The sequence below is a fragment of the uncultured Thiothrix sp. genome (assembly GCF_937876535.1).
In the GTDB taxonomy this organism is placed as follows: Bacteria; Pseudomonadota; Gammaproteobacteria; order Thiotrichales; family Thiotrichaceae; genus Thiolinea.
The window spans coordinates 173,015-230,685 of record NZ_CALFHZ010000020.1 but is presented as its reverse complement, the minus strand read 5'-3'; the positions used below and the strand labels follow the sequence as shown (position 1 = coordinate 230,685).

Genomic DNA, 57,671 nt, shown 5'->3' with positions numbered 1-57,671 from the left:
TGATGATGGGCATGGGTGAACCTTTGCTCAATTTTGAACCTGTGGTTTCTGCCTTACGTTTAATGCTTGACGACAATGCCTATGGCTTAAGCCGTCGCCGCGTAACGGTGAGTACTTCGGGTGTCTTACCAGCGATGGGGCGTTTAGCGGATACACTAGATGTATCCTTAGCCGTATCCTTACATGCGCCGAATGATGAGTTGCGTAATCGCTTAGTGCCACTGAATCGCAAATATCCAATTAAGGACTTATTGGCAGCCTGCCAAAGCTTCCTTGATAAGAAAGATACCCAACGTAAGCATATTACTTGGGAATATGTGATGCTCGATGGAGTGAATGATACTGAGCAACATGCGCGTGAATTAGCAGCGTTGCTGCAGGGAATTCCCTCTAAAATCAACCTTATTCCTTTTAATCCTTTCCCTGATACGCGCTATAAGCGTTCCAGTAATAATCGCATTTATCGCTTCCGCGACATCCTGCAAGAGTCCGGTTATACTGTGATGACTAGAAAAACACGTGGCGATGATATCGATGCTGCTTGTGGTCAATTAGCAGGGGAAGTGAATGACCGTAGTCGCAGAGAGATCCATTTCGCCCGCATTGAACAAGGGCATTAAGGGCAAATAACAACGATGAGAATAACAACTAAATCGCTAGCCATCATGGTGCTGGCGGCTAGCCTATCTGCTTGTGCTAGCTCCGGCGGCACGAGTAAGAAAGAAACCGCAGAATACTATGCACAACTGGGCGCAGGCTACTTACAAAAAAATCGCTTAGAGCTCGCCCAAGAAAATCTTGATAAAGCTTTAAAAGTTAATCGTAACTCTAAGGATGCACTACACTATTCTGCCCTCTTGCAAGAGCGCTTAGGTAATATGCAGAAGGCGGATGGTTTGTTTAAACGTGCCATGCAGTTGGATGGCAAAAATCCTGAGCTACTGAATAACTACGGCTCGCATCTGTGCAAGCAAGGCAAATATAAATCGGCGGTTGCAGCCTTTAATGCTGCTTTGAAAGATCCTTTATATGAAACGCCTGAGTTTGCCTATACAAATGCAGGAGTGTGCTTGCAGAGTGCGAAAATCTCGGGTCAGGCTGAGGAATATTATCGTAAGGCTTTGGAGCGTAACCCAAACTTCCCACTCGCCTTATACCAAATGGCTGAATTAGAATATGCTCGTGGTGAAAATGCCAAAGCACAAGCTTTTCTTTATCGGTATAATGAGCGCGCTCAGAGCACAGCAGAAACCCTCTTCTTATGTTATAAGATCAATCGGGCATTAAATGATTCAACCGCCGCAGAAGAGTGTGCGACTAAGCTAGTAGCGCAATTTCCAAATAGCGCTGAAGCTAAACAGACTAACTGAAACCTGAACTATTAAGTATTTTGGAGTGGGGCGTGACGGACACTAACGCAGACATGGATGTAAAACCAGATGAGCAAGCAGTTGCTCCAACTGTGGTGGAAAAACGTGATGATGGTATTGTGCGTCCGGGTGATCTTTCCGCCAAATTGCAGGCTTGTCGCGAGCGAGCTGATTTAGACCAAGACCAAGCCGGCATTGCAATGCGTTTATCGCCTGCCATGATTAAGGCGTTAGAAACTGAAAACTTTGCTGAATTACCTGATCCACCTTATGTACGTGGCTATTTACGTAGTTATGCGCGCTTAGATGAAAGTGATCCACAGGATTTGATTCGCACTTATGAGTTATTGCGGGGTGCTGACCCTGATTCATTGACTACACCGCCTCCCATTTCCTTAACACGGGTTCAGCATAAGCAAGGTATTTCACCGACGACTATTCGCATGTTAGGACTGGTAGCTCTAGTGCTACTCCTTGGTGTCTTATCAATGATTCCGGGAATTAATCAGTGGGTTCGCCAAACTTGGCAATCTTTCGCAGCCGCCCAACCTGGTTCAGTACCAACAATGGCCTCTAAACCAGCACCTATTACTAACACGACTACGCCTGAGCCAGGGACAAGTACTGATCTGACAGCTTCTGGCCCAGTACCAACGATTAGCTCACCAGCCTTAGCAACTACTGCTCAAGATAGCCCTGCGCCAGTAAATAGCTCTGAAGCAGTACAACCTAGTACTACCCCACCTTCGACCGACCCAGCTGCCAGTACTACAACTTCAACAACTGCTAGTTCGAATCCTAGTGCTCCAACTACTTTAGCCTTGGCGACTCCAGCAGCAACCGCTCCAACTATTAATCCAGCCACACCGACAGGAACTGAAACAACGGCTGTTAGCACTTCAACAGCGACAACGCCTACAGCGACTAATCCTACTACCACAGCTGGAACTACACCTGAAACTACACCGACTACTAGCATAACGCCAGCTCCTACGCCTACTAATGGAGCTACCAGCACTGTAGTCACTGCAACTACACCAGCTGTGGGTACTAATCCTACGCCAACCACTGATCCTGCTGTTGCCACACCAGCCGCAGTTGATCCCAATAAACCGGCTGAAGCTACTGCTACTACACAGCAACCTATTGATGGTGAAGTCTTAGTACGCATGGAGTTTACCCAGGAAGTCTGGATGCAGATTAGAGATGGTGGCAACAAAGCGATCTTTGAATCCTTGAACTCACCAAATACGTGGAAACAATTCAAAACGCGCACACCTTTAACCTTTAAAATTGGCAATGCACCAGGGGTAAAATTGTATTTGAATGGTCAGGCTTATGATCATGCTAAATACACTCGTGGCAGTGTCGCGCGCTTTACAGTGAACTAATTCATGGCAAAGACTCTTCAATCGATTCGTGGGATGCATGACATCCTACCTGAGCAATCTGCTGCTTGGCAGTATTTAGAAAGCACCGTTCGCCAGTTATTAGCACGCTATAGCTACCGCGAAATTCGTACTCCCATTGTAGAAGTCACTGAGCTTTTCAAGCGTGCAGTCGGTGAAGTCACCGATATCGTTGAAAAAGAAATGTATACCTTCGAAGATCGGAATGGTGAAAGCTTGTCCTTACGTCCCGAAGGAACGGCCAGCTGTGTGCGTGCCGGAATTGAGCATGGCCTGTTTTATAATCAACAGCAGCGCATTTGGTATACTGGCCCGATGTTCCGCCATGAGCGCCCCCAAAAAGGTCGCTATCGGCAATTCCATCAAGTCGGTGTAGAAACCTTTGGGATTGCTGGCCCTGATATTGATGCTGAATTAATTGCTATTAGTGCGCGCCTTTGGCAAGAATTAGGCTTAAAAAATGTGCGGCTTGAACTCAATTCTTTGGGTACACCTACTTCAAGAGCAATCTATCGGGAGAAATTAATTGAATATTTCTCCGCTCATTTAGATGTCTTAGACGAAGAAGCCAAGCAGCGTTTACATAGTAATCCTTTGCGGATTTTAGACACTAAACATCCTGCAACGCGCCTTATTGCTGATGCTGCACCCAGCTTACATGATTATTTAGACCCAGAGTCTAAGCAGCATTTTGAGCAACTGTGCAGCATGCTAGAGGCAATGGGTATTCAGTATGTGATCAACCCACGTTTGGTACGTGGTTTAGATTATTACACGCGCACGGTGTTTGAATGGATCACTGAAGAGCTAGGCGCTCAAGGGACTATCTGTGCAGGTGGTCGTTATGATGGTCTAGTCAGTCAAATGGGTGGGCAGGAAACGCCTGCTTGTGGTTTTGCGATGGGCATGGAGCGTTTGTTGGAATTAATGCAAGTTCAAGAACAAGCTTTAAGTGCAACTGCACCCGATCTTTACCTAGTACTAGCGGGTGAGCAAGCCAGTTCGGCCGGGATAGTTTTGGCAGAAAAATTACGCACTGAATTACCAAAACTTAAGCTGCAAGTGAATGCAGGCGGTGGCAGTATTAAAACCCAAATGAAACGCGCGGATAAAGCCGGTGCTCGTTATGCTTTGATTTTAGGTGAGCAAGAATTAGCAGCTGGCACCATTGGTTTTAAGCCGATGCAAGACGCTACAGCCAACCAAGTTAGTTTGAAACTTACTGAGCTGGGTCAATACTTGGCTAGTCAACTTAATTAAACAGTTAATAAGTAAATAGAAGCATCTAGATGAAGGGGTTAACGCATGATTGATTATAATAAGACCGATGATGAACAGGCCGAGGATCTTAAAGCGTGGTGGAAAGAGAATGGCCTTTCGGTTGTTGCTGGGATTGCTTTAGCGATTGCTGCCCTGTTTGCTTGGGAATATTGGCAAAAATACCAGATAAAAACGATGGAAGGTGCCTCAACACTTTACAGTACCCTGCAAACCACTGCGGATGATGCGGTAGCTGCGAAAGCTATCCAAGAACTGCAAACTGAGTACCCCAAATCCCCTTATGCAGCTTTAGCTTCTTTAGAAACCGCTAAAAAGCATGCTGAAAAGGGTGAATATGAGCCTGCAATTACTGCTTTACGTTGGGCCATTGATCATACTAAAGATGTCGATTTAAAGAATGTGGCGTCCGTGCGTTTAGCCCGTGTTTTGGCTTCTGCGGGCAAATACGACGAAGCCTTAAAACTAGCCAGCCAAAGTTATAGTGCGTCTTATGAATCGATCTTAGAAGAAATCAAAGGCGATATTTACAGCGCCCAAAAGAAAACTGAGGATGCACGTAAAGCCTATGAACGTGCTATTCTGGCTGCAAAAAATAATTCTAGCGAACTGATTAAGATTAAACTTGATAATCTAGGCAAGGGAGCCTAAGCGCATCCATGAGATCTTTAGCTACACTGATTACTGGTCTATTTTTAGCAGCGAGCTTAACCGCTTGTAGTAGCTTTTCCAATCTGATGCCTGCTAAAGATCCCAATCCACCTAAAGAATTAAAAGCGCTTCAAGCCACCGCCAATGCACAAACTTTATGGAAAGTCAGTACTGGCAGCAGTGATAAAGACTATGTACGTTTATACCCTTATGTGGATGAGGCCTTAGTCATTGTAGCGGGCGGTGGCTCAGCTAGTGCTTGGGACAAACGTACCGGAGCTTCCATTTGGAAAACGCCCATCAGTGAAGAAGTGACGGGTGGTGTCAATGGCGGTGAGGGCTTAGTCTTTTTAGGTACTAGTGAAGGTAGTGCCATTGCCCTAGATCGTCAAACTGGCAAAGTGCGCTGGATTGAACATCTCAATAGTGAAGTTTTATCCGTTTCTACCGCCAGTAAAGGGCGCGTCGTCTTTCGTACAGGTGACGGGCAATTAAGCGGTTTATCCACGCAAACCGGTGAAATTGTTTGGCAGCAAATTCGTGAAACCCCTGCTTTATCTTTACGCGGTGCAGGTGTACCTTTAATTGTTAGCGGTGCAGTGATTGCAGGTTTTGATAATGGCACAGTGACTGCTTTCGATTTAGAAACGGGTACTGGTTTGTGGGAAGCGATTCTCTCAGTACCACGGGGTAGCAGCGATTTAGATAAAATTATCGATGTTGATGGGCGTATTAAACAAGTGGGTTCAGCTCTATTTGCTGCGAGCTACAATGGACAAATCGCTGGTATTCGCCTGCAAGATGGGGCTTTAGGTTGGTCACAGCCTTATTCGAGCTATGCAGGCGTGGATGCCGATGCGAATGGCTTGTATAGCACAGACGTTGAAGGCAATATCTGGAAGATTAATCCCCAAAGTGGCGCACCGATTTGGAAAATGGATGATTTACAACGTCGCACGCCCACTGCACCCACTATTTTGGGTAGCTATCTAGTAGTAGGCGATTATGCAGGCTATTTGCATTGGATTAATAGCAGTAATGGTCAAACTGTAGCACGTTTACAGGGTGATACTGCTGGTTACACAGTTCCGCCGGTCAGTGATGGTCAGGTGATTTATACTTTTGGCAAGAGTGGCGTGTTAGCGGCTCATGCCCTGAAATGATGATGAGTAAATGAGACCGGTTTTTGCCCTTGTTGGACGCCCAAATGTAGGTAAGTCTACCCTGTTTAATCGCTTAACACGCTCCCGTGATGCTTTAGTTGCGGATTTCCCTGGTTTAACCCGTGACCGCAAATACGGCACAGGTGAAATGTTCGACCGTGACTATTTAGTCATTGATACCGGCGGTTTAAGCGGCGAAGAAGCAGGCATTGATGAGCAAATGGCACGTCAAACCTTAGCCGCTGTCGCAGAAGCGGATGCGATGATGTTCATTGTCGATGGCAAAGAGGGCTTAAGCGCCGGCGATGAATATATTGCTCAACAGTTGCGGGTAACAGGTAAACCTGTATTTCTAATTATCAATAAAACCGACCGAGTTGACCCTGACCAAGCCGCTGCCGAATTTTATGGCTTAGGTTTTGCTGAAGTTTATAGTATCGCCGCAGTGCATGGCCGTGGTGTCACTTCGATGATGGATGACATTCTCAGCCACTTCCCCACTGACGAAGTTGATGAGAACCTTGAGCCTGAGGAAGGTGAAGAGCAGTCGATTCGGATTGCCTTTGTTGGTCGCCCGAATGTTGGTAAATCGACTTTGGTGAATCGGATCTTAGGTGAAGAACGGGTTATTGCTTTTGATGAACCTGGCACTACCCGCGATAGCATTTTCATTCCATTTGAACGTGATGGCAAGCAGTACACCTTGATTGATACGGCTGGAGTGCGCCGTCGTAGTCGCGTGAATGAAACTATTGAAAAATTCAGTATCATCAAAACTCTTGATGCAATTCGTGAAGCGCATGTTGTAATTATGCTTGTCGATGCGCATGATAGTGTCACCGATCAAGATGCCCATTTATTAGGTTTAATTCTGGATGCGGGTAAAGCACTGGTCTTAGCCATCAATAAATGGGATGGATTAGAAAGTGATGAGCGCGATCGGATTAAGGGTCAGCTTGAAGTTAAGCTACCTTTCTTAGATTTCGCAGAGAAGCATTTTATTTCTGCGCTGCATGGTACAGGTGTCGGTTTATTGTATAAATCGATTCATGCCGCTTACGATTCAGCGATGCTGAAAGTCCCGACTTCACGTTTAACCCGTATTTTAGAAAATGCAGTACAAATGCATCAACCACCGCTAATCGGTGGTCGTCGTATTAAACTACGTTACGCCCATCAAGGTGGCAGCAATCCTTTCCTAGTGGTGATTCACGGTAATCAGACTGATAAAGTACCACCTGCTTATGAGCGCTATTTAATTAATTATTTCCATAAAACTTTGAAATTAACTGGCACTCAAGTCAAAATTGAATTTAAAACCGGCGAAAATCCTTTCGAGGGTCGGCGTAACAATCTAACACCACGGCAAATTCATAAGAAAAAACGTTTAATGAAGTTTGTTGCTGGGAAAAAATAACGACTAACACACGAGGGTAGTGTGGAACATAGTACCAACCTGTTACAAGGTATCTTATTGCTATTGGTCATGTCAGTAGCCTCTGTGGCTGCGTTTCGTACTTTCAAATTACCCCCGATTCTCGGTTATCTCTTGGTTGGAGCCTTAAGCAGTGAGAATGCTTTAGGATGGCTACCTGAAAATAATTCTATTGAGTTTATGGCTGAGGTAGGTGTGGTTTTCCTACTCTTTGCGATTGGCCTTGAATTTTCTGTCAGTCAATTTATGGCTATGCGCCGCACCGTCTTGGGTTTAGGCGGTTTGCAAATGGTCTTTTCCACCCTGATTGGTTTTATTTTGCTCAATTATCTGAATGTCAGTTGGCAAGGTGCCATTGTAGCTGCTGGGGCTATGGCTTTGTCCTCAACTGCAATTGTCGTCAAGCAGCTAACTGACCAAGGTGAAATGCATGAGCGGCATGGGCAATTAGCCTTAGGAATTTTGCTATTTCAAGATATTGCGGTCGTCCCTTTCATCATTGCAATTCCCTTATTAAGCAACAATACCGAGGCTGATCCTGATTTTATCGTAATGGCTCTACATGCCTTTGGGAATATGTTGGTCTTAGCGATTATGCTAGTGACTGCACATTATGTGCTGCGACCTTTATTCCAAAAAGTTGCGAATGCACAATCGGTTGAGCTATTTAATATCACCGTCTTACTGGTAGCACTGACTTCTGCTTGGGTTACCCAATCTTTGGGTATGTCCTTAGCCTTAGGCGCGTTTCTAGCCGGCATGATGCTGAGTGAAACTGAATATAAACACCAAATTGAAACAGAAATTCGCCCATTCCGTGATATTTTAATGGGTTTATTCTTCATTACTGTAGGTGCTAAATTAAACCTCGCTGTGCTCCCTGAATTGTGGCTATCAATTCTCTGGCTATTACTAGGTATTGTGGTATTTAAAGCGGTCTTAATCGGTGGTTTAGTGCGTTTGTTTGGCAATAATAAGGGCATTGCCGTACGCACTGGCCTAGTGCTTGCCCAAGGGGGGGAATTTGGCTTTGCTTTACTCTCGCTCGCTTTGAGCTATGGCTTACTCACTGCCGATGAAGTACAGGCTGATTTAGCCGCCATTGTGATTAGTATGGCGATTGCGCCCTTAATTATCCGTTCTAATGATAAAGTAACTCGTAAACTCCTCAGTGATAGCTACTTGCGTCAACGTTATAAAGATGCTCATGCCTTCCGCCAAGAAGTCAAAGAAATTGATAACCATGTAATTATTTGCGGTTATCGTCGTGTCGGCCAAGGTTTAGCACGCTTACTTGAAGAACAAGGTGTGCCTTATCTAGGTTTAGAACTCGACTCTAAAATCGTTACTGAAGCTTGGGAGGCGGGTGAAAGTGTTTATTATGCAGATGCCAGCCGTACTGAAATTTTAATGGCGGCAGGTATACAGCGCGCTAGGCTAGTGGTCATTACCGTGGTAGACACTGAAATCGCTAAGGAAATTACTGAAGCAGCGCGCAAAAAGAATAAGAATATCCCGATTGTAGTACGTGCACGTGACGATACCTATTTGGAAGCATTGGTTAAATTAGGTGCTACTGAAGTGTTGCCGGAGTCGCTCGAAGCCAGCGTTATGGTAGCACGCCGCGTTTTAGAAAAATTAGAGCTGCCTAATGAAGAAATTGAGCAAGTCGTTGGTCGCATCCGGATTGAGGGCTATAAGCAACTCAAAAGCTTCTTCCACGGTACTCCACAAAAGGCTACCAGTAAGTCAGAAACCTTCTTACACAGTATTGTCTTATTAGAGACCGATAAAGCGGTGGGTAAACGCATTGCCGACCTAAATCTAGCAAGCATGGGTATTACCTTAAAAGCACTCAAGCGTGGAGAAATTCGTGGTGACCAACCCTCTCCAGATATGATCTTACAAGCGGACGATACCTTAATTATTGAAGGCAAAGCGGATCGTTTTAAGGAAATTGAGAAAAAGATTCATGGCGAACGCAAAGAAAAAGAAGCCAAAGATAAAGAAGCTAAGTTAGCGGTAGACCCAGTAAGCGTGGTTAGCTCACCCGTTTTAGCTCAAGTAGAGGCTGACTTAACTAAAACTGACACTTAAATTTCCATTTTGCTTTATTTTTTCATATATTTTTATTATTTCTTATACAATATGTTCATTAAACAAGCATTTTGTAACTCAGGATTTACTAGCTAGAAGTCGACAATCTACTCCACTTATCTGCATAAAATCTACGCCTATCCAGCATTTCATGAATAATTTCTAGACCGTGGTACTCTTTTAGTCAGCTTATGCGTTTAGTAAGTGGTTTCCAGTGATTTTTTTGCTGAAAATTCACGCTAATTAAGCACTGTTATACATTTCGGGCGCGCTATACTTTCAAGCAAACCTCCTCAGGATTGTTGGCAGAACTAAGAAGCAGAATTTGAAGCATAAATAGATATTGGAAAATTTTAAAAAAGTCATTAATGACTAATACGCATGCTGAGTATCTGATGGGTAAAGCCCTTAAGTTTCAAGGCTCTAGGTTAAGGACAACACGAAGAACTTATCACTTAATTTAGAGTCTAACAGGAAGCTTGTGGCTCCAAGCATCAGGGCTATACATGACTTTTACAGCGTGGATGCTGACCTCCGCGTGAAGGATCACAACGGATGGCATCTGGACAGGACAACCAGTGAGTCAGGTTATAAACACAGTATGTTTACAATCGTGTCCCGTACAGCTAGCTGCAATTACTGCAATTAGGAATAAGTGCTGCACAAGGGCTCCATATAATTAAAGGTTACAGGAAATGAATACAGCAACTCGCGCCTTAGACTCTTCACTCTCTGAAACGGTATCTCGTACTCTGCAAGAATATTTAGATACTTTAGGTGACCACGAAGCCAGCAATATCTATCGCTTGGTGGTGGATGAAGTCGAGCGTCCTATGTTAGAAATCATGATGCGTTATACTCATGGAAACCAATCTCGTGCAGCTCAGTGTATGGGAATTAATCGCGCTACCTTACGTACCAAATTAAAGCGTCATAATTTGCTGTAATGCTAGCTCAGTTCGCAGCACTATCTCTCAAGTTTACTAAGCTTCCTGTGCTATAACAGGAAGCTTAAACCTCAAATCTAAATCTCTACCCCGTATTGCTGACGATAGGCTTGAATAGCTGCTAATAATTGAGGTTCATCAATCTGTTCCTGCACATGCTGAATAACATTGTTTAAGCCAACAATACTAATCACCGGCACCCCAAAATTTGTTTGTACTTCTTGTACAGCAGATAAAGCCCCCTGACCACGTTCTTGCCGATCCAGTGAAATCGACACCCCCGCTAAATTTGCACCCTGCCCTGCTACTATAACAGCGGCCTCGCGAATAGCTGTCCCAGCGGTCATGACATCATCAATTACTAAGACACGTCCTTTTAAGGGTGCACCAACAATCGTTCCACCCTCACCATGATCTTTCGCCTCTTTGCGGTTAAAGGCATAGGGGTAATCTAAACTGTGCTTTTCATAGAGTGCAATAGCAACCGAAGCTGCTAAAGGAATACCTTTATATGCAGGGCCAAATAGCATATCGAATTGAATACCTGATTCCACAATAGCCTGTGCATAAAACTGCCCTAAACGACTTAAAGCTGAACCCGTTTGAAACAAACCTGCATTGAAAAAGTACGGGCTAACACGCCCTGATTTCAGGGTATACTCGCCAAAGCGTAAAACACCTTGTTGCAAAGCGAATTCTAAAAAAGCTTGTTGATAGGGTTTCATTGGGCACTCTCTCATTAATCAGTTAGCGCCGGCATCATACCAGAAAAGCCGTTAATACAGAGTGCCTCTAACCACGTGGTACATGTTCCCACAGCAAACAACCACTGGGTGGTTGATAGCTCATGAGATCAAAACCTAACTGCGCCGCGGCTTCAGGTTCAATTTCAGTGATACAAGCCTCTTTCAACTGATCTACGCTTAAGCCTTTAGCCGAACTAAGATTAGTAAACTCAATCAAGGCGAGTCTCAGCGACGTATTGGTCAGATCAGTATGGCTCAAATCAGCCAAACTGAGATTGGTATAATCAAGATTCGCGTTTTTAAAGCTCGCACCGCTAAGCTTACTATGAGTGAAATCGGCAAGACTTAAATTCGCGCCCTCAAAATTGCGGCCGGTTAAATCGGTATTTTGGGCTTGATACAGTGGTGTACTCAGTGAGCCAACCGCATAACTTACTGAGTGAAAACCTAAACTTAGCGCTAGACCCGCGTAGCAGACTAAGCTCCTTATCCTTGGAACTTGCATCATAACACTCCATGTTATTTTAATTCATTCCCTTAAAGTGTAGCGCGTTAACTCAGCTTTACCAGCCCTTCTTAACTGGGAAGCTCTGCTAATTGCATCCCCATTTTCACGCCTTGATCAGCTTGAGTTTCCCCCCAATTCCAATCGCCTTTTTCTAGAAGCACAATAACGGTTGAACCCATATTGAAACGTCCCATTTCAACACCTTTGGCTAAGTTAACATTGGCATACTGATCAACACGTACGACCGATTGATTAGGCGGGGTAATCAATCCTGCCCACACGGTTTCAATCGCGGCTACATTAATCGCACCTACTAACACCAGCGCCATTTTGCCAAATTCAGTCTCAAAAATAGCCGCAACGCGCTCATTACGAGCAAATAAACGCGGAATCGTACGTACCGTATGCCCTGCAACACTAAATAAACGTCCTGGTATATACACTTGCTCCATTAACTGCCCTGCCAAAGGCATATGAATACGGTGATAATCACGGGGTGAGAGATAAATGGTCGTGAATTGGCCATTTAAAAAGGGTGCAGCACGAGCTGTATCACCACCTAATAGTTCTACTACCGAATAGTCAAAACCTTTGGCTTGAAAAATACGCCCAGAACGAATCGTATCAACTTGGCTAATTTTACCGTCAACTGGGCTGGCTAATACTCGAGCACCACTCGCAATAGGCCGCAATTCAGGTTTTAGACTGCGCGTAAAGAAGGCATTAAAAGTTGTATAAGCCTGCGGATTAGTTTGCTCGGCCTCACTCATGTCTACTTTAAAAGCCTTAATAAACTGGCGAATCGCGGGCTGAGTCCAGTTAGACTCAATGCGCGTCAACCGATAAACCAAACGTGAAATAGCATGATGTGGCAGCGGATAAAGCGGCCAGGCTTTTAAATAATCAGATAGCGGCATTAGGCTTGGCAAATAACTAATAAATGCTGGATGATACGGCAATTTAGTCGAAAGGAATACACTCGATGGCGCAGCCCGCTCTCACTGAACTCTCTAGCATTCTTGATTTTATCCGTTGGGGAGCTAGCCAATTTCGCGCAGCGGAGTTAAGTTTTTCGCACGGTATGGCCTCTGCTTTAGACGAAGCGGCTTATTTAGTGCTGCACAGCCTACACTTGCCTGTGGATACCCCTGAATTATATTTCAGCAGTAAACTCACTCAGGCTGAAAAGATAAAAGTCATGGACACTTTAGAGCGGCGGATTATTGAGCGTAAACCTGCAGCTTATTTAACTAATGAAGCTTGGTTTGCAGGTTTACCTTTTTACGTGGATGAACGCGTGTTAGTGCCTCGCTCGCCAATTGCAGAATTAGTAGAAAAACAATTTTATCCGTGGACGGATGAATCACAAGTTGCACATATTTTAGATTTATGTACGGGCAGCGGCTGCATTGGTATTGCTTGTGCCTACGCTTTTCCACATGCGGAAATCGATTTAAGCGATGTGTCTGCTGATGCCCTTGCGGTTGCTAAACTCAATATTGCACGTCATGGGGTACAGGCTCATGTTCAAGCGCTTGAGTCTGATCTATTTACTCATTTAAGCAGCAAGCGTTATGACCTAATTGTCAGCAATCCACCTTATGTCGATGCGGCTGAAATTGCTGAAATGAGTATTGAATTTCAGCATGAACCTTTAATCGGTTTAGCAGCAGGCACCGATGGTTTAGATATTGCGCATCGTATTTTAGCCTCTGCTCGTGAGCATTTAAGTGAACATGGCATTTTGATTGTCGAAGTCGGCAATAGCCAATTTGCGCTCACCGAAGCTTATCCAGAAGTACCTTTCCAATGGCTGGAATTTGAACGGGGCGGAGATGGGATCTTTTTATTGACAGCAACTCAATTGGATGAACACGCCGCTGCTTTCAAAGCGGCTGCGGCCAAGCTGCTTTAAACTGTTGATAATGTTCCGCAAAGATCTGCTCTAGCTCATCAATAATCTCTGTTGCAGGCCGCCCTTTAATCATATGAGCGGCCATCAAATCAGAAGTCGGTGAAAGTAAAGCATCAGGGCTGAGCATCGGATAACTAGCTTTTAAACGTTTAATAGCCTTAACCACACTTTCCGTAGCCGGACGTTCGAGCAACTCTGGCTCTGGGCAAACTTGCTCAACCTTTAGCTCAGACGAGTTAAGCACAAGAAACTCAGCAAATTTAAGCAAAGTGGCTTGATCATGAGCTTGTAACTCACGAAATAAACTGCGTAAGCGTTTTTCTTGGGGAGTACTGCTACCCTGCCCTAGTGTTGGTAACATGGTTGGCCTATTTCAACAGCTATGTTTCAGCAAGCTTTCAAACCTAAACTTGAGTTAATTAAGCATCAGCCTTTTTTGCTCGCTGGCAATAAACACGCGCAAACTCTAACAGTTCTTCCATCGCCGGTACTTTAAACTTTTGGCGCTGACGCACAAAAGAAAAATCACGGGTTAATGGTGGATCGAGCGGCTTGGAGACTAAAGAACCTAATTTAATCTCTTTGCTAATGCTAGCACTTGAGACTACGGAAATGCCCATACCAGCTTCCACTGCGCCTTTGACGGCTTCAGGACTTCCTAGCTCTAAGCAGTTGTTTACAGCATGCTTATCAGCACCGTGGGCAAATAAATAATCTACCATTACTTCACGAGTACCAGAGCCTTCTTCACGACAGATCAAGGAATACTTGACTAAATCCTTAGCGGTGACTTTATCTAAGTTAGCTAATTCGTGACTAGGTGGACAAATTAAGACCATTTCGTCCGTGCGGCACACCTCTACTAATAAGTTTTTATTGGTGACAGGGCCTTCAACTACACCTAAATCAATGACATTGTTTTCCACCATAGAAACGATGCCTTCGGTATTAGAGACTCTTAAACGCAACTTGATGTCGGCATTTTTTGCTTTAAAGTCACCCAATAATGAAGGCAACATATATTCAGAAATCGTGGTACTCGCACCAATAGTTAGAGAGCCACTAATGTCATCGGTCATCTCGCGAATGGCATTTTCCATTTCACTATAAAGATCGAAGATCTTTTCAGAATATTCATAAACCACTTGACCCGCTTCGGTGAGGGTAACACGGTTATGGGTGCGATCGAACAGGCGGGTATCAAACTGCTCTTCCAACTGGCGGATTTGAAAGGTCACAGCAGGCTGGGTCATATGAAGTACTTCAGCTGCTTTGGTGAAACTAAGCAAACGGGCAACCGCGTGGAAGACTTGTAATCTTCTGTCTGACATTTAGAACTATTCTCCTTGTTAGTGACACTGCTTAGGTCAGGTATGAGGGGGTTATCTCACTATTCCCTGAACTTATTTACCGGTCATCCATTACCGGATATTACCGTTTAATTTGACGATAAAAAATACCAGTTTATAAAAAATCTCTATCAACGACTCGACAAATACTATCATTAGAATAGGACAATTCTGTACAAACGGGGCTAGTTCATACTACTAAAGCAAATTTTTTTGATAAGAGGCACAAGATTAACTACTAAATGTAGGATTTTTACGCGCTTTTGTCATTGTCCACTGAGGGTTCACTGGCTTTTTTTAGGGCATCCTTGGACTGATGGGGAATGCGGGGGTCATCATCATCCATCAAAATTCGATATGCAGGCCCCTCTAAATCATCATATTGCCCACTACGCACCGTATAAATAAAGGCAATCACTACAACAATCATGACTCCAATAGCAATTGGAATCAGCATATATAAAGCTTCCACGGTGAATCACCTAAAAATGTTTTAAGCGTAGTGAATTCAACACCACAATCAAAGAGCTGGCTGACATCCCAATCGCTGCCATCCACGGAGCAACCAAGCCAGTAGCCGCTAAAGGAATAGCTAACAGATTATATCCAATTGTCCAAACGAAATTTTGTTTAATAATGATTTGCATACGTCGAGAGGTGTTAATCGCAAATGGCAGTTGTTGTAAATTTTCTGAGAGTAACACCATATCAGCGCTCGCTTGCGCCAGTTGCGAACCACTACCCATCGCAATCGAAACCGCCGCACCCGCTAACACCGGAGCATCATTGACCCCATCACCGACCATTGCCACAATCTTGCCCTGAGCCTGCAAAGCTTTTACATAAGCTAATTTATCATTAGGCAATTGCCCACCTAGAGCTTTAGCAATGCCTAACTGCCCTGCCACCTTCTGCACAACTGCCGGATTATCACCACTTAAAAGGCTAATATTAATACCTGCTGCACTCAGTTCTTGAAGCGCTTCTTTCGCTCCAGCACGGATTTGATCGGCTAAAGTCATTTGTGCCAACCAACCAGCACTTGAACCTAAATAGACTTGGGAGTCAGTCGAGCTTACGGAATACGCTGCAGGTAATGCTGTTTGAGTTAACTCCCCAACAAAATTCAATGTGCCTAAGCGATAACACTCACCTTGCCAGTAACCTTGTACACCTCGCCCAGACTCTGAGCTTAGTTGACTAAGCACATAAGGCTCATGGCTTAGCTGCATCATCGCTTTAGCCACCGGATGTTCAGAAGCTTGCTCTAAGCCCACCGCTAATGACTTGCAAACAGATTCAGATAAAGCACCTGATGCTTTAAAATCAACAACGGCTAGTTGTCCATAGGTCAAAGTACCCGTCTTATCTAAAATCAGCTCATCAATCCGTGCCAGCGTTTCTAAAGCATGCCCGCGGGTCGTGAGCACTCCTTTCGAAGTTAACAGCCCTGTCGCAGCGGTTAAAGCGGTAGGGGTAGCCAAAGAAAAGGCACAAGGACAGGTAATCACTAGCACCGACAGCGCAATCCAAAACGCCTCACTGGGTTGCGATTGATGCCAATAAAGAAAAACCGCTGTAGCGGTGAGCAAAATCAGTGGTACAAAGCGTGAGGAAACTTTTTCAGCTAAACGTGCAAGCTCTGGCTTCTCAGCTTGAGCACGCTCCAGTAAGCGGATAATCGCTGCTAGTACAGTATTATCACCAACTTGGCTGACTTGCATGGTTAAAGGGCTTTCAATATTCACTGTGCCGCCGACTAGTTTATCGCCTTCAATTTTACGACAAGGCAAGCTTTCACCAGTCAACAAAGCTTCGTTAGTACTACTGACTCCTTCTAAAACCAGACCATCAGCAGGCACGACCTCACCCGGTTTAATCAGGACTTGATCACCACTGACTAACTGACTAACCGGTACGACCTCTTGCTTGCCTTCTTTTAACAAAGTCGCTGTGGCGGGCATCAAACGCACTAACTCTTCGGCGACCTGCCCTGCTTTATGCCGCGCATTCATTTCTAAATAGCGCCCAGTCAGCAGGAAAAAAGTGAACATCGTCACCGAGTCAAAATAGACCTCGCCCCCCCCCATCACGGTTGCCCACACACTAGCGGTAAAAGCAATTCCGATACCAATGGATACAGGAACATCCATCCCAAAGCGTCCACGGCGCAAATCGCGCCAAGCGGATTGGAAAAAGACCCGTGCTGAATAGAAGATGACAGGCACCGTCATGACTAAACTGATCCAGCGTAAGAAACTACGCATTTGCCCATCCATATCGGAGACCGCACCGATATACATGGCGGCTGCCACCATCATCACCTGCATCATGCCTAAACCTGCTACTGCAATTCGACGTAAAGCAGCAGACTTTTCTTTCTTTTGCAGGGACTCTAAGCGCCCTGGATCAAAAGGATGCGCATGATAGCCAATTTCACTAATCGCTTGTAAAACGGTACTTAATTTAAGTTGGCTAGTATCCCAACGTAAAGTGGCGCGATGCGTGGAATAATTGACTCTAAAATCCAGCACGCCAGGCAATTGCTTAACATGCCGCTCATTCAGCCAAACACAGGCCGCACAGACAATACCTTCGAGAATGAGAGAGGCTTCACGGACGTTGCCAGCGGTTGCGCGCACAAACGAGCGCTGCAAATCGACACTATCGTAGACTTGCAAATCACGTAGTTGTTCAGGAATTAAATCTTCTGGGCGCGAACCAATATCGGTACGGAATTTATAAAAATCAGTGAGCTGATTCGCTACAATGGCCTCAGCAACCGCTTGGCAGCCTGAACAACATAGGGCTTGTTCCCGACCATCAATCGCAACTAAATAGCTAGCACCCGAGGGAATCGGCGAACCGCAATGGAAGCAATCCGCCACCAGTTCAAAGGTTTCTGGCTTAGCCATGACTAACCAGCAAGAGCAGAGACTTGGGTGGTCCCTTTGACTTCATGTACTTCATCACCACGCTGAATGCGCAAAACTACTGTCCAAGACCCCGGCTCATCTAGCAAAATGCTCTGTCCATAATTCCCTGAACCACTTTCTGGCAAACTGAAATGCTTATCTTTAGTTTTATCCGCTGGACGTAAAAAACTCACTTCAACTGTAGCACCCGTAATCGGTTGGCCTGCTTTGTCCAAGACATTAATACTAAACACCGTCGGTTGACCTATCCGTGGTGTTTGTTGCCAACCATTTTTCACTTGCCAACCACGCTCTTTTTGCACTTCGAGTTGATCTAAATGCTGATTAAATTGAGCGTATTTTTCTTTAAAATCATGCGGTACAGGCCCTGGAAATACTGAGGTAACTGGGCCTGTGGCAAACCGTGGCTCAGGAAGAAAACGCGCAACAAACTCACTACTCGCCCCTTTATTAGCTAGCGTGATAATAATGCTATCAATCGTTGCTAAAGTAATGAAGAAGATAACAATAATGGCGGGAGCCCAATGAAACCAAGCCTTTTTGGACTGTTCAGTCGCTTGCCCTAACTGTGTATCTAAACGCTGCCGATTACTGCGATGGCTAGTGATAATCCCTAAGCCATAACCACTCATGACAAAAAAGGCAAAGTGAATCGCAAACACATCCACACCGGCCCAATGCGTAGCGGCTAGCGGAATGTAAATGCCCATGACAATCAGGATGGTTACTAACGCAGCTAACTTGTTATTCCATTTTAAGCCAAGATAAAACAGAAAAAACAATGTAAAGGAGGCAAATACGCCAGTTCCTAAGGTCGTTAGTAAGCTGTAACTCTCCATATCCTAGGCCTTGCTCCTTAGGGCATCATAAATTGAGAAGGTATGATAACAGGATCAGTGACTTCACCGCTCGTTGGCTCCAGTTTAAAGTGGAATTCACGATTACGTTTACTCCCAGCACGTGCTGCTGCAGGCTGTTTCACCTTCGCAAAGACACGAATACTGCTATCAGGTCCTAAACTAATATTGTTTGGATCAACTTGCCCAAGCGATAAGCTTGCACCTTCCAAATCTGCCAAACTAATCCGATAAGTCGCTGATGCTTGGGTTTTATTGTTGATCTTCACTTCGTAACTGTTTTGGATACTGCCATCAGATAACACCACATATAAAGGACTGCGCACTTGTACAGCAGTGGCCTCTAACATTTTCGTACTGGAAATACTCCAAACTAAATAAATAGCTGCCAATAAAGTTGCCAATCCATAACCAATGGTACGCAGTTTCAGGAAATGAGTTTTCTTACCTTCTAAGCCATTTTCAGAGGTATAGCGAATCAAACCGCGCGGCCACTGATACTTATCCATAATGCTATCGCAGGCATCGATACATAAAGCACAGTGAATACAACCGATCTGCAAACCCTCGCGAATATCAATTCCCGTTGGACAAACCTGTACACATAGACCACAGTCTACACAATCGCCATGCCCTTGAGTTTGACGTACAGCACGATCTCGTAAATCTTTTATTGGAGTCGCCCGTCCTGTAGTCCCTTCACCGCGCTTTTGATCATAGGACACAATCATGGTGTCTTGATCAAACATCACACTTTGGAAACGTGCATACGGGCAGACATGCAGGCAAACATATTCACGCATCCAACCCGCCGCTAAATAAGTAGTGATCATTAAGAGAAAAGCGGTGAAATAAGCAGCACTGGGCGCATTACCAGTGAAGAAATCTTTGGTCAGGGTAAAGGCATCACCCCAATATAAAACGAAAGTCAAACCCGTCCATAGGGATAAAGCTAACCAAGCCGCATGCGTCGCGCCGATTTTCAGAAGTTTTTCTTGATTCCAAGCCTGCTTTTCTAAACGAATCCGTGCAACCCGATCACCTTGAATGGCTTTTTCAATAAAGCGAAACGCATCCGTCCATAAGGTTTGAAAGCAAAAATAACCACAAAAAACCCGCCCCAATAAAGTCGTCACAAAGAACAGCAAGACAGCGGCTAAGAACAGCAAAGCGGTCAACCAGAACACATCTTGCGCATGCATCACTAAACCAAACAGATAATAGCGACGTGAGGGAATATCAAACATGACGGCCTGATCTGGCCCTACCACTCGCTCCCAACGAATCCACGGCAAAATAAAGAAAACCGCATAGGCCAGCACCATAATGCCCGTTTTTAAATTACGGAAACGCCCTTGGATCGAACGGGGTTGGATGACGTTCTTTGGCTGAATGACTTGCACATTGCTCATAACGACTTTGGATCTCAAATTAGAATGGTCGGGCATGCTACCCGCAAGGAGATATTTTACCTTGAGGGAGATCAAGAGGGAACAGGAATTTTAGAGAATGCTAATGAATTAAAATAATGGAATTTCAAGCCGAAACATCAGATTGAAAGCAGTAATCCAAGCAGAATTTCGTCTATTTTTCGGAAAAATTTCGGGGTAAATTGCTATGTATTTACTACTATTAGACAAACTTAAGAAGCTAGAAAAAGGCTTTTTATTGCCTAAAAGTAGTACAATCTAAGCGCAAATATCATTCATGGAGATGGTTATGTTCGTCTCCAACAACAGTCAACTACTATGGCAGACTGTGGGGTGAGTACGTGTGGCTTTCCATCATCTCCAACCACTAACAATCGTAGGGGATTTGTTTCTCAAACCTGTGGCAACTGGAGTGACAGTACCCAACGCTGTGGGGCGTTTAGTGGCAATATTAATCTAGCTACAGTTGGTGACTATTGTGTGGCTGTGCGAACTGATCTGGGTGAGGAAGTGATCGTACACGCTAGGCTCAAGAAAAAATAAGATTAAAAAGAATCGTCTGCTAAGCGATCTGAGGCTGATCGACTCAACCAACCCTCAGGGTAAGTAGGGAACAACAATTAATTTAGCTAGTTCAATACGAAGAGGAGTTTAAAGAAATGCCAATCAATCCTTTACTATCATCAAGTAGCCACTGGCGGCTTGATCTTAAGCAGCCATGCCTAAGCTTAGCAGCCATCTTGCTAGCGACCAGCCTAGGTGAACCAGCGTGGGCGGTTGATTATACCTTTAGCTGCAAAGATATTGGGGGGACGAATTGCCCTAGCGACGAATTTGATGCCATAACCACTGCTGACGGCAATTCTGCGCCTGTAGTTATCACTTCCAAAATTACAGTACCTGTTGGCATTTGCCCAGGTGGTATAGCAGATGTCAATATTTTTACTGACATTTCCACAGACTATGTCAATGATATTTATTTTGGCGTTTTTGCCCCTACTAGCTTCAAAGGAATATATTTAGTTAATAGAGCATGTAGTGGTCAGAATAATATTCAAGCTACCTTTGATGATGAAGCCCCTATTAAAGTAGATGATAATTATATCTGTAGCAGTAATCCTGCTATTAGTGGTTCAGTCAAACCTCTAGATTCTTTAGCTGACTTAGATGGTGCTACAAAGTCGCCTTCAGGTATTTGGAGCCTATTTGTGGGAGATGCGAGTTATCAAGATGCGACCAAACTAAATAACTGGAAGCTCCAACTGGAGTGCATTCCCCAATTATCGATCGCTAAGGTCACAGATGGGGCTGAGCCTAGTACGAAGGGGCAATTTCAAGTCACTGTCAATCCAGTAAATAACACCGGTGCTGCCATCACAGGCATGGTCACTTATAGCGGAACCGCCACTAAGGGCATCGACGCTAGTAATGGCACTGACTACATTGCTCCAGCCACTTTTAGCATCCCCAATGGCGCTAGTACGGTGACTCTCGATTTCACTATTATCAATGATACCGAGGCCGAAAGCACTGAAACGGTGATAGCAACCATTTCCGCACCCTCCAATGGCTCGATTGGCACTGCCACAGCTACGGCGAATCTAGTAGATAATGACACCTACACTGTTTCGATTGCCAAAACCGCCGATGGCGCTGAACCCAGCACCAATGGACAATTCACAGTGACGCTCTCACCAGTCAATACGACAGGGTTCCCCATCACAGGAACCGTGGCATATAGCGGTACTGCCACTAATGGGACTGACTACAATAATGCACCCGTCACATTCAGTATTCCTCAGAGTGCTAGCAGTGCAACACTAGACTTCACCACTATCGATGATACGGCGGTAGAAGGCGTTGAAACCGTGATAGCCACTATTTCTGCCCCCTCTACTGGTACGATTAGCACAGCAACAGCCACGGCCAATCTGGCGGATAATGACAACTACACACTTTCGATTGCTAAAACCACTGATGGTGCAGAACCTAGCACCAACGGACAATTTACTGTCACTGTTTGGCCAGCTAATACCTCAGGTGCTCCCATCACAGGGACTGTTGCTTATACCGGCACGGCGACCAGCAATACAGATTACACAGCCCCCCCTACCAGCTTCAACATACCGAATGGCTCGTCAACCGCTACTCTCAATTTCGCGGTGATTGATGATACGGCGGTAGAAGGCACTGAAACAGTGATTGCAACAATTTCCAATCCTTCGACTGGGACGATCACAACAGCCACTGCTACCACCAACTTAGCTGACAATGATGCAGAAACTAATTACCAACTGTCCATTGCCAAAACTACCGATGGCGCAGAACCCAGCACGGCAGGGCGGTTTACGGTAACGTTATCTCCCGCCAATGCAACCGGTGCTGCTATTACTGGTACGGTCGCTTATAGTGGAACCGCAACCAACGCGACCGACTACACTGCACCAACTAGCTTCAGCATCCCGAATGGTTCCTCTACCGCAACTATTGATTTCGCAGTGATAGACGATACTGCAGTGGAAGGTAATGAGGCAGTGATCGCAACCTTGTTGAATCCTTCTACTGGCACGATTACTACCGCAGCGGCTACGGCCAACCTAGCGGATAATGATGCCGAGACGAACTATACGGTTTCGATCAACAAAACCACTGATGGTGCTGAACCAAGCACGAATGGGCAATTTACTGTCACTGTTTCGCCAGCTAATACCTCCGGTGTTCCCCTCACTGGGACTGTCGCTTATACCGGCACGGCTACTCACGGCACTGACTATACTGCGCCGGTATCTTTTAACATCCCAAATGGCTCCTCTAATGCTAACCTTCCCTTTAGCGTTATTAATGATAATGAAGCTGAAGGTCCTGAGACGATCATTGCTACCATCAATTTAACTACTCCGGCTAATAATCTTAAGACTGCCAGAGCAAGCACCGCTGAATTGGTTAATTTAGGTAACAATAGTGCTAGTGCAGTTATTAATGATGACGACACTAGTACACCCATTCCCATTTTCAGCCCCTTTAGCTTACTAGCCTTATTAGCCGGCTTGGCTTGGTTGGGATGGAGGCGCAAAGCTTAAATCTCCCTCTAACAAATAAACCCATACTATAAAAGTATGGGTTTATGCTTTAAGGAGTTGTATTACCATAGCTGAACACTCTTGCTCAACTAGTCTTTAAAAAATCCAACCATGAATAAAACTATCTTTATCAGCGTATTACTTGCCTTATTTGCTCTTGAATGGCTTGAGCCTGTGCGTAATGGTTTCATTACTCCTTTCACCGAGCATCTTGCTGCAATTAGTGCTAGTTTACTGAAAATTTTTGATGCTGATGTCAGCTCGCACGGAATTTTCATTCAGAGCCTATCCAATGGAACTTCAGTAGCAATATTAGCGGGCTGTAATGGTGTTGAAGCCATGATCTGCTTAACGGCTGCTATTTTTGCCTATCCTGCTAATTGGATTCAACGTTTATGGGGTCTATTCTTAGGTTATCTAGCGATTCAAATTCTTAATATTGTGAGAATTATTAGCTTGTTTTACCTACTCCAATGGAATAAACAATGGTTCGAATGGGCGCATCTTTACATTTGGCAAGGTTTGATTTTCTTTGATGTACTTATCGTCTTTATTATTTGGATTCGTTGGGTCATAAAACATAAGCAATCAAAGCCCCAACAACCTATTTTAAATCATGTTTAAGGCTTGCTATACCACACTTTTTAAACAAGCCACCTTAAGTCCACGCTTATTTGTGCTTCGAACTTTATTCTGGTTGCCACTTTTATTCATTATCTGGTATCTACTTTCCTCTTGGCTAATTCACCCTGCCTTAGAATTAGCCAAGTTACTCATACCCCTTGGTTTACCCAACCTAATTGAAAGCCTTGCTATACAGCAACACTATCTAATCATTAATACTTATTTAGGCGCTGAGATTCAAGCTGAATTACCACAGGGCTTTGCGCGCTTTACAGCTAATTTTTTTACGAATGGCCAACACTACCCCTTTTTATTAAGTATCCCCTTAGACAGCCTTAAATATGCTTATGGATTGCCAGTCTTAACTGCTTTAGTGCTTGCAACTCCGACTAGTATCCGCAAGAAACTCTTGAGTTTCGGTTTAGGCTTTGTTTTAGTGAGTCTCATTGTCGTGTGGGGACTTTACTTTAATACTGCAAATTTTTTAGCTTTGGATTTCAAAACCACTTTTACTGATCAAGCAAAAACACTCTGGCCTCTACTGAATGAAACTTGGATGCAAGCCTGCATTGCTCTTGGCTATCGACTCGGTTTTTTAATCTTTCCAGTTGTTTTGCCAATAGCTCTGTGGGCACAGCTTAATCCAGCTATTTTGAGTCAACTGATCTATGGTTCTAACCCCAAGCCCAATCCGTCCTCTTTAGCTAAGTAAAACTTAATCTTTACACTAGCTCACTAGACTATGCTCGCTTGCCTGAACGCGCTAACATAGCGCCCTCTTGTCACAAGTCATGGTGTGCTAACCCCGATGAATGCTTTGGAATGGCGTGTTGCCTTTTCACTTTCGGCTGTTTATGCCGTGCGAATGCTGGGTTTATTTATGATTTTACCAGTATTTGCGCTTTATGCTCACACTTTGCCAGGATCAACTGATTTACTCGCAGGGATTGCCATTGGTATTTATGGTTTAACCCAAGCTATTTTCCAGATTCCTTTAGGTATTGCCTCTGATCGTATGGGTCGAAAACCAGTCATTATTGGTGGTTTATTAGTTTTTGCCTTGGGAAGCATAATTGCTGCTCTGTCGCATTCGATTGAACTGATTATTGTCGGGCGTACCTTACAAGGTATGGGCGCTGTTGCTGCTGCAACCATGGCTTTAGCCGCTGATTTAACCCGCGAAGAAAACCGTTCGCGCGTGATGGCGTTTATCGGTATGACAATTGGCCTGTCGTTTATGGCTGCGATTATTCTTGGGCCGATTCTCTACACACATGCAGGGATGTCTGGCATTTTCTGGTTTACCTGCGGCTTAGCGATTTCAGGGATTTTATTAATCCTGTTTGCAGTGCCCACTCCTCTACATATTCGCGCCCATCGTGATGCAGGCATTGTGAGTGACTATCTCCTGAAAGCACTGAAAAACACTGCTCTATTGCGCATGAATGCGGGGGTTTTTGCTTTACATTTAGTAATGACTGCCAATTTTCTAGTCATTCCCACCCTATTTCGAGATGAACTTAGTTTAGCCACACTTGATCATTGGAAAGTGTATTTGCCGGTATTTTTAGTTGCCTTTATGGGCTCTATTCCTTTAATTATTGTAGCTGAGAAGCGGCACAAGATTAAACCTATGTTGCTGGGTGCAATTGCGCTATTGGTCGTTGCAGAAATCTTACTGGCTTTGGGTTATGGTACTAAGTATTCACTTTTGACTGCTTTTTCCTTATTTTTCCTCGGCTTCAATTTTTTAGAAGCGATTCAACCCTCGTTAGTGGCTAAATACTCAGCCGTTGATACTAAAGGTACGGCGATGGGGATTTATAACAGCACGCAATTTTTGGGCATTTTTGTCGGGGGCATAATGGGTGGTTGGGTGAACCAGCAGTGGCATGCAGCAGGCGTATTCTGGTTTAGTGCTGTAGTAGCAGCTCTTTGGTTAGCGATCACGCTAAAACTACCTACTCCAAGCTTCTATACGAGTCGCGTGGTGCGTTTTACCGGTACTGTTGCAGACTGGGCAGCTATCTATCAAGCGCTGCAAAAAGTGCGGGGGGTTTATGAAGTTGCGATTGTCGCCGAGGAGCAAGTCGCTTATCTGAAAGTCGACAAAAAAGAACTAGACGAACAGGGGCTTCGTGCAATTTTAGGGGCAGCCACGTAAAATTAGCAGTCATACCTCAAGAAAGGACAGAACATGGCACGCGGAATTAATAAGGTTATTTTGGTGGGCACTCTCGGGCGCGATCCAGAAACCAAATATATGCCAAGTGGTGGTGCAATCACGAATGTCAGCATTGCTACCAGTGAACAATGGAAAGACAAAAATACCGGCGAGCGCCAAGAGCGCACCGAATGGCATCGGGTGGTTTTTTATAGCAAACTAGCGGAAATTGCCGGTCAATATCTACGCAAAGGCCAGCAAGTTTATGTGGAAGGCCGTTTGCAAACTCGTAAATGGCAAGGCCAGGATGGTCAAGACCGTTACACCACTGAAATCATTGCTGATGAAATGCAAATGTTAGGCGGACGCTCTGAAGGTGGTAGCGTAGGCGAGTTCAATGCCCCTCCGCCACCAGCTGCCACTACTAGCTCAGGCAATTATGGCGGTGGCCGTACCTCCACACCACCCGCTAATACCAATTCAGCTCCAGTGGGACGAGATACCTTTGAAGATTTTGATGATGATATTCCGTTCTAAAGGAAGAGCTGTAGATTAAAGTTTCCGAAGCCTAGCTCTAGACTAGGCTTTTTTATCAGTCAGCGTAAGAATCGCTTCAAAACTTCTCTAAATTCTGGTGTATTCGCCTGCCCTAACCACTCAAAGGCGACCATTTCTCGGCTTAAAATTTCCGCTCCATTCTGGCGCATTCGTTCTAAAGCTAAACTTTTATCTGTGGCTTACGCGAACCCACGGCCTCTTCCACTACAAAGACTTGCAAGCCTTGAGCCAGCAAATCCAGCACGGTTTGTTGCACACACACATGAGCTTCTGTTCCTACTACAACCCACTGTTGACGCTGTGCTGCAGTATGTTTGAGCAAATTACCTTCGGTCACTGCTGAGAAATGAATTTTTTCAAAAATAGCTTTGTCGGGCAAGCGCGCTCTTAAATTTGCCTCAGTAAGGCCTAAACCTTGCGGATATTGCTCAGTTGCTAGCACTGGAATTTTTAAAGTTTGCGCGACATCGACTAGCCAAGTGGCATTCGCTAGTACCGTTTCGCCCTGATGAATCGCGGGCAAAAGACGAGTTTGTATATCAACGACTAATAAGACTGAATCTTGAGCTTGAATACGCATCTGGGGTTCCTCCTAAATTTAGTGTTAGTTTGCTGCGCTTACAGCCGCTAATGATGCATTGATCTATAATTAAGCCCGCTTAGCCACCTTGAGTTAATAGATATTCTAGGCTTATCTGGGTACACTCACGCCCTAATAACTGAGAGCATCGGTAGTGTTACTGGCTCAGTCTTAGCAGTAGAGGACGTATGGATTTCCAACAATATATCCGCAAAATTAGTGAGCATCATCAATTTAGTCAGGCTGAAATGACTGATGCCATGCGTATTATTATGACCGGCCACGCCACACCTGCACAGGTTGGAGCCTTTTTGATGGGTTTACGCCTACGCGGTGAAACGGTTGAAGAAATCACTGCAGCCGCCAGTGTGATGCGCGAATTGGCTACTCCGGTAGATATTAACCGTGACTATCTAGTGGATACTTGCGGCACAGGTGGCGATGCTTCTGGCACTTTTAATATCTCTACTGCCAGTGCTTTCGTCGCAGCAGCAGCGGGGGCACGCGTGGCTAAGCATGGTAATCGTTCGGTTTCGAGTAAATCGGGTAGTGCTGATGTGCTAGAAACTGCAGGAATTAATTTAGAGCTAAATGCTGAACAAGTCGCACGTTGTATCAATGAAGTGGGAGTGGGCTTTCTGTTTGCACAAAAGCATCATAACGCCATGAAACATGCGATTGGCCCACGGCGTGAATTAGGTATTCGTACCGTGTTCAATCTGCTTGGTCCACTCACTAATCCTGCCGGTGCTCCCAATCAGGTCTTGGGCGTGTTTGCCAAAGAATGGGTACTTCCAGTGGCCGAGGTTCTGCAAAACTTGGGTAGTCGGCATGTACTCGTTGTACATTCAGCCGATGGTTTAGATGAAATAAGTATTGCGGCACCTACTTATATTGCTGAAATGAAAAACGGCGAAGTACGCGAATATACACTCACCCCTGAAGAGGTCGGTTTACGCACTGCGTCCTTAGATGCATTAAAGGTAGCAACTGCAGCAGATAGCTTAGCCATGATTCGGTGTGCTTTGAGCAATCAGCCGAGTGCAGCCAGTGATATTGTGGCATTGAACGCAGGAGCTGCGATTTATGTAGCCGGCTTAGCGAATAGTCATGCTGAGGGTATCAAACAAGCTCAGGTTGTGATGGCTGATGGTAGTGCGTTAGCACGTCTGCAGCAGCTAGCTCATTTTAGCCAACAATTTCAGCCTGCTTAAGGAGGAAAACTTAGGATGAGTCAAGCCGATATTTTACAAAAAATCCTTGATACCAAGCAGCAAGAAGTAGCTGAACGTTCTGCACGACTTAGTCTTGCCCAACTTAAAGAATTAGCGCCCACAGCTGATCCGGTACGTGGCTTCCTAAACGCTATGCAAGCTAAGGTTGCAAACGGTCAGGCTGCGGTGATTGCTGAAATCAAAAAAGCCTCACCGAGTAAAGGCATCATACGTGCAGACTTTGATCCTCCCACCCTTGCACAAAGCTATGCGCAAGCGGGAGCTGCTTGTTTATCGGTATTGACCGATGCGCAGTATTTTCAAGGGCATGAGGATTATCTAAAAGCAGCGCGCTCCGCTTGTACGCTTCCGGTGATTCGCAAAGATTTTATTCTTGATCCTTACCAGATTTACGAAGCACGGGCGATTGGGGCTGATTGTATTCTTTTGATTGTCTCAGCTTTAAATGATCAGCAATTAAACGAACTTTATGCAGTCGCCACTGAATTGGGGATGGATGTCTTAATCGAAGTGCATGATCGTGATGAACTGTTACGCACCCTGCCCTTAAATGCGCCGCTAATTGGGATTAATAATCGCAATTTGCGCAGTTTTGTGACGTCCTTAACTACCACTTTAGATTTACTAGCTGATGTTCCAAGTAATACTTTATTGGTAACTGAAAGTGGTATTCATACTCAAGCCGATGTGCAACTCATGCGTGAGCATCAAGTGCATGCCTTCTTAGTCGGTGAAGCCTTTATGCGCGCGGCTGATCCGGGCGCTGAATTGGCGAGATTATTTTTCCAGCCGGTGTAACCCTAACCGCTTTATTAGACAATAACTCAAGGCTGCTAGCATGTTAACGCATCCACAATTTGATCCTGTTGCTCTCAGTATTGGCCCGCTGAAAATTCATTGGTATGGGCTGATGTATGTGATTGGTTTTTTGGGCTTTTTAATTCTTGGTAAACAGCGTGCTCGGCAACCGGGAAGCTTATTTAAACCCGATCAAGTCGACGACATGATGTTCTGGGGTGCGATTGGTGTCGTGCTTGGTGGGCGTGTTGGTTATATGTTCTTTTATAACCTCAAGTCGTTCTTAAGTGACCCGATCTCCTTCTTCCAAGTTTGGGATGGTGGCATGAGCTTTCACGGTGGTTTAATTGGTGTGACCATTGTGATGTTTGTGCTCGCCCATAAATGGAAAATTAGCGTGCTGAACTTAGCTGACTTTGTCGCACCTTTGATTCCAATTGGCTTAGGTGCAGGCCGGATTGGTAACTTTATTAATGGTGAATTATGGGGTCGTCCTACCGATGTGCCTTGGGGAATGGTCTTTCCACAAGTTGACTCGCTTCCACGCCATCCCTCCCAACTTTATCAAGCTTTTTTTGAGGGCTTAGTATTATTCACTGTACTATGGATATTTACTCGTAAGCCTCGTCCTGCGGGTGCAGTTGCTGGTTTATTTTTAGCTTTATATGGTTTATTCCGCTTCTTTACTGAATTCTTCCGTGAGCCAGATATTCAATTAAAATTCGTGGCTTTTGACTGGCTAACTCAAGGTCAACTTTTGAGCATCCCAATGATTTTAGCCGGTTTAGGTTTAATCGCATGGGCTTATAAGCGGGGTGGACAAGCACTGAGCTAACAAATAGTGAGCTTTAGTAACCGCTAGGGCAACAAATCGTTACTTGCTCATAATCTGCTTCTCACGCATATTTGTTGCATCGCACAAATAACTAAGACCACAGTCTCAACAGAGAGTTAAGTAGATTATGAACATCATTAAATTTGTTGAAAAAATTTATACCAGCTTTGAAGCGTTTGGCTATGCACGTGCAGCAGCGGAGCTACAACGCATGAGCGACACACAACTCTTATCGCTAGGCTTATCTCGGCAGAAAATTCAGCAAGGTCGTGCCGGTTTACCTTGGACTATTGATACATTAATCATTAAACCAAGCAGTAAACAAACGAGCCAAGCAGCTTCTAATCAAGCTAATTTCAGCCACAAAGCTGCTTAAGCCAATTAGCCATCCACAGGCTGCGTAGGTGTCTTTAAGATTAATTGGTAAAAAGCCAAATCTAACCAGCGCCCAAACTTGAAACCTGCCTGTTGAATTGTTCCTGCATGCACAAAGCCTAAGCTGGTATGCAGGGCAATACTCGCCGTATTTTGCGCATCAATCCCGCCGATCAATAGATGATAGTTTTGCTCTTCAGCTTCCTGAATAATCGCTTGCAATAAGTGTTTTCCTAACCCTTTTCCACGCTGCTCAGGATGCACATAGATCGAATGCTCGACACTATATTTATAAGCAGGATGTGGACGGAAACTACCATAACTCGCAAAGGCTAATAGCTTGCCATCCTGTTCTAAGCCTATCACTGGAAAATTTCCAGCCCTCTTCATATCAAACCATTGCTGCATAAAGCTCAAGTTGCGTGGCTGATACTCATATAAAGCGGTTGAATGTGCAATGGCATGGTTAAATATTTCCAGAATTGTTGCGGCATGTTGCTCATAGTTACAGTGAATTAATTCGGGCATAGTGAAGAATCCGATAAAAGGCCGTGCAATGCTCGCATATTAAACAAAACTGTCATGCAAGTCGTTTAATATGTACTAAACTCTTGGCATGAATTGACAGAGGATGGCCTTCAAGCCTGAACGTGAGGTGGAGGAGGTTTCTACCCGAATAGACGTTGGAGGGTCATTCTCTGTCAGTTCCTCCTCAATTACACTTTAAGCTTTAGCTGGATTGAAGCAAACCATTAAATCAGCTAATAAGCGCGACACTTCTCCTGTCATCAAAGTAAATTCAATATCTTTACGTTCTGCATACGATTGTGGATCTTGTTCATTTACTTGCTCGTCAAATACATCTAAAAACTTCAGACGCTTAATTTGCAAATTCTCAGTCAAGACAAAGCTTAGGCGATTATCCCAAGTCAACATCAGTTTAGACACCAGCTTGCCAGTAGCTAGATTTGATTTCACCTCTTCGGTAAGCAGCTCATGCTTTTTAAACACTGCAACACTTTGCTCATCACCTTGGCTGCGTAACTCACATTCCTCACCAAGTTCAAACTTAGGCGGTAAGACACCTTCAGTGAGCCAATGCGTCATTAGGAAAGTTGGGCTATTACTGGTTTCTGGAGCAGCAATCGGTAAACTATCGATCGATTTGCGTAATAAAGCCGTTAAGCGCTCCGCCTGAGTGGACGAAGAGGTATTCACCACTAGCCATAATTCATGCGGATCAATCCAAGCATCAAGCTGGCGAGTCCGGGTAAAGGCTTGTGGGAGCAGTTCAAATTCGATCTGCTCACGCATATCTTTCTTTTCACGGCTACTGAGCTTGCGATTTTCTTTTTCTTGCAGCTCACTGACACGTTCATCTAGTTCCTCTTTCACGACAGAGGAAGGTAGCATGCGCTCTTGATGCGCCATACTGATCCAGATATAAGCATTTGCTGCATGCACAAAAGATTCAGACTGCTTACCCAAAGGGGGTACCCAGCCACTGCTTTCACGCTGATCTTTTAGACAAGGTATAAAGGATCGAGCTGCCAATTGCTCATGCAAAGCTTCTGCTGTTAAAGGAAAAGCTTGCTGAAGCTTGTAGAGATAGAGATTTTTGAACCACATGTCCTTTGCACTCACGCCGCTATCGAGGCGGCGATTATGCAGGAAAGCTCTGGCTCAAACAAATGGAACTGAACCGAACTCTGACCAAGGATTATTCACACCAAACCAACGGCTGGCTAAAGTACCATAGACCGCACGGAAATCGGTGGTCATATAAAGATTTCCATCGCCATCTAAATCTTTTAGACGTGGATTTTCCCCAAATACGCGCCCACCAGAAACACGCCCACCCATAACGAGCTGCACCGAAGCTGTACCATGATCCGTACCACCACCACGATTTTCTTGCACACGACGACCAAACTCAGAATAAGTCAGTACTAAGACATCATCCCAACGACCGTGCTGCTTCATCGTCTCGCCAAAAGAATTAAGCGCTGCAGCTAATTCAAATAGCAGATTATTATGTATATTGATTTGATTAGCATGCGTGTCATAACCACTATGTTCTACTTTATAGACGGCCGTATCGACATTATTCAGAATCATCTGCGCAACTGACTCTAATTTGCGCCCTAACACACTGGTCGCAAAACCGCCTAAATGCTGTGGATTGGACATTTTCTCTTTCAATTGCTGACCGGCGTCATGCAATTGATGTTGAATATTCACCACATGCTTTAGCGCTGAGCTACCCCGAGTAATCGGCTGAATATCTGAAACTAAATCTACTTGACTCAAAAACACCTGTGGGCTTTGCATCGCAATCGTATGGCAATCTTTACCCGCCATCGGCCCCAAACCTTCGCCTAGGATGATGCCGTGTAAGCCTTCCTTATATTGGGGTAAGACCTGAGCTAACCAACCAATTTCCGAATGCTCGAAGGCACTGGTCGCGGTTTCCCAAATATCACTCGAGCGGAAATGGGACAAGACACCATGTGGATAACCCACCCCCTGAATCCAAGCTAAATCACCTTCTTCCCACCAACGACGCAGGCTAGTCATATACGGATTAACCGACATACCATTATCGAGTGGAAATTCTTTTAGCTTGTGTTCAGGAATCTTGGCAAGAGAGCGATAATTAGCATACTGCTTATAATCACGTTGTGGGACAAGAGTATTTAAACCATCATTGCCACCGGCTAACTTGATCAGTACCACTGCCTTTTGACGCTTGGAACTGGAAACAACTTTCTCGCTGGCTTCAGTTTTATTTTTTGTTTTAAGTTCTGCTGCCCAAGCCAGCTCTGGCAACAGTCCAGCTACAGGCAAAGCACCTGCTAACTTCAAAAAACCACGTCTATTCATAAAACCCCTCAAAACCTCATTTTACACAAGCGCCCACTTATTATTTTTTTATCAGGCACTACCCACAGACTCAAACTAACGCTTATGAAACTTGAAATGCCGGATCCAACATTAAAGCATTGGCTAAGCGCCGATTTCCCGGAATATCCGGTAATTTATTGACGGGTGGCACTGCTAACATCCACTCCAGCATTTCCTGCTGATTTTGGGGAGGCAAACGTAAACCTGTATCCACTCGACGATTTAAATTACCTCGTGAAACCTTGGATAAATACGAAGTACGTACCAATAAGGTTTGGGTACTAATCCAATTTTCACCACCTAACCAACCACGCACATTAGGTGGATCAAATAGTTGCTGACCCATTAAACGGCACAGATTGACCATTTCGCCAATACTCTCGCGCGGATAATTAGCCATACGCACTGTGCCAATCAGCAATTCCACTGGGGACTTAACTAAAGTACCGCGATTCCCTAACTCCCAAAATTGGGCGCTATTAAAGACCGCACGTAGTAAAGCTTTAATATCATAATCCGCCCGCCGGAATTGCGCTGCTAAAGATTGTACAGTGCCTTGATCAGGGCGATTACCACTGACAAACTGCTGCCAGACCCGTTCGACTAGTCGTTCTGCAGTTCGAGGGTGCTCAACAAGCATATCAATCAGCTCATCACCGCTAAAAGCTCGCGTACGGCCTAAGACAGTAACCGGACTACCATCATGTTGATCCGCATTAAAAACATAGTTACCACCTTGATCAATACCCCAACCAGTAAATACCTTTGCTACTGCTTTTACATCCGCTTGTCCGTATTCACTCGAACCCACGGTAAAAAGCTCTAATAATTCTCTAGCAAAGTTTTCATTGGGACGTCCTTTAACATTCTCATAACCATCTAGGTAAACGAGCATAGCTGGATCACGAGCAACTGCTTTGAGAAGATTACGGAAATTCCCCAAAGCATGCTGACGTAGTGTCAGATTTTGTTTGTGTAAAAGACTTGGCTGTAACGTTTTCTGAATCGACGAAGGAAAATAATTATGCCAAAACAACGTCATACGCTCGATAAATGGCGATGAGCTGAGTAGCATTTGTTCAATCCACCAACCTTGTAAATGTTTACCCTCGGTTTGTGCAATTGACCAAGCATCTTTACGACCTTCAGCGCTAGTATCGCGCATTGGCTCTAACTTGTTCCACGGTGTAAACGCAGGAGCTGGTCTAATTGGTGCAGGCGCGGGATTTAAGACGACTTCAACCGCCTTTTCCCGAGTCAACCCCTCCAATTTTTTAACGCTATCCCACTCTACACCTAGCCCTGTGCGGGACACAAGATGACGAGCCTCACTGAATGTGAGTGTGTTCATAGGCAACCATCATCAGCAACAGTAGAAATTAAGCCCACTAAGAATAACACTATTCTTTTGCACGAAAATGTCTAAATATTAATCATTTTGTGCAAAATACAGTCGAAAAACTTATTGAAGCCCCGTTTTTTTTAAAAATGTATAAAAATCAATCTATTTACAATTATCTATACGGCTTTTAGTCTAGCTAAAGCCGTATGAGCTTGTTAGTTTTAGCGACTAACGGATTTATAGTTAATTTCCACCGCCAACATTGTTTTTAACTGCATTCGCCAGTTGGTGTACTGCCATCGCATAATAGTTACTGTGATTATAGCGGGTAATCACATAAAAGTTATTGTAACCAATCCAAGGTTCTTTATAGCCACCGGGCACGGTCGATAAAGCCAGCAAATGCGTTCTTGAAGTATTACTCCACCGACCATTCTTCGGAGCAACCCCAATCTGCGCTAATTGACCAGGAGAGTATTTCACCTTAAAACCATCCGGTACATTGGCGTAATCATTCGAGGCAACATCTGCTGGAACCGCCACTTCTTGTCCACTACGCCAACCATGTTGGGCAAAGTAATTAGCGATACTGCCAATCGCATCCACTGGATTCCATAAATCTTTCACTCCATCACCATCAAAATCCACAGCATAACTGCGGAAGCTACTCGGCATAAATTGCCCATAACCCATTGCACCTGCATAAGAGCCTTTAGGTGCTAAAGGATCCATCCGTTCAGTCCGAGTCATCAGCATATAATCTGCTAATTCCTCAAAGAAGAAATCGCTACGACGCTGATTGGTTAAAGCAGAGGTGGTGAGTGCATCAATAATACGATGTTTGCCTAAAATTCGACCCCAACGCGTTTCCACTCCCATGATCCCAACGATATATTCAGGATCAACTCCATATTGTTGGTGGGCACGTTGTAGATGTCCTGCATATTGCCGCCAGAACTGTGTACCTTTTTGGATATTGGCTGGAGTCACAAATTTAGAGCGATAACTATACCAACCACCCGGACTGCTAGCAGAGGCAGGACTCGCCCAAAGCCGTGCTACCTCATCACGATTACGTACTTGGGAGAATACACCCAGCAAATAATTACGGTTAAAGCCACGCGCTGACATTTGCTCAATGAATGACAGTAAACGTGGGTCGCCAGCAAAATCTCCCGTCAAAGAAGTTGCGTAATAATTTCCGACACCCTTACCTCCATAAGTAACCGATACAGGCCCTGAGCCTTGCTGATTTTGCGCATAGACAGATTGCTGGCGTGCTTGTGCTTGCTTACGTGGCTGCGCTTGAGCACGTTGTTGTTTCTGAGCTTGGAGCCGATCCCACTCTTGCTGACGTAATTGCCGTAATTGAGCTAAGCGCTGCTGAGCTGCCGACATTTTTTTCGGTTGACCATTCGCGCTTGATTGAGTCGGACGAGCAGGTGCACGTACCACCGTTTGTTGTTCAGTTGTTTGTTTAGGGGCAGTACTATCCACACTTGCTGCTTCGTCGGTTTTTTGTGGTGTTGCAGTACACCCACTTAAAACCCCAAAACAACTGGTCAGCATGACACCACCTAACCATAAACGACCTGCTTTCATCCATTACTCCTTTGTTAATTTAATTCATTGTCAGTGTGTGCTCTTCTGTGAAGCACTAGCTAAGTTTAGTTAGTAAAATTCATAAAATTAGGTACTTCTTCCATAATCGGTGGTACTTGATTCGCCACCGCATCACCTACAGTTACTGGATCAGGTGAACTAAAGGAAGGAAAGCGCCAACCACCCGGCATATAGCCCAACTCATGAGGCGCATTAATCATTTTATCCCACATATCTGAGGTCTGATCGGTATAAAAATCGGGCCAAATATAGCGCGTATCACCCCAAGATTTAGTTTCTTTTTTAACTTGAGGCTTAGAAGCTGGTTTTGGCCCTGGCATAGCCGGTTGATTTGGATTATAGGGACTGGTGTAAGCGTAATTCTGCACGGGTAAGTTTGGTGCACCTAGGTTCATCGGTGGCTGTAGGCTTGGATAAGCCGCATAAGGATAGGACGGCAATAGGCTAGGGAGTGGATAGTACGCTTGCATCCCATACGGATAAGCCGGATAGGTATAAGGCATCGTGGGAGAATAGCCCATATTAGGCATAAGCTGAGCCGGTAAATTGGGCAAGGGGTAGCTTGGATAGGGATAACTAGTTTGTGCTAACGCAGTACCCGCACTAAGGACAAGGGCTAGCCCTAATACAAATTTAGACATAGTGAAATACCTCAATAGTGTCCTGCTGACAGGATAGCAGAGGTAAGTACAACATAAGCGATTTCCTTATCACTAGAACAATAGCCCAAAGAGAATATGTAAGCAGAGATGGCCTCAAACCCAAACCGCTATCAGTGCTGAGACTTGCCACAAACCTCAACAATAGGCTAATTCGCCTGAATAGGAAATGACTAAATACACTTAGCCTGCTGCTTTCAGCAAAGTTCTATCACAACACTATTTGCCGACTAAGCCCATTCTCATCAAGGGATAGCGTGTGTAGCTTATTTCCAAAATGGACTTATTAAATAGCACTTTCCTTGAAAAGATAGCATTTTAGGGGTAGAAACTTTTACCACGATAGGGATATGCATCTTTGGGATAAACCAGCGTACGTTAGTCGCTAATTATCGAGTCGATTCTTTAGCTGCCAAAACACTAGCCTCCATCTACAGCTACTAATCGTCATTAAACCCAAGCTTATGGAAAACTAAATTCTAAGGAGAGCACCATGGCACTTGACCAATCTGCCCGCTATAGCGATTTAAGCCTTGATGAAGCAGAACTAATAAAAAATGGTAAGCACATCCTAGTCGCTTACAAAATGAAGCCTAAATCGGGACATGGTTATTTAGAAGCAGCCGCACATTTTGCTGCGGAATCGTCCACGGGTACGAATGTCGAAGTGAGTACGACTGATGACTTTACTCGCAGCGTGGATGCGTTGGTTTATTACATTGATGAAGCCAATGAAGAAATGCGGATTGCCTTCCCTTTAGATTTATTTGATCGTAATCTCACTGATGGGCGCATGATGATTGTGTCGTTCCTGACCCTGTGTATCGGGAATAATCAGGGTATGGGTGATATTGAGCACGCCAAAATGATTGATTTCTTTGTGCCTGATCGCGCCATGCAATTATTTGATGGTCCATCCAAAGACATCTCAGATTTATGGCGCATTTTAGGTCGTCCGATCAAAGATGGCGGCTATATTGCAGGCACCATTATTAAACCTAAATTGGGATTACGCCCTGAACTGTTTGCGCAAGCCGCTTACTTATTCTGGCTTGGTGGCGATTTTATTAAAAACGATGAGCCGCAAGGTAACCAAGTTTTCGCGCCGATGAAAAAGGTTATGCCTTTAGTCGCTGATGCGATGAAACGCGCTCAGGATAAATCAGGGCATGCTAAAATTTTTTCCGCGAATATTACTGCTGATGATCATTATGAAATGTGTGCGCGTGCTGATTACATTCTGGAAACCTTTGGCTCTGATGCGGACAAAGTGGCGTTCTTAGTGGATGGTTATGTGGGTGGCCCAGGCATGGTCACTACGGCGCGTCGTCAATACCCCAATCAGTACTTGCACTATCATCGCGCAGGTCACGGTGCAGTTACTTCGCCATCAGCTAAACGCGGTTATACCGCTTTTGTACTGGCAAAAATGTCGCGTTTACAAGGCGCTTCAGGTATCCATGTAGGTACAATGGGTTACGGCAAAATGGAAGGCGAAAATTCTGATAAAGTCATTGCTTATATGATCGAGCGTGATGAATGCCAAGGCCCCGTTTATTATCAAAAATGGTTTGGCATGAAGCCCACTACACCCATTATTTCGGGGGGTATGAATGCCTTGCGTCTTCCGGGGTTCTTTGAGAATTTAGGGCATGGTAATGTGATTAATACGGCGGGTGGCGGTGCGTATGGGCACATTGATACCCCTGCTGCGGGCGCTGTTTCCTTACGCCAAGCCTATGAGTGTTGGAAGTCAGGGGCTGATCCGATTGAATTTGCTAAACAGCATCGTGAATTTGCCCGCGCGTTTGAGTCCTTCCCACAAGATGCGGATAAACTTTATCCGGGGTGGAGAGAGAAGTTGGGCGTGCATAAGTAATAAGAAATCCTCCCCCAACCTCTCCTTTATCAAGGAGGGGGGGCTAGCTTCCCCCTTGATAAAGGGGGATTGAGGGGGATTTATAAGCTATCTCAGGAATTTCACCATGACCAACATCAATCAATACCGCATTGACTCTGAACCGTTTTATCAACCCCTTGCTAATGAAGTAGAGTTGTATCAGGCTGCTTATCAAGCCCGTTTACCCGTGATGGTGAAAGGGCCAACAGGTTGTGGTAAATCGCGTTTTATCGAACACATGGCATGGAAGTTAGGCAAGCCTTTGATTACGGTGGCTTGTAATGAGGATATGACCGCTTCCGACTTAGTGGGGCGCTATTTATTAGAAGCCAATGGCACACGTTGGTTGGATGGCCCTTTGACTACGGCGGCACGGATGGGGGCGATTTGTTATTTGGATGAGATTGTGGAAGCCCGCCAAGATACCACTGTCGTGATTCATCCACTCACTGACCATCGCCGCACTTTACCATTGGATAAAAAAGGCGAATTGGTGCAAGCCCACCCCGATTTTCAATTGGTGATTTCTTATAATCCAGGCTATCAAAGCCTGATGAAAGATTTAAAGCAATCCACCAAACAACGCTTTGTCGCGTTTGATTTTGATTATCCCGCGCCGGAAGCCGAAGCCAGTATTTTGAGTAAAGAAGCAGGGATTGATACGGATACCGCGCAAAAGCTGGTGCAAATCGCGCAAACCGCCCGTAATCTCAAAGGGCATGGTTTGGATGAAGGGATTTCTACCCGTGTATTAGTCTATGCCGCCAACCTAATGAAGAATGGTATTGATCAAAAAGATGCTTGTCGTATGGCATTGGTTAGCCCGATTACCGATGATGCGGATATTCGTAGTACCTTGCATCATGCGATTGAGATGGTGTTTTGATAATGATTTGCTAGAAACTTCCGCTTGTTTTCTCAAAACAAAGCAAATAGACTAGTCATGTAACTAGTTATTTAAGGAAGGGAATTATAATGCAAACTTGGGCTGTACAAGATGCTAAATCTCGGTTTAGTGAGCTGTTAGATGCTTGTTTGGCAAATGGGCCACAAGTTGTTACTCGGCGTGGTACGGAAGCCGCCGTGCTTGTGCCCGTTGAGGTTTGGAAAAGGCTGCAAGCGGCGGCAAAACCATCATTAAAAGATTTATTGTTGTCTGAGACTGGACGTGGTGACCTAGTATTGCCAGAGCGTGGGCAAGCACGGAGAAAACGGGTTCAGGAAGTGCTATAAATCATGTATTTATTAGATACGAATATTGTCTCTGAATTGCGGCGGAATAAACCCCATGGGGCTGTGGTCGCGTGGCTTCAATCCGTTGATGACAAAGATTTATACTTATCCTCAGTCACCTTAGCTGAAATCCAAGCGGGCATTGAAATAACTCGGGATCAAGATACCGAGCGTGCATCCGAATTAGAAGTCTGGCTGGATGACGTAGCGGCTACCTATAACATCCTGAACTTGGATGGGAATGCTTTTCGGGCTTGGGCAAAACTCATGCACAAAAAGTCTGACACTTTATACGAAGATGGAATGATAGCTGCCATTGCTAAAGTTCATAATCTGACAGTGGTTACTCGGAATATTGCTGACTTTGCAGTGTTTGACGTTCCGCTATTGAATCCATTTGATTATAAGATTTAAGGTCATTGAGCTAAAAGTAAGTTCTTTCTCTACATCAGTCCGAATCTTAACCTTGGATATTCACCTTCCTTAATTGCATAGTCCATTACTCTATCGTATGCGTTAAAAAATTCTTTTTCATCTCTAAGATTTACGCAATATGAGTAGAACTCTGGATAATCGAGGGCGATACATGGTACTTGCTTGTCGCGAACAAAACCAAGAAGTTGTTGGCTGTATTCACCAAACTGATCATCAAACAATTCTTTCACGATTATCAAAGTTTTGGTGATGAGTCCATTAGTATTTATGTTGTATTTCTGATCATCAACTTGAAACTCTAGGTATTTTGTGTTTCGCTGGGAATACAAAACTGCACCTTTTGTTTGGTTGATAGCCTTTTTTAGAGAATTCATAACATTATTTCGCTTTCTTAAGAGCTTTTGTTTAATTATTCGCTCGAGATTTGGACTATCTTTTGCTTGTATTATAAGTAAGTATTTTTCCGTGATCAGTAAGATATCGCATATTTCCTCATGATCGTATATGCGCTTCGGGTTTAGGTATATTTGTTTATGGGGAAAGACATACAACAGACATTGAACTATATCTTCCTCTTGATAGCTTCCAGGTTCCTCTCTTTCTATAACGGTATGACTAAATCCTCGTGACCCATAATATGAATGATGCTCAGGTCTCAAATCTTGAATAAATAGCCCATCTCCATAGAGTGATTGATCCAACAGGATAGTAATAGCTCCAGCATCATCCATTGAAGTCCGTAATCCAAAAATTTTATCAATCCTATCTATCATTAATCGGGCTGTTGGTAGAGAAAACTTCAGTAGTAATGTTGTTTCAATTTGTTGTGTTGCTTCTTTTGGCACAGTAATGCGTGCGCTAAATACAAAGTGCTCTCGTGATAGCTCGTCAAATAAATAAACGCTAAGCTGGCTAGATTGCAATATTTTGAATAGCGTTTTAGAAAAATCGTCTGCGAACAACGGAGTCTTAATAACCAATGGTTCATCTTCATCATCGAAAAAAGCAGTAATTAAACCAACTGTCTTTTGATTATTGATGGTTACAGGGACTAAATATATTTTAAAGCTTGCGTTTACCTTAGCCGTGAGAATGTATTCCTTTGGAGCTTTAACTACTAAAATTGGGTGCTCTTTTTCCACTAAGATAATAGGCAAAATACCTATAGGCATTTCCTTTATTGCAGGCAGCAAACTTGGATACAGAAATGATAGCATGTACTTTAATTTTTTCTAGTAAACCAAGAGAAGGAAACAAATGCCGACTTGACTGCACAACATTTTATTAGAAAGAATGTTGGGAACACTTTTTGAGCTAGAGCTTGTATAGTCTGGGATTAACACAGGAAAAACTCCATTATATGATGATACCAATGGTCAGTAATTGTACAACACAAATCACAAGCTACAATGCTTTACTTTCAAGAGTTCTGAACTAAGTATTAGCTTTCTTCTAACATTCGGCCCCACCCCTCACAGTAATATAGCCCCCCCACCCTCATTCCCCCTAAACTACCCTCAAACAAAACCATCGCCTTTCCACTGAGAGAGTTTGTATGTCGTTATCCACCGAAGCCCTTGCTCACTATCGCACCCAACTAAACTGCAATTTCAAACAACTCGATGACGCCTTTGCGGGTTGTATGCAACATGCGCAAGCCGTGTTGAGCGATCAGGGGATTAAGGATTATCTCGATGGTGCGTCCTTGGTGTGCAAAATCGGGCGCGGGTTTGATCCGGTGCTGACTTATCTTGAAGAAATGCCCGATATTGCTCACGACTTAGGCGAGGAGATGCCCACGCGCATTAGCCAAGCGGTGTGGACGATGTCGCGTACGCCTAATGGACGCTCGATTCCGGCGTTTTTGCAATCCCTGCCTGAAGTGGCGCGGCGTTTGGGAAGTCGTGAATTGGTCGAGCATTATATTGAAATCATTTTCGAGATGATGAATCGCACCACAGGCTCGATTCACGGTTTTCATACCACCATTCCCAGTCCGGGTTTGCCTAAACTACTCGAACAAATGCCTTATTTAATCAATCAATTGGCATTAGGTGGCTTAAAAAATTGGATTGAATACGGCATTCGCAATTATGGCAAACATCCGCAACGTCAAGAGGAGTACTTCGCGTTGGAGTCGGCGGATAGTAAAGCCATGTTGCAGCACGAGCGCAAAGGTACGCTATTTATCCATTACGAGCGCAAACTGAATCTGTATTTGCAAGCCTGTTGGCAACGCACGGATCACCTCGTGCCGTACTCGATTGATTTCCGCGATAGGCGCGAACAACAGCCGTATGTTGATGACTATGGTATGCGCATTCCTGATGTATTCGATGATTTCAATGGGGTGCGAGGTATAGACCGTTATCGCGCGGTATTGGCGCACATGGCGGCGCATCAGCGGTGGACGAGCAAGGTGATTGCCGATAATTTCAGCCCACAGCAACGCATTGCGATTGAACGCTTGGAGGATAGCCGCGTTGAGTACTTGGCGATGCAGCAGTATCAGGGCTTACGCCGTATCTTTATTGCCTTACATCCTCGCCCTGAAGAAGGTGCGTGTAATCCCGCCAAAGAATCTTGTTTGCGCCATCAGTTGGCAATGTTGTCCTATGCGATTTTGAATCCTGAACATGGTTATCAAAACGCCACCATTAATGACTATGCCGCCCGGTTTCATGCTCTAATGCAGCAAGGCGAAAGCTCGACGCACGAGATGGTCGATTTAGCCTTGTCATTCGTAGCAAAAACGCGCTTACAGTCTGATCAATTGCCCAATGTGTATTTTACCGATACCGCGATTCCCTACCGCGATGATAATCGGCATTTGTGGCAGTTTATTGAGGAGAGCGATGATGAGGACTTTTTCGAGCAAACTCAGCGCGACGATCAAAGCGAAGTGCAAGGCTTGCCGCCGCGCCATTATCCCGAATGGGATTACAGCACGCAGACCTATCGCCCTGATTGGGTGAGTGTGTATGAAGGTTTGCACGCCCAAGGCAGCCCCGCACATATTGATGCCTTGCTGGCAAAACACGCGGCATTGGCGAAAAAACTTAAGCAAATCGTCGATTTATTAAAGCCGCAAAACTATACCCGTGTGCGCTATCAGGAAGAAGGTAGCGAGCTGGATTTGGATGTGGCGATTCGTTCCCTGATTGACTTCAAAAGCGGTGCGAATCCCGACCCACGTATCAATATGAGCCACCAGCACGACGGGCGGAATATTGCGGTGATGTTGCTATTGGATTTATCCGCCTCGATCAGCGAAACCCCGCAAGGCTGCACGCAAAGTATTCTCGAACTTAGCCAAGAAGCGGTGTCCTTATTAGCATGGGCGATTGAAGCACTCGGCGACCCGTTTGCGATTGCAGGTTTTGCCTCCAACACGCGCCACGAAGTACGTTATCAACATATCAAAGGCTTCCGCGAATCGTTTCAGGATGAAGTCAAAGGACGTTTAGCTGTAATGGAAGCAGGCTATTCCACGCGCATGGGGGCTGCTTTACGCCACGCCGCGCATTATTTAGAACACCAAAACGCCGATAAAAAACTGTTACTGATACTCACCGACGGCGAACCCTCCGATATTGATGTTGACGACCCGCAATTACTAACCCAAGACACACGCCAAGCGGTAAAAGAATTAGATAATCAAGGCATTTACACCTACTGCATAAGCCTCGACCCACGAGCGGATGAATACGTGCGCGATATATTTGGTAAGCGTTATACGGTGATTGATAATGTGCAGCGGCTACCTGAAAGACTGCCGCAGGTGTTTATGGCGTTGACGGGGTGATTAGTTTTCACCAGCCAGTTTAATCAGAGTTTGTACTAATGCGTCTGATAAACGATAACCGATATTTTGTAAAGCCTGAAGTTCTGCACCAACACTTTGAATATGACCTTGCTGTTTAGCAGCCAATAAAATAGTACCTGTGCCTGCTATGGGAACGCCTCGATGTTTGGCTATTTCGCGCCCCCGTCGCTCATCAATTAGCAAAAAGCGAATATCTAGCATTTCAGCCAAAGCAATCGCTTCTGACTCCCCAGCATCCAGTACTTGATGTAGCTCGCGAAAAACATCAACAGAAAATTGAGCTTTAGTGGCTACTTTTAACCAACCTAAATCTAAAGCTTGTTTTAAATGTTGACTACCTGCACGTTTTGCATCAGGTTTTAATTCATCATGTACAGCAGGTGGAATCCAAACCTCTTGATAAAGCTGTTCCAATAAATTTAATCGCTCAATTTTAGCGAGTCCAATCAGGGGACTCGCATCACTGATAACAATACCCGTCAAAGTACATGCTCCAACTCGTCTTCCAAATCATCCACAGGGTAGTCCACCGCAATAATTCCATTTTTGCCTAATAGCTCAATAAAATCTTCCAAATCTATACCAGCAAAACGGGCTGCTTGTGCCAAAGTAAGTTGCTGATTTTGCGTGAATAACAGTGCTAAAGTGCGTTGTACACCATATTTCAATAAGTTGTCGTCAAAGGGGATGGTCAACATAGAAGGTTTGCCGTGCTTAGTGATGATCGACATTTGCCCTAATTCTGCTTGACGTAATAAATCACCAGAATGGTTACGTAAGTCGCGGGCGCTAAAAACTTCAATTGCTTGCATGAGGTTTCCCTCCAGTAGATTTATGTGCACAAAGTGTAGCACAACTGTATCTATATAGGACAGATAAGAGCAAATTAGGCACAGATTATAAGGTGATTGATAATGTGCAGCGTTTGCCTGAAAGATTAACGCAGGTGTTTATGGCGTTGACGGGGTAATGAAAATATCTGATAGAGTATTTACGATGAGATCGGGAGAATAGTACAGTAAGCCAATAGCTTCTTTATGAGCTTTAATTCTAATGACATCTAAAGTTTCTTGCTTCATGCGCTCGTGAGGGTCAGGAGCACTGTCAATAATAAGCATCACGGGTATAAACTCGTTACCTCTATGTGAAGCCTCAACACGATGTGCAGCTAACTTTTCAATATCAAAGGCTATTTCTTGATAGCTCAATCGACCCTTATGACGCTCAGAGGCTTTGACTTCAATTACTAACAATAATGATGTTAAAGTTTGGGAGTAATTTCTTCTTCTCCAATCTCCAGCAATTGGGGGAGAAAAAATGCAAATATCGGGTATAGGCTCAAAGCCGCCTTGATAAGAAGGATTTTTCTTTTGATCTAATCGCTGAAATAGCGCTGATACTGGATTGTTAATACGCATTTTTACATTCATGCCTAACTGTTTGTTAGGGACTCCAGTATGACGTAGGGAATGATAAATCATCGCTTGATAATGCAACTCTGATCCAAGTACTGCACTACACTCCTCTATAATCAATTGCCAAGCATTGACCAAAACATTAAGAGCCTGCTGTTGAGTGCTTATTTCCATCAATAAAATGTCTCACTAATACATAGATGATGGTTTAGGCACAAAAACCTTCGGCACAAGCCCTAACTTAGCTGCTTTCTTTGAAAACTTTAGAATGGTAACTTGTCCCTTACTGGTAACAGAAGTGATAGTTTGCATGATTTACTATAATCTTTGTGAATAAGTAATACTAAGTAAGAATAAGACCAAATTAACCTTACTAAAACTTTATTAGAGTGCGAATAATTGTTAGCAATCTAATTGATGAGGCATTGAAAATTTTTAGACGTATTCAATAAACAGCTTCAGCAAATTATAATCAGCCTCTTATACATTCCGACTAGACCTAATGGGAGCATTATGAACGAAGCCCCTACTCCACCCGCCCCGAATGAATGCTGTGAAAGCGGTTGTGATCCTTGTGTTTGGGATATTTATTACGAAGAATTGCGTAAGTGGCAAGAACAGCAGAAAGCGAAAATCGACACCGAAAAGGTATTTGATTAGATATTAAGCAATTAGAATGCCGCTGTTTATTGCAAGCGGCATGAGTAAATTAAGCATCGAACTATCGCTCCTCTTAAGCTCCAGTGATAGTAGTGGCAACACTTTAAGCTCCTTGAACCACGATCAGACCCCGAATCGGGTGTTGATTTTGGTCGTAGCTTAAGTATTTTTTCTGCAAACCGGCAAAACGTGAATCCACTTCAGCGGCAGAACATTTTTCATAATCAATACCTTGGCAACGTTGGGCAATATATTGATCAGCTTGTGCTTCATTCACGAACTCAACGGCTCGCTTCCATAAACTACCTAGTAAAACAAAGTTTTTCATTCTTAACCTCATCTATTTTTTTGAATTAATCACTCTACATTGCTGCGTCGCAACAAATGCAGCCTGCGTTCATATTTGCACAGAAAATTGCTGCACTGCAATAATAGACTGCTAAAAACTAGAATTAGTTCAAAATTGCTAGATAAGCCTTCACCACAAGCAGCTTTTATGCTGATGTTAAAGTGCTAAAGTGGGTTTAAATGCACAAAATTTAGGCTATTTAGCACTAATGAGGAGCGAGTTAAACCCGCTCCCATACTAGCAAGCTATAAAACCTATGAAAGTTGTTTATAACAACTTGGACAGACTGTTAAATTTTTCACGGTTTCGAAACCCTCACCACCTTTATCATCAAAATACTTAATTTGCCGTTTCACATAGCGCCAATTGGCTTGGCTACGTTTTGGGTAAGTGGCATTGCGGGTTTGAACAGTGATTGAATAAGCAGGGGTATTAGCAGCTATTTGCTGTTGACAATGCTCGCATAGATACATTCGCTACGGTCGGGATTTAGAACCTGCTAGGGGACCGATGTCTAGTAGGGTGATTAAACGGAATTGCTAGACTAGCGAGTCTGTAGTAAATACGCTAGTCCACTTCAGATAAACGTTAGCAATTGCCCTGCTAAGCCACTCCAACCAAAAACACTAAGCTGTCTTAGGCTTGAACGTTAAAGCCACACCATTAATGCAATGCCTCATGCCAGTTGGTTTCGGGCCATCGGCAAAAATATGCCCTAAATGACCACCACAATCCGCACAATGCACTTCAGTACGTTTCATAAACCAGCCATTATCTTCTTTCGTGCCTACCGCACCGTCTAAAGCCTGATAAAAACTCGGCCAACCAGTGCCACTCTCAAATTTAGTCGCAGAGTCATACAACTCATTATCACAACCCACACAATGGAAAATACCTGCACGTTTTTCATGCAATAAAGGACTAGAGTTGGGCGTTTCAGTGTCTTCCTCACGCAGTACAGCGTATTGAGCAGGGCTTAATTGTGCACGCCACTCCTCTGGGGTTTTATGCACTCGAAATGCGGGCGCTCGATAAGCATGACTCACTAAAGGCACACCCAGCAACAAAGCCAAACCGAAACTTTGCCGAAAAAATTCCCGACGCGATTCTTGGTCAGTTTTAAACATAGTAGAGATCCTAGCTGGTCAATTAAGTTAGTTTTAGTAAGACCACAAAGCGGTTTAAATATTCACTAGTTTTAAGCTTACTTAAGTTGATTCAGCTTAAACTTGTACTTATACGTACAGCACACCAAAATGGATGTATTAAATCTAGGCTAGATTACTGCTGTGGCTTTTAACCTTCGCTAGTTACATTAGTTTACCATTACCGCCGCACTCGGCAGTATGGCGCAAGCAGCCCAGCAATTATCGATTGCTCAATCAGGCATTACCGAAGCGATTAACGACCTTGAAGCGGAAAAATCCTGCGCCATGCTCAATTGATTTCCGAACAAGAGACGGATGCACACCAAATAATGAGCCAACTTAAGTCAAGATCCAGTTTTAGAAGCTGAATTTAATCTCGATACCAGCCTATTGGTGGAACAGATTGAATCACACGATATTTCTGGTGCTTTGCTCGGGATTTAAGTGAGCATAGTTTGGCGTAAAGGCACACCCTTAGCTGAACATCTTCGCCCCTGTATTAATATTGAGCATTGGCAACAAAAGTTTCGGTTACGAAATTAGTGCCTCCGCACATAACCATCCAGTCATCTCTCTTTCCAATAGCTCATTTCTGCATCATAAACTGGTTATAGCTCGTTATATTTGTTCTAATCAGGCTTATACAGCAGTCAATAATCAATCTGAGCTAAGGAGGAGAGCTTATGAGTGGGATGACGAAATTGAGCCTAAGTTTAGTAATAGGTGCAGCGCTAGCGGGTTCTGTAGCACAAGCTGAGATGCTGCAAGCATTGGGCAAAGGTGAAGGCAAGCTCAATATTGTGGCTTGGCCGGGTTATATCGAGCGCGGTGAAACCGATAAAGCTTACGATTGGGTGACTAAATTCGAGGAAAAAACGGGCTGCAAAGTCAATGTTAAAACCGCGAATACCTCCGATGAAATGGTCGCATTGATGAATGAAGGTGGCTTTGATTTAGTCACAGCCTCCGGTGATGCGTCTTTGCGCTTAATTGCAGGCGAACGCGTTCAGCCGATCAATCCTAAATTAATTCCTAGTTGGTCAAGCCTCGACAAACGCTTGCAAGATGCACCTTGGCATACGGTGAATGGCGTACATTACGGCACGCCGTATATGTGGGGGCCGAATGTGTTGATGTATAACACTGAAGTATTCAAAGAAGCGCCCAAAAGCTGGAAAGTGGTGTTTGAGCCAATGGATTTTCCAGATGGCAAGCCGAATAAAGGCCGCGTGCAAGCTTATGATGGCCCGATTCATATTGCCGATGCGGCCAATTATTTGATGGCGCACAAGCCTGAGCTTGGCATTAAAAGCCCTTACGAGTTAAACGAAGATCAATACAAAGCAGCACTCGATTTGCTGCGCCAGCAACGTACTCTCGTATCGCGCTATTGGCATGATGCCATGATTCAGATTGACGATTTCAAAAATGAAGGTGTGGTGGCTTCAGGCTCATGGCCTTTCCAAGTGAATTTGCTGCAAGGTGAAAAGAAGCCGATTGCGTCGACGATTCCAGAAGAGGGTGTAACCGGCTGGGCGGATACCACCATGTTGCACGCTAAAGCTGAGAATCCAAATTGCGCCTATATGTGGATGGAGCATAGCTTGTCTTCTAATCTACAAAGCGATTTAGGCGTGTGGTTCGGTGCAAATCCAAGTGTGCCTGCAGCTTGTACCGACAAACGCGGCATGTTAGATGAAGCCACTTGCAAGAAAAACGGCATGGATGACTTTGATAAAATTAAATTCTGGGTCACACCGGCTGCGAAATGTGCTTCGCAAACCGCGTGTGTGCCTTATTATCGCTGGGTTTCTGATTATATTGCAGTGATTGGCGGTCGCTAATCCTGCACTGCGGCGAGCTTAACTGTTTAGGCTCGCTGATTTTCCTCACCTTCGATCAGGAACGCCATGACGATGCCCACTGCTGTATTATTCGAGCAAGTCTCACGTCATTTCGACCAAATAAAAGCGGTCGACAGCGTCAATTTAGCCATTCAGGAAGGCGAATTCTTTGCCATGCTAGGCCCCTCAGGTTCGGGCAAAACCACTTGTTTACGTTTAATTGCAGGATTCGAGCAGCCCAGCGCTGGACACATTGAAATCTTTGGTGAGCGGGTCGAAGGCGTACCACCTTATCGCCGCCAAGTGAATACCGTTTTCCAAGACTATGCCCTCTTCCCACATCTAAATATTCTCGACAATGTGGCGTATGGATTAATGATTCGCGGTGTGGACAAAAAAACGCGCTATCAAGCTGCCGAAGATGCTCTCGCTTTGGTGCAACTCAAGGGCTTTTCTGCGCGCAAACCCGCGCAATTATCCGGTGGGCAACGCCAGCGTGTGGCCTTAGCGCGTGCTCTGGTCAATAAACCCAAAGTGCTGTTGTTGGATGAGCCACTCGGCGCTTTAGATTTAAAACTGCGCGAACAAATGCAGGAGGAATTAAAAGCACTGCAAAAACAACTGGGTATTACCTTTGTTTTCGTCACCCACGACCAAGGCGAAGCCTTATCGATGGCAGATCGAATTGCGGTCTTTAACCAAGGCAAAATTATTCAAGTTGATACCCCGCAAGCTTTATATCGCCACCCGAACTCCCCGTTTGTAGCCAATTTTGTGGGTTCATCCAATGTGCTCGCGCCTGACTTTATGCAGCACTTAGGTTTACCCGCACAATGGGCAAGCTTACGCCCAGAAGATATTCAACTGGTGCAAACTGGCGGCTATAGCGCAACCTTACTGAGCCGCAGCTATATGGGGAGTGCGAATCGCATCCAACTAGCGATTAAAGACCAAGTGCTACATGCTTTAGTGCCACATCATCTTGCATTACCGGCTGATAACAGCCCTGTGCAAATTGCGTGGCAGCCAAATGATTTGCATGTCATGGAGTCGACATGACTACACTGGCCGCACCCGCTCCACATTCGCGTCTCGCACGCTTATCCGATTATTTATGGCAGCATCCCAAGCAAGTCTTGATCGCGATGCTGATTCTGCCCGTGCTCTGGTTAGGTGTTGTTTATTTAGGTTCGCTCGCGACTTTACTTGTCCAAAGCTTTTTCTCGATTGATGAATTTTCTGGCCTGATCAAACACGACTGGACGCTAAAAACTTATCAAGAATTATTCGTCCCTGCCAATCTCGACATTATTCTACGCACCGTAGTGATGTCCGCCTTAGTGACGCTTGCTTCCGCGATTATTGCTTTCCCGATTGCTTACTATGCCGCGCGCTATGCCAAAGGTGTGTGGAAAGCATTGTTTTATATTGGAATTATGCTACCGCTTTGGTCGAGTTATTTAGTGAAAGTCTATGCGTGGAAATTGATTTTGGCACGGGAAGGTATTTTGAATTGGATTTTCACCACCTTGCATTTAGATGGCTTATTGAATGTGTATTTAGCGCTGCCCGTAGTTGGAGGCAGTTCCTTATCCGTGAGTTATACCGGCACTTTTTTAGTCTTCGTCTATGTCTGGCTACCCTTCATGATTTTGCCCTTGCAAGCCGCTTTGGAGCGTGTGCCGACCAGTTTATTGGAAGCTTCTGCCGATTTAGGCGCGAGTGCTTGGCAAACGTTTCGCCATGTTTTATTGCCACTTGCCCTGCCCGGTTTGATTGCCGGTTCAATCTTTACCTTTTCCCTGACTTTAGGCGATTACATTATTCCGCAAATCATTGGCTCTTCACGTTTATTCATTGGTCAAGCGGTGTATATGCAGCAAGGCACAGCAGGGAATATTCCGTTGGCCGCAGCTTTTTCAGTCGTGCCGATTGTGATTATGGGCATTTATTTGTGGCTCGCGAAACGTGCGGGGGCTTTCAATGCACTCTAAAGCGCCGTGGAGCTTGAAACTCGCTGCTGGCTTAGGTTTAGCTTTCTTGCATTTGCCAATCCTATTGATCTTCGTCTATGCCTTCACCACCGAAGAAAAAAGCTATCAATGGCCGCCACCCGACTTCACATTAAAATGGTTTGGTGTGGCATGGGAACGCAGTGATGTCTGGGAAGCGTTAACACTCTCGCTGAAAGTCGCGAGTATTTCCACCCTAATCGCGTTAGTGCTCGGCACTTTATGCGCCGCTGCCGTTTCACGCACGCATTTTTTTGGCCGCGAAACCATTTCCTTATTGGTCATTTTACCGATTGCGCTCCCCGGTATCATCACCGGCATTGCGCTGCGTTCTGCTTTCAATCTGGCGGAGATTCCTTTCTCGTTTTGGACGATTGTATTAGGGCATGCGACCTTTTGTATTGTGGTGGTTTATAACAATGCGGTGGCGCGCTTCCGGTGTATTTCTGGCTCGCTGATTGAAGCCTCAATGGATTTAGGCGCGAATAGTTTTCAGACTTTTCGCTATGTGATTTTGCCCAATATTGCCACCGCTTTACTGGCGGGCGGCATGTTGGCATTTGCACTGTCATTTGATGAAGTCATTGTCACCACTTTCACCGCAGGACAACAAAGTACTTTACCGATTTGGATGCTGGAAGAATTGGTACGTCCACGCCAGCGCCCTGTCACCAACGTGGTGGCCGTGTTGGTGGTGCTAATGACGTTGCTGCCGATTATCGCGGCGTATTACTTAACTCGTGACGGCGAGCATAGCGCTGGCCAAGGTAAATAAAGGAGCAAATATGGATACTCAGATGTTAATTGGTGCGAATTTTGAAGCAGGTACTGAGGCAGAAGAAACCATTTTTAATCCCCGCACTGGCGCTAAAATTTTAGGTATCCCTGAAGCCTCGCCGGATCAAATTAATCGCGCCGTGGCTGCCGCCGAACAAGCTTATGATACTTGGTCACGCACCACGCCCGCCCAACGCTCAGCTTATTTATTAAAAATTGCCGATCGCATAGAAGCAGAAGCGGATGATTTCGCCGCCCTTGAAGCACTGAATTGCGGCAAGCCAATTAATGCGGTGCGCAATGATGAATTGCCCGCGATTATTGATTGCTATCGCTTTTTTGCCGGTGCAGTGCGCTGTATGCCCGGCACTGCAGCCGGTGAATATTTACCCGGCCATACCTCCATGATCCGGCGTGATCCGATTGGCTTGGTAGCCTCCATTGCGCCTTGGAACTATCCTTTAATGATGATGGCATGGAAGCTCGCCCCTGCTTTGGCAGGTGGCAATACGGTGGTATTTAAACCTTCCGAACAAACCCCACTCACAGCACTCAAGTTCGCCAAACTCTTAGCTGATATTTTGCCGGAAGGTGTGGTGAATGTGGTACTCGGGCGCGGTGCTAGTGTGGGTAATGCCCTGATTAATCATCCGAAAATCAATATGATTTCGATCACGGGCGATATTGGCACCGGTAAAAAAGTGATGCAGGCAGCAGCTCAGTCAGTTAAGCGCACCCACTTAGAATTAGGTGGCAAAGCACCCGTCATTGTCTTCGATGATGCTGATTTAGAAGCGGTAGTGAATGGCTTACGTACCTTTGGTTTTTATAATGCAGGCCAAGACTGCACTGCTGCGTGTCGCGTGTATGCAGGCCCAAAAATCTATGAACGCTTAGCCGCTGACCTATCTGCTGCGGTTAGCTCGATTCGCTATAACCAAGCGGATGATGGCGCGAATGAAATGGGACCACTGATCTCCACTCGCCAACGCAATCGAGTGGCCAGCTTTGTGGATCGTGCCGCAGAACTCAAGCATATCGAAGTCACAACGGGTGGCAAACTCGCAGGAGAAAATGGTTTTTATTATGAGCCAACGGTGGTGGCAGGCGCTTTACAAAGCGATGAAATTGTTCAGCGCGAAGTATTTGGCCCTGTCATTTCATTAACACGCTTCACGGATACTGACGAAGCGGTGAATTGGGCAAATGACTCCGATTATGGCCTTGCTTCCTCGGTGTGGACTAAAGATGTCAGCAAAGCAATGGCCACTGCCGCACGTTTACGCTACGGCTGTACCTGGATTAACACCCACTTCATGTTGGTGAATGAAATGCCCCACGGCGGCTTGAAGCAATCGGGTTATGGCAAGGATATGTCGCTGTATGCGTTGGAGGATTACACCACGGTTCGGCATGTGATGATTGCGCATTGAGTTTACACAAGGGATTTAGCCAGGCTTTCAGTTCGGCTAAATCCTCTAGCAATCATGCAAAATTTCCAAATACAAGCTACGAAATACTTCGCTATTCCCTAAGTTATTGTCTTGTTAAGATGCCTCTCAAGTTCTTGCCTTAAATTTACCTTCAATAGCGGCTATGCCACACTCGACATAATAAAAAATCAGGAGAAGGTAGATGTTTGAAACAGCACTGGAGTCGGGCCTTGAATGGCATAGTGAGATGCAAGCATGGCGACGTGACTTACATAAGCATCCTGAAATTGCTTATGCAGAACATCGTACTAGCCAAAAAGTGGCTGATTTGCTCAAAGCAATGGGGCTAGAGGTTCACACTGGCATTGGCGAAACGGGTGTAGTTGGTGTGCTCAAGGGAAGAAAAACAGCGGATCGGCATATTGCCCTGCGCGCAGACATGGATGCGCTCAAGCTCACTGAGCTGAATACCTTTGCGCATGCTTCCTGTCATCAGGGGCAAATGCATGGTTGTGGGCATGATGGGCATACCGCTATGTTACTAGGTGCTGCCGCAGCCTTAGCGAAAAATCCTGAGTTTGCAGGCACAGTTTATTTTATCTTCCAGCCTGCGGAAGAAGGTGAACGAGGCGCTTTGCGCATGTTGGAGGATGGCTTATTTAAGCGTTTCCCGATTCAGGAAATTTATGGTATGCACAATTGGCCAGGCTTACCTGCAGGTGAGTTTGCAGTACACTCAGGCCCCGTCATGGCGGCTATCAATGGCTTTGATATTAGGATTCAAGGCACGGGTGGGCATGGTGGCATGCCGGATAAGGTGAATGATCCAATTATTATTGCTGCCCAATTGATTAATGCAATACAGACGATTATTTCGCGCAATCTCTCGCCGATTCATAGTGGGGTGATTAGCATTACCCAGATTCAAGGCGGCAGTGGTGCGTATAATGTGATCCCTGAAACGGTCAATTTACGCGGCGCGATTCGCACCTTTTACAAAGCAGATTTAGAGCTAACTTATGCCCGCTTACGGACTTTAGTTGAACATACGGCAGCGGCTTTTAATGCTCAAGCCAGCATTGAATTTCTTGAAGGTGCGAGTGCTACGATTAATCACCCGGCTCAAGCAGAAGAATGCTATGCGGTGGTGAAAGATTTAGTCGGCATGGATAAGGCACACTGGAATCCAGAGCCGAGTATGGGCGCGGAGGATTTTGCTTACTTTTTATTAGAACGCCCTGGTGCGTATATTTGGATTGGAAACGGCGGCTTAGATAATAGTCATGCTTTGCACAGTCCATATTATGATTTTAATGATGAGATTCTACCGCTTGGTGCAGCTTATTGGGTTAAATTAGTCCAAAGCTTAAGCCCTTTATCCTAAGCACCACAAGCTTTGAATCATTATTCAAGGCATTAGAGTTAATGAAGCCCGCCAGTTAGAATGATACACTCGTTGGCGTACTGTAGGGAGACCTGCAATTTTTTGAATGACGGAGTTTGTAATGCTCAAAGTAGGTTTTGTCGGTTGGCGTGGCATGGTTGGTTCCGTGCTAATGGAACGCATGCAGGCCGAAAAAGATTTCCAAGGTTTTGAACCGGTATTTTTCACCACTTCTCAAGCAGGCCAAGCAGGCCCAGACGTGGGCATGGGCGCGAAGCCTTTGCTGAATGCGTCTGATCTTGATGCTTTAAGCCAAATGGACATTATTGTCACCTGCCAAGGTGGCGATTACACGACCGAAGTGTATGAAAAACTACGTGCCAACTGGAATGGCTACTGGATTGATGCCGCTTCTACTTTGCGCATGAAAGAAGATGCGATTATTGTCCTCGACCCTGTCAACCGTCATGTGATTGATGCTGGCTTAAAAGCTGGCGTTAAAAACTATGTGGGCGGTAACTGCACGGTGTCCTTAATGCTGATGGCTTTAGGTGGCTTATTCGAGCAAGACTTAGTCGAATGGATGTCGACGATGACCTATCAAGCCGCGAGCGGTGCAGGCGCGAAAAATATGCGCGAATTGCTCACGCAAATGGGCGAATTAAATGGTGAAGTACAAGACTTATTAGCCGATCCGCATTCGGCGATTTTAGAGATTGACCGCAAAGTCACGGCTAAATTAAATGATGGCAGTTTATCCACTGAAAACTTTGGCGCACCGCTAGCGGGAAGTTTAATTCCGTGGATTGATAAAGCCTGGGAAAATGGCCAAACCAAAGAAGAATGGAAAGGCATCGCTGAAACCAACAAAATTCTTGGTAAATCCGGCACGGATATTATTCCCGTTGATGGTCAATGCGTGCGAATTGGCGCAATGCGCTGCCACTCTCAAGGCGTGACTTTAAAACTGAAAAAAGATTTACCCTTAGCTGAAATCGAAGCCATCATTGCTAATCATAATGAATGGGTTAAATTAATTCCGAATGATAAGGCGGCAACTTTAGCCGGTTTAACACCTGTGCAAGCTTCTGGGAGTTTAACGATTCCAGTCGGGCGGGTGCGGAAAATGAATATTGGCCCTGAATATGTGACTGCCTTTACGGTCGGTGATCAATTACTTTGGGGTGCGGCGGAGCCAGTACGGCGGATGCTGAAAATCACTTTAGATTATTTGAAAACGACTCAGCATTAATTGCCTGGTTCAGTTTGCTAAACGAAAGGCGTAAACTTGACTCTTACGCCCTTTCTTTTTCTAAACTATACCATTTACCCTACTCTACAATATTGTTTACGTATCCATTTTTGTTTACTGTGTTGAACATTCAATCATCAGTTGACCTCCTGTGAACAAACGCCAGCTCAGCGAACGCGATATTTGTACTAAATTCATTACACCTGCTTTACTGCAAGCAGGGTGGCAGCAAAATCAGTTTTTTGAAGAAGTGTTTACCGATGGGCGTGTGATTGTACGCGGCCAATTAGCCAGTCGCATTAAGGACTCTAATGTAGAAGGCGGGCCACGGCGCGCAGATTATGTGCTCTACGCAAAACCTAATTTGCCGATTGCGGTGATTGAGGCGAAACAAAATAAATATCCGCTGGGGCATGGCATGCAACAAGCCTTGACCTATGCGGAAATGTTGGATCTGCCGTTTGCGTTTAGCTCGAATGGCGATGGTTTTTTATTTCAAGATCGCAGTGGTTTAAGCCAGCCTTATGTGCAGAATCTCACATTAGAACAATTTCCCAGCTTAGAGCATTTGTGGGACTTGTATCAGCAATGGAAAGGGATTAAGTCAGAACAGGCTGCTAAATTAGTTAATCAGCCCTATCACATTGCCGCGCAAGGCAAAGCGCCGCGTTATTATCAACGCATTGCGATTAATCGCACTATTGAGGCGATTGCTAAAGGGCAAAACCGTATTCTATTGGTAATGGCAACTGGTACAGGAAAGACTTATACCGCCTTCCAAATTATTTGGCGGCTTTGGAAATCTAAAGCGAAAAAACGTATCTTATTTTTGGCGGATCGTAATATTTTAGTCGATCAAACCAAGCAACAAGATTTCGCGCCATTTGGCGATTTCATGCATAAGATCGAAAATCGTGAAGCCAAGAAAAACTTCGATATTTATTTATCGCTTTATCAAGCGGTGACGGGAAAAGAAGAAGATAAACAAATCTATAAACAATTTCCGCGTGATTTCTTTGATTTAGTCGTGGTGGATGAATGTCATCGCGGAAGTGCTGCTGATGATTCATCGTGGCGCGAGATTTTGGAATATTTTAGTGCTGCCACGCAAATCGGCCTTACTGCCACGCCTAAA

The 57,671-nt window shown here is 44.8% G+C and carries 56 protein-coding genes (2 of these 56 running past the window's edge); 34 read left to right on the top strand and 22 right to left on the bottom strand.

The annotated features are described in order from the left end of the window. The 9 genes from rlmN to Q0230_RS13060 form a co-directional block, all read left to right on the top strand. Positions 1 to 620, top strand: partial view of a 23S rRNA (adenine(2503)-C(2))-methyltransferase RlmN gene (gene rlmN, locus Q0230_RS13100; protein ID WP_298610599.1) — the 3' portion only. 490 nt of this gene lie to the left of the window's left edge; 620 of the gene's 1,110 nt are visible here — the last part of the coding sequence; its start codon lies off the left edge, out of view; its stop codon occupies positions 618 to 620. Between the two features lie 15 nt (positions 621 to 635). Then, positions 636 to 1,370 (top strand): type IV pilus biogenesis/stability protein PilW, encoded by a 735-nt coding sequence (gene pilW / locus Q0230_RS13095; protein WP_298610598.1) that lies wholly within the window; start codon positions 636 to 638, stop codon positions 1,368 to 1,370. Positions 1,371 to 1,402: 32 nt separating this feature from the next. Beyond that, entirely contained in the window at positions 1,403 to 2,761 is a 1,359-nt protein-coding gene (locus tag Q0230_RS13090) for a helix-turn-helix domain-containing protein (protein ID WP_298610597.1), read from the top strand. 3 nt (positions 2,762 to 2,764) lie between these two features. Beyond that, positions 2,765 to 4,039 carry a histidine--tRNA ligase gene (gene hisS / locus Q0230_RS13085; protein WP_298610595.1) on the top strand — a complete coding sequence of 425 codons (1,275 nt, stop codon included), beginning with the start codon at positions 2,765 to 2,767 and terminating at the stop codon, positions 4,037 to 4,039. 45 nt (positions 4,040 to 4,084) lie between these two features. Then, on the top strand, positions 4,085 to 4,708 hold the full coding sequence (locus tag Q0230_RS13080; RefSeq protein WP_298610593.1) for a tetratricopeptide repeat protein: 624 nt from the start codon (positions 4,085 to 4,087) through the stop codon (positions 4,706 to 4,708). A gap of 8 nt (positions 4,709 to 4,716) precedes the next feature. After that, positions 4,717 to 5,871, top strand: coding sequence for an outer membrane protein assembly factor BamB (bamB, locus tag Q0230_RS13075; RefSeq protein WP_298610592.1), 1,155 nt, complete (start codon positions 4,717 to 4,719; stop codon positions 5,869 to 5,871). Between the two features lie 10 nt (positions 5,872 to 5,881). Next, positions 5,882 to 7,288, top strand: coding sequence for a ribosome biogenesis GTPase Der (gene der / locus Q0230_RS13070; RefSeq protein WP_298610591.1), 1,407 nt, complete (start codon positions 5,882 to 5,884; stop codon positions 7,286 to 7,288). Positions 7,289 to 7,309: 21 nt separating this feature from the next. Then, positions 7,310 to 9,403 (top strand): monovalent cation:proton antiporter family protein, encoded by a 2,094-nt coding sequence (locus Q0230_RS13065; protein ID WP_298610590.1) that lies wholly within the window; start codon positions 7,310 to 7,312, stop codon positions 9,401 to 9,403. Positions 9,404 to 10,098: 695 nt separating this feature from the next. After that, the gene (locus Q0230_RS13060) at positions 10,099 to 10,350 is read left to right on the top strand and encodes a helix-turn-helix domain-containing protein (protein WP_298610589.1); all 252 of its coding nucleotides are present in this window, start codon (positions 10,099 to 10,101) and stop codon (positions 10,348 to 10,350) included. A 77-nt stretch (positions 10,351 to 10,427) separates the two neighbouring features. On the opposite strand, the gene pyrE is transcribed toward Q0230_RS13060, so the two are convergent. From pyrE to asd (Q0230_RS13045), 3 genes are all read right to left on the bottom strand, one after another. Then, a complete protein-coding gene (gene pyrE / locus Q0230_RS13055) occupies positions 10,428 to 11,075 on the bottom strand; it encodes an orotate phosphoribosyltransferase (RefSeq protein WP_298610588.1) in 648 nt (215 codons plus the stop codon). A 67-nt stretch (positions 11,076 to 11,142) separates the two neighbouring features. Next, the gene (locus Q0230_RS13050; protein WP_298610587.1) at positions 11,143 to 11,604 is read right to left on the bottom strand and encodes a pentapeptide repeat-containing protein; all 462 of its coding nucleotides are present in this window, start codon (positions 11,602 to 11,604) and stop codon (positions 11,143 to 11,145) included. Between the two features lie 68 nt (positions 11,605 to 11,672). Further along, positions 11,673 to 12,521, bottom strand: a complete 849-nt coding sequence (asd, locus tag Q0230_RS13045) for an archaetidylserine decarboxylase (RefSeq protein WP_298610586.1) — start codon at positions 12,519 to 12,521, stop codon at positions 11,673 to 11,675. Between the two features lie 65 nt (positions 12,522 to 12,586). On the opposite strand from asd (Q0230_RS13045), the gene prmB reads away from it, so the two are divergent. Further along, entirely contained in the window at positions 12,587 to 13,519 is a 933-nt protein-coding gene (gene prmB, locus Q0230_RS13040; protein WP_298610584.1) for a 50S ribosomal protein L3 N(5)-glutamine methyltransferase, read from the top strand. Here prmB and Q0230_RS13035 read toward each other — a convergent pair. The 6 genes from Q0230_RS13035 to ccoG form a co-directional block, all read right to left on the bottom strand. Beyond that, positions 13,491 to 13,880 carry a hypothetical protein gene (locus Q0230_RS13035; protein WP_298610583.1) on the bottom strand — a complete coding sequence of 130 codons (390 nt, stop codon included), beginning with the start codon at positions 13,878 to 13,880 and terminating at the stop codon, positions 13,491 to 13,493. The genes prmB and Q0230_RS13035 overlap by 29 nt on opposite strands. A 58-nt stretch (positions 13,881 to 13,938) precedes the next feature. After that, the gene (locus tag Q0230_RS13030; protein ID WP_298610582.1) at positions 13,939 to 14,850 is read right to left on the bottom strand and encodes a LysR family transcriptional regulator; all 912 of its coding nucleotides are present in this window, start codon (positions 14,848 to 14,850) and stop codon (positions 13,939 to 13,941) included. 271 nt (positions 14,851 to 15,121) lie between these two features. Beyond that, positions 15,122 to 15,340: a cbb3-type cytochrome oxidase assembly protein CcoS gene (gene ccoS, locus Q0230_RS13025; protein WP_298610580.1), complete on the bottom strand. Its 219-nt coding sequence runs from the start codon at positions 15,338 to 15,340 to the stop codon at positions 15,122 to 15,124. Positions 15,341 to 15,350: 10 nt separating this feature from the next. Further along, positions 15,351 to 17,783 carry a heavy metal translocating P-type ATPase gene (locus Q0230_RS13020; protein WP_298610579.1) on the bottom strand — a complete coding sequence of 811 codons (2,433 nt, stop codon included), beginning with the start codon at positions 17,781 to 17,783 and terminating at the stop codon, positions 15,351 to 15,353. 2 nt (positions 17,784 to 17,785) lie between these two features. Continuing rightward, positions 17,786 to 18,643 (bottom strand): FixH family protein, encoded by an 858-nt coding sequence (locus Q0230_RS13015; RefSeq protein ID WP_298610578.1) that lies wholly within the window; start codon positions 18,641 to 18,643, stop codon positions 17,786 to 17,788. 17 nt (positions 18,644 to 18,660) lie between these two features. Then, the gene (ccoG, locus tag Q0230_RS13010; RefSeq protein ID WP_298610577.1) at positions 18,661 to 20,109 is read right to left on the bottom strand and encodes a cytochrome c oxidase accessory protein CcoG; all 1,449 of its coding nucleotides are present in this window, start codon (positions 20,107 to 20,109) and stop codon (positions 18,661 to 18,663) included. A 641-nt stretch (positions 20,110 to 20,750) separates the two neighbouring features. On the opposite strand from ccoG, the gene Q0230_RS13005 reads away from it, so the two are divergent. The 5 genes from Q0230_RS13005 (at position 20,751) to ssb (ending at position 26,496) form a co-directional block, all read left to right on the top strand. Beyond that, positions 20,751 to 23,171, top strand: coding sequence for a Calx-beta domain-containing protein (locus Q0230_RS13005; RefSeq protein ID WP_298610576.1), 2,421 nt, complete (start codon positions 20,751 to 20,753; stop codon positions 23,169 to 23,171). 111 nt (positions 23,172 to 23,282) lie between these two features. Further along, positions 23,283 to 23,795 (top strand): exosortase H, encoded by a 513-nt coding sequence (gene xrtH, locus Q0230_RS13000; protein WP_298610575.1) that lies wholly within the window; start codon positions 23,283 to 23,285, stop codon positions 23,793 to 23,795. Beyond that, entirely contained in the window at positions 23,788 to 24,507 is a 720-nt protein-coding gene (locus tag Q0230_RS12995) for an exosortase H-associated membrane protein (protein ID WP_298610574.1), read from the top strand. Before xrtH ends, Q0230_RS12995 begins: the two co-directional genes overlap by 8 nt. 96 nt (positions 24,508 to 24,603) lie before the next feature. Then, positions 24,604 to 25,959 carry an MFS transporter gene (locus Q0230_RS12990; protein ID WP_298610573.1) on the top strand — a complete coding sequence of 452 codons (1,356 nt, stop codon included), beginning with the start codon at positions 24,604 to 24,606 and terminating at the stop codon, positions 25,957 to 25,959. Between the two features lie 33 nt (positions 25,960 to 25,992). After that, positions 25,993 to 26,496 (top strand): single-stranded DNA-binding protein, encoded by a 504-nt coding sequence (gene ssb / locus Q0230_RS12985; protein WP_298610572.1) that lies wholly within the window; start codon positions 25,993 to 25,995, stop codon positions 26,494 to 26,496. A gap of 181 nt (positions 26,497 to 26,677) precedes the next feature. Here the strand turns inward: ssb and Q0230_RS12980 are convergent, their stop codons facing one another. Further along, positions 26,678 to 27,097 carry an isochorismatase family protein gene (locus Q0230_RS12980; RefSeq protein ID WP_298610571.1) on the bottom strand — a complete coding sequence of 140 codons (420 nt, stop codon included), beginning with the start codon at positions 27,095 to 27,097 and terminating at the stop codon, positions 26,678 to 26,680. Positions 27,098 to 27,285: 188 nt separating this feature from the next. On the opposite strand from Q0230_RS12980, the gene trpD reads away from it, so the two are divergent. The 4 genes from trpD to Q0230_RS12960 all read left to right on the top strand — a co-directional run bounded on the left by trpD (position 27,286) and on the right by Q0230_RS12960 (position 30,341). Then, positions 27,286 to 28,311 carry an anthranilate phosphoribosyltransferase gene (trpD, locus tag Q0230_RS12975; RefSeq protein WP_298610570.1) on the top strand — a complete coding sequence of 342 codons (1,026 nt, stop codon included), beginning with the start codon at positions 27,286 to 27,288 and terminating at the stop codon, positions 28,309 to 28,311. Between the two features lie 15 nt (positions 28,312 to 28,326). Beyond that, complete coding sequence (trpC, locus tag Q0230_RS12970; RefSeq protein WP_298610569.1) at positions 28,327 to 29,130, top strand: indole-3-glycerol phosphate synthase TrpC; 804 nt, start codon at positions 28,327 to 28,329, stop codon at positions 29,128 to 29,130. 40 nt (positions 29,131 to 29,170) lie between these two features. After that, positions 29,171 to 29,965 (top strand): prolipoprotein diacylglyceryl transferase, encoded by a 795-nt coding sequence (gene lgt, locus Q0230_RS12965; RefSeq protein ID WP_298610568.1) that lies wholly within the window; start codon positions 29,171 to 29,173, stop codon positions 29,963 to 29,965. A 127-nt stretch (positions 29,966 to 30,092) separates the two neighbouring features. Beyond that, the gene (locus Q0230_RS12960) at positions 30,093 to 30,341 is read left to right on the top strand and encodes a DUF1127 domain-containing protein (RefSeq protein ID WP_298610567.1); all 249 of its coding nucleotides are present in this window, start codon (positions 30,093 to 30,095) and stop codon (positions 30,339 to 30,341) included. Between the two features lie 5 nt (positions 30,342 to 30,346). On the opposite strand, the gene Q0230_RS12955 is transcribed toward Q0230_RS12960, so the two are convergent. The 6 genes from Q0230_RS12955 to Q0230_RS12930 form a co-directional block, all read right to left on the bottom strand. Beyond that, positions 30,347 to 30,868 (bottom strand): GNAT family N-acetyltransferase, encoded by a 522-nt coding sequence (locus tag Q0230_RS12955; protein ID WP_298610566.1) that lies wholly within the window; start codon positions 30,866 to 30,868, stop codon positions 30,347 to 30,349. 195 nt (positions 30,869 to 31,063) lie between these two features. Then, positions 31,064 to 31,969, bottom strand: a complete 906-nt coding sequence (locus Q0230_RS12950) for a recombination-associated protein RdgC (protein ID WP_298610565.1) — start codon at positions 31,967 to 31,969, stop codon at positions 31,064 to 31,066. 54 nt (positions 31,970 to 32,023) lie between these two features. Next, positions 32,024 to 33,223: a DUF1501 domain-containing protein gene (locus tag Q0230_RS12945; protein ID WP_298610564.1), complete on the bottom strand. Its 1,200-nt coding sequence runs from the start codon at positions 33,221 to 33,223 to the stop codon at positions 32,024 to 32,026. Between the two features lie 82 nt (positions 33,224 to 33,305). Further along, the gene (locus Q0230_RS12940; protein ID WP_298610563.1) at positions 33,306 to 34,595 is read right to left on the bottom strand and encodes a DUF1800 domain-containing protein; all 1,290 of its coding nucleotides are present in this window, start codon (positions 34,593 to 34,595) and stop codon (positions 33,306 to 33,308) included. Between the two features lie 234 nt (positions 34,596 to 34,829). Further along, positions 34,830 to 36,188, bottom strand: a complete 1,359-nt coding sequence (mltB, locus tag Q0230_RS12935; RefSeq protein ID WP_298610562.1) for a lytic murein transglycosylase B — start codon at positions 36,186 to 36,188, stop codon at positions 34,830 to 34,832. A gap of 65 nt (positions 36,189 to 36,253) precedes the next feature. Further along, positions 36,254 to 36,850 carry a hypothetical protein gene (locus tag Q0230_RS12930; protein ID WP_298610561.1) on the bottom strand — a complete coding sequence of 199 codons (597 nt, stop codon included), beginning with the start codon at positions 36,848 to 36,850 and terminating at the stop codon, positions 36,254 to 36,256. Between the two features lie 511 nt (positions 36,851 to 37,361). Between Q0230_RS12930 and Q0230_RS12925 the strand changes: the two genes are divergently transcribed. The 4 genes from Q0230_RS12925 to Q0230_RS12910 all read left to right on the top strand — a co-directional run bounded on the left by Q0230_RS12925 (position 37,362) and on the right by Q0230_RS12910 (position 40,415). Continuing rightward, positions 37,362 to 38,747: a ribulose-bisphosphate carboxylase gene (locus tag Q0230_RS12925; RefSeq protein WP_298610560.1), complete on the top strand. Its 1,386-nt coding sequence runs from the start codon at positions 37,362 to 37,364 to the stop codon at positions 38,745 to 38,747. Between the two features lie 106 nt (positions 38,748 to 38,853). Then, complete coding sequence (locus tag Q0230_RS12920) at positions 38,854 to 39,654, top strand: CbbQ/NirQ/NorQ/GpvN family protein (protein WP_298610559.1); 801 nt, start codon at positions 38,854 to 38,856, stop codon at positions 39,652 to 39,654. An 89-nt stretch (positions 39,655 to 39,743) separates the two neighbouring features. Continuing rightward, positions 39,744 to 40,001, top strand: coding sequence for a type II toxin-antitoxin system Phd/YefM family antitoxin (locus tag Q0230_RS12915; protein ID WP_298610558.1), 258 nt, complete (start codon positions 39,744 to 39,746; stop codon positions 39,999 to 40,001). A 3-nt stretch (positions 40,002 to 40,004) separates the two neighbouring features. Continuing rightward, positions 40,005 to 40,415 (top strand): type II toxin-antitoxin system VapC family toxin, encoded by a 411-nt coding sequence (locus Q0230_RS12910; protein WP_298610557.1) that lies wholly within the window; start codon positions 40,005 to 40,007, stop codon positions 40,413 to 40,415. Between the two features lie 29 nt (positions 40,416 to 40,444). Here Q0230_RS12910 and Q0230_RS12905 read toward each other — a convergent pair whose 3' ends face one another. Then, a complete protein-coding gene (locus Q0230_RS12905) occupies positions 40,445 to 41,653 on the bottom strand; it encodes a hypothetical protein (RefSeq protein ID WP_298610556.1) in 1,209 nt (402 codons plus the stop codon). Positions 41,654 to 41,991: 338 nt separating this feature from the next. Here Q0230_RS12905 and Q0230_RS12900 point away from each other — a divergent pair, with 338 nt between their 5' ends. Further along, entirely contained in the window at positions 41,992 to 44,241 is a 2,250-nt protein-coding gene (locus tag Q0230_RS12900; protein WP_298610555.1) for a VWA domain-containing protein, read from the top strand. Here the strand turns inward: Q0230_RS12900 and Q0230_RS12895 are convergent, their stop codons facing one another. The 3 genes from Q0230_RS12895 to Q0230_RS12885 form a co-directional block, all read right to left on the bottom strand. After that, a complete protein-coding gene (locus tag Q0230_RS12895; RefSeq protein ID WP_298610554.1) occupies positions 44,242 to 44,745 on the bottom strand; it encodes a DUF3368 domain-containing protein in 504 nt (167 codons plus the stop codon). Next, complete coding sequence (locus Q0230_RS12890; RefSeq protein WP_298610553.1) at positions 44,742 to 45,074, bottom strand: type II toxin-antitoxin system prevent-host-death family antitoxin; 333 nt, start codon at positions 45,072 to 45,074, stop codon at positions 44,742 to 44,744. The genes Q0230_RS12895 and Q0230_RS12890 overlap by 4 nt, the downstream gene beginning before the upstream one ends. A gap of 138 nt (positions 45,075 to 45,212) precedes the next feature. Beyond that, the gene (locus tag Q0230_RS12885; RefSeq protein WP_298610552.1) at positions 45,213 to 45,851 is read right to left on the bottom strand and encodes a hypothetical protein; all 639 of its coding nucleotides are present in this window, start codon (positions 45,849 to 45,851) and stop codon (positions 45,213 to 45,215) included. A gap of 339 nt (positions 45,852 to 46,190) precedes the next feature. On the opposite strand from Q0230_RS12885, the gene Q0230_RS12880 reads away from it, so the two are divergent. Further along, complete coding sequence (locus Q0230_RS12880) at positions 46,191 to 46,337, top strand: oxidoreductase-like domain-containing protein (RefSeq protein WP_298610551.1); 147 nt, start codon at positions 46,191 to 46,193, stop codon at positions 46,335 to 46,337. 103 nt (positions 46,338 to 46,440) lie between these two features. On the opposite strand, the gene Q0230_RS12875 is transcribed toward Q0230_RS12880, so the two are convergent. After that, on the bottom strand, positions 46,441 to 46,665 hold the full coding sequence (locus tag Q0230_RS12875; protein WP_298610550.1) for a hypothetical protein: 225 nt from the start codon (positions 46,663 to 46,665) through the stop codon (positions 46,441 to 46,443). 647 nt (positions 46,666 to 47,312) lie between these two features. Then, positions 47,313 to 47,813 (bottom strand): peptide-methionine (R)-S-oxide reductase MsrB, encoded by a 501-nt coding sequence (gene msrB / locus Q0230_RS12870; RefSeq protein ID WP_298610549.1) that lies wholly within the window; start codon positions 47,811 to 47,813, stop codon positions 47,313 to 47,315. Positions 47,814 to 48,011: 198 nt separating this feature from the next. On the opposite strand from msrB, the gene Q0230_RS12865 reads away from it, so the two are divergent. From Q0230_RS12865 to hsdR, 9 genes are all read left to right on the top strand, one after another. Next, positions 48,012 to 48,131, top strand: coding sequence for a LysR family transcriptional regulator (locus tag Q0230_RS12865; RefSeq protein WP_298610859.1), 120 nt, complete (start codon positions 48,012 to 48,014; stop codon positions 48,129 to 48,131). A gap of 386 nt (positions 48,132 to 48,517) precedes the next feature. Beyond that, positions 48,518 to 49,678: an ABC transporter substrate-binding protein gene (locus Q0230_RS12860; RefSeq protein WP_298610548.1), complete on the top strand. Its 1,161-nt coding sequence runs from the start codon at positions 48,518 to 48,520 to the stop codon at positions 49,676 to 49,678. A 72-nt stretch (positions 49,679 to 49,750) separates the two neighbouring features. Beyond that, positions 49,751 to 50,737: an ABC transporter ATP-binding protein gene (locus Q0230_RS12855; protein ID WP_298610547.1), complete on the top strand. Its 987-nt coding sequence runs from the start codon at positions 49,751 to 49,753 to the stop codon at positions 50,735 to 50,737. Then, entirely contained in the window at positions 50,734 to 51,672 is a 939-nt protein-coding gene (locus Q0230_RS12850; RefSeq protein WP_298610546.1) for an ABC transporter permease, read from the top strand. Before Q0230_RS12855 ends, Q0230_RS12850 begins: the two co-directional genes overlap by 4 nt. Next, a complete protein-coding gene (locus Q0230_RS12845; RefSeq protein WP_298610545.1) occupies positions 51,662 to 52,465 on the top strand; it encodes an ABC transporter permease in 804 nt (267 codons plus the stop codon). Before Q0230_RS12850 ends, Q0230_RS12845 begins: the two co-directional genes overlap by 11 nt. A gap of 10 nt (positions 52,466 to 52,475) precedes the next feature. Further along, positions 52,476 to 53,900: a gamma-aminobutyraldehyde dehydrogenase gene (locus tag Q0230_RS12840; RefSeq protein ID WP_298610544.1), complete on the top strand. Its 1,425-nt coding sequence runs from the start codon at positions 52,476 to 52,478 to the stop codon at positions 53,898 to 53,900. A 202-nt stretch (positions 53,901 to 54,102) separates the two neighbouring features. Beyond that, positions 54,103 to 55,284: a M20 aminoacylase family protein gene (locus Q0230_RS12835; protein WP_298610543.1), complete on the top strand. Its 1,182-nt coding sequence runs from the start codon at positions 54,103 to 54,105 to the stop codon at positions 55,282 to 55,284. Between the two features lie 121 nt (positions 55,285 to 55,405). Then, complete coding sequence (gene asd, locus Q0230_RS12830) at positions 55,406 to 56,536, top strand: aspartate-semialdehyde dehydrogenase (RefSeq protein ID WP_298610858.1); 1,131 nt, start codon at positions 55,406 to 55,408, stop codon at positions 56,534 to 56,536. Positions 56,537 to 56,687: 151 nt separating this feature from the next. Beyond that, on the top strand, positions 56,688 to 57,671 hold the beginning of the coding sequence (gene hsdR / locus Q0230_RS12825) for an EcoAI/FtnUII family type I restriction enzme subunit R (RefSeq protein ID WP_298610541.1). The gene runs 1,449 nt beyond the window's last position; 984 of the gene's 2,433 nt are visible here — the first part of the coding sequence; it begins with the start codon at positions 56,688 to 56,690; its stop codon lies beyond the right edge, outside the window.

Excerpts from the sequence above, each read along its gene's own strand:
- pyrE (WP_298610588.1), bottom strand. The coding sequence starts at position 11,075 with ATGAAACCCTATCAACAAGCTTTTTTAGAATTCGCTTTGCAACAAGGT.
- Q0230_RS12955 (WP_298610566.1), bottom strand. The coding sequence starts at position 30,868 with ATGCCCGAATTAATTCACTGTAACTATGAGCAACATGCCGCAACAATT.
- Q0230_RS12875 (WP_298610550.1), bottom strand. The coding sequence starts at position 46,665 with ATGAAAAACTTTGTTTTACTAGGTAGTTTATGGAAGCGAGCCGTTGAG.
- trpC (WP_298610569.1), top strand. The coding sequence starts at position 28,327 with ATGAGTCAAGCCGATATTTTACAAAAAATCCTTGATACCAAGCAGCAA.
- xrtH (WP_298610575.1), top strand. The coding sequence starts at position 23,283 with ATGAATAAAACTATCTTTATCAGCGTATTACTTGCCTTATTTGCTCTT.
- Q0230_RS12850 (WP_298610546.1), top strand. The coding sequence starts at position 50,734 with ATGACTACACTGGCCGCACCCGCTCCACATTCGCGTCTCGCACGCTTA.
- Q0230_RS12945 (WP_298610564.1), bottom strand. The coding sequence starts at position 33,223 with ATGAATAGACGTGGTTTTTTGAAGTTAGCAGGTGCTTTGCCTGTAGCT.
- hisS (WP_298610595.1), top strand. The coding sequence starts at position 2,765 with ATGGCAAAGACTCTTCAATCGATTCGTGGGATGCATGACATCCTACCT.
- Q0230_RS12835 (WP_298610543.1), top strand. The coding sequence starts at position 54,103 with ATGTTTGAAACAGCACTGGAGTCGGGCCTTGAATGGCATAGTGAGATG.
- Q0230_RS12910 (WP_298610557.1), top strand. The coding sequence starts at position 40,005 with ATGTATTTATTAGATACGAATATTGTCTCTGAATTGCGGCGGAATAAA.
- prmB (WP_298610584.1), top strand. The coding sequence starts at position 12,587 with ATGGCGCAGCCCGCTCTCACTGAACTCTCTAGCATTCTTGATTTTATC.
- bamB (WP_298610592.1), top strand. The coding sequence starts at position 4,717 with ATGAGATCTTTAGCTACACTGATTACTGGTCTATTTTTAGCAGCGAGC.
- Q0230_RS12960 (WP_298610567.1), top strand. The coding sequence starts at position 30,093 with ATGAACATCATTAAATTTGTTGAAAAAATTTATACCAGCTTTGAAGCG.
- Q0230_RS12920 (WP_298610559.1), top strand. The coding sequence starts at position 38,854 with ATGACCAACATCAATCAATACCGCATTGACTCTGAACCGTTTTATCAA.
- Q0230_RS12845 (WP_298610545.1), top strand. The coding sequence starts at position 51,662 with ATGCACTCTAAAGCGCCGTGGAGCTTGAAACTCGCTGCTGGCTTAGGT.
- Q0230_RS13015 (WP_298610578.1), bottom strand. The coding sequence starts at position 18,643 with ATGGAGAGTTACAGCTTACTAACGACCTTAGGAACTGGCGTATTTGCC.
- mltB (WP_298610562.1), bottom strand. The coding sequence starts at position 36,188 with ATGAAAGCAGGTCGTTTATGGTTAGGTGGTGTCATGCTGACCAGTTGT.
- Q0230_RS12890 (WP_298610553.1), bottom strand. The coding sequence starts at position 45,074 with ATGCAAGCAATTGAAGTTTTTAGCGCCCGCGACTTACGTAACCATTCT.
- Q0230_RS13050 (WP_298610587.1), bottom strand. The coding sequence starts at position 11,604 with ATGATGCAAGTTCCAAGGATAAGGAGCTTAGTCTGCTACGCGGGTCTA.
- asd (WP_298610586.1), bottom strand. The coding sequence starts at position 12,521 with ATGCCGCTATCTGATTATTTAAAAGCCTGGCCGCTTTATCCGCTGCCA.
- ccoG (WP_298610577.1), bottom strand. The coding sequence starts at position 20,109 with ATGCCCGACCATTCTAATTTGAGATCCAAAGTCGTTATGAGCAATGTG.
- Q0230_RS12915 (WP_298610558.1), top strand. The coding sequence starts at position 39,744 with ATGCAAACTTGGGCTGTACAAGATGCTAAATCTCGGTTTAGTGAGCTG.
- Q0230_RS12990 (WP_298610573.1), top strand. The coding sequence starts at position 24,604 with ATGAATGCTTTGGAATGGCGTGTTGCCTTTTCACTTTCGGCTGTTTAT.
- Q0230_RS12995 (WP_298610574.1), top strand. The coding sequence starts at position 23,788 with ATGTTTAAGGCTTGCTATACCACACTTTTTAAACAAGCCACCTTAAGT.
- Q0230_RS12840 (WP_298610544.1), top strand. The coding sequence starts at position 52,476 with ATGGATACTCAGATGTTAATTGGTGCGAATTTTGAAGCAGGTACTGAG.
- Q0230_RS12880 (WP_298610551.1), top strand. The coding sequence starts at position 46,191 with ATGAACGAAGCCCCTACTCCACCCGCCCCGAATGAATGCTGTGAAAGC.
- Q0230_RS12930 (WP_298610561.1), bottom strand. The coding sequence starts at position 36,850 with ATGTCTAAATTTGTATTAGGGCTAGCCCTTGTCCTTAGTGCGGGTACT.
- Q0230_RS13020 (WP_298610579.1), bottom strand. The coding sequence starts at position 17,783 with ATGGCTAAGCCAGAAACCTTTGAACTGGTGGCGGATTGCTTCCATTGC.
- Q0230_RS12980 (WP_298610571.1), bottom strand. The coding sequence starts at position 27,097 with ATGCGTATTCAAGCTCAAGATTCAGTCTTATTAGTCGTTGATATACAA.
- trpD (WP_298610570.1), top strand. The coding sequence starts at position 27,286 with ATGGATTTCCAACAATATATCCGCAAAATTAGTGAGCATCATCAATTT.
- msrB (WP_298610549.1), bottom strand. The coding sequence starts at position 47,813 with ATGTTTAAAACTGACCAAGAATCGCGTCGGGAATTTTTTCGGCAAAGT.
- asd (WP_298610858.1), top strand. The coding sequence starts at position 55,406 with ATGCTCAAAGTAGGTTTTGTCGGTTGGCGTGGCATGGTTGGTTCCGTG.
- Q0230_RS12885 (WP_298610552.1), bottom strand. The coding sequence starts at position 45,851 with ATGGAAATAAGCACTCAACAGCAGGCTCTTAATGTTTTGGTCAATGCT.
- pilW (WP_298610598.1), top strand. The coding sequence starts at position 636 with ATGAGAATAACAACTAAATCGCTAGCCATCATGGTGCTGGCGGCTAGC.
- Q0230_RS13080 (WP_298610593.1), top strand. The coding sequence starts at position 4,085 with ATGATTGATTATAATAAGACCGATGATGAACAGGCCGAGGATCTTAAA.
- Q0230_RS12905 (WP_298610556.1), bottom strand. The coding sequence starts at position 41,653 with ATGCTATCATTTCTGTATCCAAGTTTGCTGCCTGCAATAAAGGAAATG.
- Q0230_RS13035 (WP_298610583.1), bottom strand. The coding sequence starts at position 13,880 with ATGTTACCAACACTAGGGCAGGGTAGCAGTACTCCCCAAGAAAAACGC.
- Q0230_RS12925 (WP_298610560.1), top strand. The coding sequence starts at position 37,362 with ATGGCACTTGACCAATCTGCCCGCTATAGCGATTTAAGCCTTGATGAA.
- Q0230_RS12900 (WP_298610555.1), top strand. The coding sequence starts at position 41,992 with ATGTCGTTATCCACCGAAGCCCTTGCTCACTATCGCACCCAACTAAAC.
- Q0230_RS13060 (WP_298610589.1), top strand. The coding sequence starts at position 10,099 with ATGAATACAGCAACTCGCGCCTTAGACTCTTCACTCTCTGAAACGGTA.
- Q0230_RS13005 (WP_298610576.1), top strand. The coding sequence starts at position 20,751 with ATGCCAATCAATCCTTTACTATCATCAAGTAGCCACTGGCGGCTTGAT.
- Q0230_RS13030 (WP_298610582.1), bottom strand. The coding sequence starts at position 14,850 with ATGTCAGACAGAAGATTACAAGTCTTCCACGCGGTTGCCCGTTTGCTT.
- Q0230_RS12860 (WP_298610548.1), top strand. The coding sequence starts at position 48,518 with ATGAGTGGGATGACGAAATTGAGCCTAAGTTTAGTAATAGGTGCAGCG.
- Q0230_RS12855 (WP_298610547.1), top strand. The coding sequence starts at position 49,751 with ATGCCCACTGCTGTATTATTCGAGCAAGTCTCACGTCATTTCGACCAA.
- der (WP_298610591.1), top strand. The coding sequence starts at position 5,882 with ATGAGACCGGTTTTTGCCCTTGTTGGACGCCCAAATGTAGGTAAGTCT.
- Q0230_RS12950 (WP_298610565.1), bottom strand. The coding sequence starts at position 31,969 with ATGTGGTTCAAAAATCTCTATCTCTACAAGCTTCAGCAAGCTTTTCCT.
- Q0230_RS12940 (WP_298610563.1), bottom strand. The coding sequence starts at position 34,595 with ATGAACACACTCACATTCAGTGAGGCTCGTCATCTTGTGTCCCGCACA.
- lgt (WP_298610568.1), top strand. The coding sequence starts at position 29,171 with ATGTTAACGCATCCACAATTTGATCCTGTTGCTCTCAGTATTGGCCCG.
- ssb (WP_298610572.1), top strand. The coding sequence starts at position 25,993 with ATGGCACGCGGAATTAATAAGGTTATTTTGGTGGGCACTCTCGGGCGC.